The sequence below is a fragment of the Actinomadura sp. NPDC047616 genome (genome assembly GCF_040642915.1).
GTDB classification, from domain to species: domain Bacteria; phylum Actinomycetota; class Actinomycetes; order Streptosporangiales; family Streptosporangiaceae; genus Spirillospora; species Spirillospora miaoliensis.
Genome location: NZ_JBEYTB010000001.1, coordinates 1 through 56,111 on the forward strand (window position 1 = coordinate 1; position 56,111 = coordinate 56,111).

Consider the following 56,111-nt stretch of genomic DNA (forward strand, 5'->3'; position numbering starts at 1 on the left):
GCCCGCGAGGTCTACCGCACCCTGACCAGCACATCCACCACACCAGCCAACCAAAACGATCTTGCTCCTGCAGCTTGACATCTATAGGAGCATCCACGGCGTCTACGGGGGCTGCGTCCGTCCCGCCCCCTCCGACGGGACGGACGCCTCCCACCGGGCCATCGGCGCCCGCCCCGCCCCCTCTTCTGGGGCCGACGACGCCGATGGCGCCCGTGCGGTCACGGGACGGCGGCGGCCCTTCCGTCCGGTCGCCGCGGCCCCGGACCATCAACCCCCTAAGGCTTCGAGAAGGGCCCGCCCCTCGGCGTAGGGGGCGGGTAGGCGTTCGGCCCTGACCAGCTCGTCCCTGACCAGAACGCCGTCGCCGGGACGGCCGAGCCCGTACGCGTCGTTCTCACGGGCGCCTGCCGGGAACGAGCCGACGCAGGACGTCCCGGCGAGCAGGCCGCGCGGCGCGGCGGCGCGTCCCGTGCCGACCAGCGTCAACGTCTTCCCGCCATTGAAGACGGTGCGCAGGTCGCTCGCCACCACCGCGGGCCTGGCGCCGCCAGGGCGGCGGGCCGTCCGCACGCGACGGCCATGCCGCGAGCCCGCCAGCGCTGCCGCAGCGCCGCCTGATCAGCGCGGTCGCCGCGAATCCGCCCGCCAGGTTCGTCATGCCGCCTCCGCTCGCCGCACAGCGTCGCCCGCCCGGAGGGCCGGTCACCGGCGGGGGCGGCCCGCCGGCGCGTCCTCACCACCGGAGACGGCGAAACGGTTGGGTCATGACGCGGTTTGCGGAATCATCTTGCGCGACTTTACGTGTCTGTGGAGTCACGATAAGTGTTCGGTGAACCGGCGCGGCCCGGCAAGGGACCGCCTCGATCGGCCCGGGAGGTTTTCGTGAGCGACGCCGCGTCGCCGGACCCCAGCGCGACGGAGGCGAGCGACGCGGCCCTGATGTCACGCATCCACGCCGGTGACATGTCGGCCTACGCGGAGCTGTACGAACGGCACCTGGCCGCCGCCCGGACCCTGGCCCGGCATCTGATCGGCGCCGACGCCGCCGAGGACGTCGTGCAGGACGCCTTCGCCAAGGTCCTGGACATGCTGCGCCGTGGCGGCGGCCCCCGCTCGGGGTTCCGCCCGTACCTGCTCACGGCGGTCCGCCGCACCGTCTACGACCGGTACCGGGGCGAGCGGCGGCTGCAGTCCACCGACCAGATCGAGATGTACGACCCGGGCGTCCCGTTCGTCGACCCGGCGCTGGAGGGGCTGGAGCGCTCGATGATCGTGCGGGCGTTCCGGTCGCTGCCCGAGCGCTGGCAGACGGTGCTGTGGCACACCGAGATCGAGGGCGCCAGACCGGCCGAGGTGGCGCCGCTGCTCGGCCTCACCCCCAACGGCGTGGCGGCGCTGGCGTACCGCGCGCGCGAAGGGCTGCGCCAGGCGTACCTGCAGATGCACCTGCCCACCACGGACCCCGCCACGGCCCCGCTGGACGAGGAGTGCCGCGCGACGCTGGACAAAATGGGCTCGTACGTGCGCGGCGGCCTGTCCAGGCGCGAGTCGCGTCCCGTCGGACGTCACCTGGACGACTGCGAACGCTGCAAGGCGATCTACGCGGAGCTGGCCGTCATCAACTCCGCACTGCGCGACGTCATCGGCCCGCTGTTCCTGGGCGCGGCGACCACCGCGTACGTCGGCGCCGCCAAGGGCGGGTCGGGGTTCGGCGGCGTTCTCGGCCGGTGGCGGCGGATGCCGAAGCGGCGGCAGGCGCTCGGCGCCGGGGCGGCGGCGGCCCTGGCGGCGCTGGTCGGGCTCGCGTTGGTGCTGATGTCGGGAAGCGAGCCGATCCAGCCGGTGCCCCGGCCGCCCGTCCACTCTCCTTCTCCCGCACCGCCCCAATCGGCACCGGACCCGAAACCGCCCGCCGCCCAACCGCCGCCCGCCGTCACCCCGCCGGTGCCCCGCGACACGCCGTCGTCACGCTCCCCCGCCCCCGGAGCCGCCCCCGACCCCGGAGCGGAACCCGGAGCCGACCCCGTGCCCACGCCGTCGCCCTCGGCGAATCCCCCGGCCGTGCAGCCTCCGGCACGGTTGACGGTGCGCATCGAGGCGCTCGGCGCCCTGGTGCGAGACCAGCCGGGCATCGTGGCGATATCGGTCGGCAACGACGGCGCCGGCCTCAGCGGAGACCTGGTCGCCGACGTCGCCCTGCCGCCCGGCGTGACGTACGCGGGCGGCCCGACCGGACGTGACGCGGCGCTGTTCACGGAGCGGCACGCGCCCGGTGACGGCTGGCACTGCCGCCCGAGGGCGGGCCGGGTGCGCTGCACCCGCGCGCCGCTGCCTCCGGGCGCCGTCACGTCCGCGTACCTGCACGTCGACGTCGACGCTGCGGCGCCCTACGACACGCCGCCTGCGGCCACGGTGACCTCGGACGGCGACGGCGCCGCCGAGGCCCGCGCCCCGCACGGCGTCATGCGCGACGGCCTGCCCGCCCGTTTCGCCGCCGACGGCAACCTGCGCGTCGTCCACGCGGGCAACGCGCTGCTCACCTGCGAGCATTCTCGTCCCGGCTGCCGCCGCGCGGCGCGCCGCGAGGGCGGGCGGCGCGACAACGACCGGTGGCGGATGCGGCGCCTCGACCGGGACGGTTCGAACGCGACGAGGACGTCGAGCGCGGCCCGGGTGCGGCTGCCCAGGCGACCGGAAGTGCTGTGGGCCGGGCTGTACTGGTCGGCCACGACGCGCGCCGCCGGGCCCGTCACCCTCCGGCTGCGGCCGCCGGGCGGGTCGTACCGTTCGATCCGCGCCGCCGAGGTGAGCCGCGGACGGCTGCCGAGCGGCCCGGTCTACCAGGCGTTCGCCGACGTCACCTCGCTCGTGCGGCAGTACGGCGGCGGCGTGTGGTGGGGCGCCGACCCGCCGCTGCGCACGGGCGTGGCGCGGTACGCGGGGTGGGCGCTGGTGGTGGTCGCGGCGTCCCCGGAGGCGCCGCACCAGCAGGCCATGGTGCTCGACACGCTGGGGGCGAGGCGGGCGCCGACGCTCGGCCCGGGCCTGCGGCGGCGGCTCGACGCGCCGGTGGGCGGGCTGTTCACCGGCGCACGGCCCGGCCGTGTCGGCGCGGTGACCTGGGAGGGCGACGCGGATCTGCCCGGCGACCGGCTGCTGCTGGACGGACGTCCGCTCGTGCCCGCGTCGGGCGACCGCGATCCCCGTAATGTCCTGGACGGCTCCGCCGACGGCGCGATCGGCCCGGGGCTGTCCTTCGGGATAGATGTCGATGTCTTCCCGGCGTTTCTCCGTCGCGCCGGGACAGTGGCCTTCACCACCGGGCGGGACGCCTGCCTGCCGGGGGTCCTCACCGTCGCCGGGCCCTTCCCCGGTTAACTTCTGGTTTCCGACACCCCACGACTGAACCGCGAAGCCGATTCTTCCCGTAAAGATCATGCGGATGCATTATGGACAGACCGGAACGGCTGGTAGCGTCCCGCGCTGACAGTCCGCGAAAGCCGGGTGGGGTGGTCGACCGCCGGATTCGCCGCCTCGCGGGCTCGCGCCCGACCACCTGTCATGAAAGAGTGGCGAATCGCCGTATCGGCTTACGTGGCCAGCGGCCTTCACTACGCTATAGACGCCGGGTCAATTCCGTCGGCTCACGTCCGGGCGAGCAGGAAGGGCGGGCCACCCGAGATGGTCACCCCGAAGAACCTGACCGTGCAGTGGGTCCCCGGAGAGGTCCCGAGTTGAGGAAAGGCGGTGCCGCATGGATCGCTGCGCGCTGTTCGTGGACGCCGGCTATCTGCTGGCGGACGGCGCCATGGCGGTGCACGGCACCCGCCATCGGGAAACCGTTTCCTGGGACTTCGGCGGCCTGCTGCAGCTGCTGGGCGGCCTCGCCCGCGAACGCACCGGCCTGCCGCTGCTGCGCTGCTACTGGTACGAGGCGACGGTCGAGGGCCGCCGCTCCCCCGAGCACGAGGCGCTGGCCGACCTGCCCGGGCTCAAGCTGCGCCTGGGCCGCATCCGCCCCGGCCGCCGCGAGGGCGTCGACACCGAGATCCACCGCGACCTGATGACGCTGGCGCGCAACGGCGCGCTGGCCGACGCGGTGATCGTCAGCGGTGACGAGGACCTCGCCCAGGTCGTCGCGGACGCCCAGGACCTCGGCGTCCGGGTGACCGTGGTGCACGTGGCGGTCGACGGCAACTGGACCATCTCGCGGGTGCTGCGCCAGGAGTGCGACGACCTCATCGAGCTGGCCGCCGGGCAGTTGCGCCCGTACGTCAACCTGCTGGCGGGCGTGGAGTCGGCCACGGGCTCGTCCGGCCTGCCCGCCGGGCCGCTGTCCAACGGGCACGGCGGCGGATCGGGCGCGGGCGGCGCGCTCGGCCCGCTGCAGAGCGTCTCGCCCGGCGGCCCGCCGCCCTCCACGCCGCTCACCGGGCCGCCGCAGCTGACCGGCTCGTCGTCGGGGCCGTCGTCGTCCGGCATGGGCGCGGGTCCCGGCACCGGATCGGGGTCGTCGGGCGGTTACGGTCTCGGCGCGCCCTCCGGAATGGGCTCGTCCGGGGTGGGCTCGTCGGGGGTGGGCTCGTCGTCCCCCATCGGCTCGTCCTCCGGCATCGGGTCGGCCTCCGGCCTCGGCACGGGCGGCGGCACGACGTCCGGCCTGGGGTCGGGCATCGGATCGGGGATCGGCGCCGCCAAGCCCGGGTCCTCCGACACCGGCTCGGGCCCGCCGGCGCTCGGCCCGGGGACGGGCATCGGTTCCGGCTCGGGGCTCGGCTCCGCTTCCGGGCTCGACTCCTCCTCCGGGATCGGCTCGACGTCCGGCATCGGTTCCACGTCCGGGATGGGATCGGGCATGGGCTCGGGGATCGGGTCGTCCTCCGGCATCGGCTCGGGCTCCGGCCTGGGCTCGTCCGGGACGTCCGGCCTGGGCTCGGGTTCCGACCTCGGCACGGGGACGGGCGGCTACACCCCCGGGTCCCTCCCGGGCACGCCGCCGCCGTCGTCCACCACCGGGCCCCTGCAACCGGCGCCGGCCACACCCGCCCCGACCGCGCAGACCACCGCCCCGCAGAGCACCACCGGCCCGCAGTACGTCCCGTCGCCCTCGTCCGGGCAGACGCCCGTGCCGGGCCAGCCGGTCGGCCCGTACACCGGTCCGCAGCAGATCGCGCCGGTGCCCGTCCAGCAGAACACGCCCACCCTGGCCGACGCGGTGAAGGCGGCGCACCAGGAGGGGCAGGACTTCGGCGAGTCGGTCGCCCGCGACGCGCCCGCGCTGTGGCTGGAGGCGGTGCTGGCCCGCAAGCCGCGCATGCCCTCCGACCTGGAGGCGCGCCTGCTGCAGGGCTCCTCGCTTCCGATCGACTTCCTGCTGCACGACGAGGTGCGGCACGCGCTGCGCCGCGGCTTCTGGGACGCCCTCGAACGCTCCCGCCGCTGAACCGCCGGCGCGGCGGCCCGGCCGGCCACCCGGCACAGCGGACCGGTCCGCCGGTAAGGCAAGATCAGCGAGATTCTTCGCTGAACATGTAGGTAATTCACGATCATCCTCGATTCACCCGCTTCGTTCGCCGAGTGACGGGTAGCGTTGAAGCGTGACCCATGTGACGGAAGACGATCTCGACGACCTGGAGTTCGACACCCTGCGCACGGGCGACCACATCAGCGCGGCGCGGCGGCTCGGCGAGCTCGCCGAGTCGGTGTCCGGCGGGGTGTCACGCGCCAAAGTGCTGCTGCGCGCGGGGGAGCAGTGGCAGCACGCGGGCCGTCACGACAAGGCGGCCGAGTCCTACCGCATGGCCATCGAGGACGGCGGCGACACCTACGGCGACCCGCGCGCCTACCTGGCCGACGCGCTGTTCGAGCTCGGCCGCGCCGACGAGGCCCGCAAGCTGGTCGAGGAGATCCGCGCCGACGACCCGCGCGACCCGGAGGTCTACCGCGCGGTCGCGGAGGTGCTGTACGCCCAGGGCGACGCGGCGGGGGCGCACGAGTGGGCCACCACGGGCGCCGACGTGGTGCTCGCGCTGCGCGACCGGGCGGTCGGCACCGGCATGGGCGCGGGATCCGACGCGGCGACCGCGGGCAGGGCCGTCACCACCGGCGAGAAGCCCGACCGGCCCGACGAGCCCGGCCCCGAGGACGTGGCCATCGCCGAGGACAGCCTGGAGGCCCTGCTGCGGCTGCGCTACCGCGCCCGCGTCGACCTCGGCCGCGCCGAGGACGACTACGACGCCCTCCTGGACGACCTGCTGAAGAACAACTGAGCGCTCACAACGCGGCGATCAGCTCGCTCAGGGCCTGCGCGACGCCGGCCGGCGGCGCCTGCTCCCGGACGGTCCAGCCGCGCAGCCGCGCCTCGCGCATCGCCCGGTCGTGCTCGCCGCGCGCCGACCGGGTGCGCAGGTAGCCGCACGGCGCCTCCGGCCAGTCGGGCGGCATCGGCACGCCGTGGTCGTGCGTGAGGGGACGCGGCAGTTCGGCGTCGACGAAGACGTACCCGCCGACCTTGCGGTGCGCGGCCCGCTGCGCCAGCGCGACGCCCGGCAGCAGCGGCCCCGCCGCGCCGTGCCCGGCCAGCACCAGCGGCGCGGCCGGCGCCGTCGCGGCGATGATGAGCGACGCCCGCGCCACGTACCGCGTGCCGTCCTCGCCCTGGACGTTGGGGGTGACCACGTCCAGCCCGTACGAGCGCAGCACCTCGGGCAGGTCGCCCCACATGCCGGCGGTGGCGTGCGGGGTGTGCAGCAGCACGAGGGTCCCGGGCGTCATCGCTCCACCTCCCACGGCCCCGTGGCGGGTTGCCGCCACGCTACACGGGACGGCGCGGTCATGAGGGCATGGAACGGCACCAATAGGGTTGGGGGATGTGAGCGATCGTGATGACCTGCTGAAAGAGATCAAGGACCGGGCCGTCGTGCACGGCGACTTCGTGCTGTCGTCCGGGCGGCGCGCGTCCTGGTACGTGGATCTGCGCCGGATCACCCTGTCCGGCCGGGTGGCGCCGCTGGTCGGCCGCGTCATGCTGGACGTGACCGCCGACCTGGACTACGACGCCGTCGGCGGGCTCACGCTCGGCGCCGACCCGGTGGCCACGGCCATGCTGCACGCCGCCGCGGCCCGCGGCCGGGAGCTGGACGCGTTCGTCGTCCGCAAGGAGGGCAAGGCGCACGGCCTGCAGCGCCGCATCGAGGGCCCGGACGTGGCGGGCCGCCGCGTGCTGGCCGTGGAGGACACCTCCACCACCGGCAACTCGGTGCTGACGGCCGTGCGGGCGCTGCGGGAGGCGGGCGCGGAGGTCGTCGCCGTGGCCACGATCGTCGAGCGCGGCGCCGCCGAGAGCATCGCGGCCGAGGGCCTGGAGTACCGCCATCCGTTCGTCCTGGACGATCTGGGCGTCTCCTGAGGGCGGGCCCACGCGTGCGCGACGGACGGTGCCCGGGCACGCCGGGCACCGTCCGCGACGCTGCTCAACCTCCCGAGGGTCACCCCCTGGACGGCACGAACCAGTTCTTGCGCTCGCCGGCCGTCGCGCGGGGCTGCTCGCGGCCGTAGATGAGCACCTCGACGGCACCGCCGTCCGCCGCGACCACCTGGAGGGGGGCCTTGTCGTACTGGCGTTCCTCGCCGGTGTTGAGCACGCCCTGCTGCAGCACCTCGCCGGTCTCCGGCACGGTCACGACCACCTTGGTGGGCGCTCCGATCACCCGGATGACCAGGGGGGTGGAGGCGGCGCTCCGCGACCTGGAGCTGCGCGTGGGGGCGGGGTCCGCGGAGCCGGGCGGGCCGGCGGTGCCGGCCGTGGCGGCTGTCTCCGGGGGGCCGCCCTCGCTGTCGGAGCTCAGCGCGTTCACCAGCGCGACCCCGCCGACGACGAGAAGCGCTAATGCCAGCATCACGGCCACGGCCGCGATCAGTATGCGCGCAAGACCCCGAGGGTCCGACCGATGACGTCCCACATGGGGAGGTTAGCGATAAGTGTCACTGCTGAGCGACGGACGTGACTCTTCAGAGCCATTCTTATTCGCTCCGTGGCGCTGGCCCTTCCTTACCTCCAGGACGATCGGGATGACCGACAGCACCAGGATCACCGCCACGCCCGGCAGGATGTAGCGCTCGATGTCCGGGACGCTGGTGCCGAGGAAGTGGCCCGCCAGGAACATGGCGTCGGCCCACACCACGGCGCCCAGGGCGTTCCAGACCAGGAACCGGCGGGGCGGCATGCCCAGCATCCCGGCCAGCGGGTTGAGGAAGGTCCGCACGATGGGGATGAACCGGGCCAGCACCACCGCGCGCGCCGGGCCGAACCGGTTGAAGTAGTACTCGGCCTTCTCCACCCACTCCCGGCGGAACAGCCTGGAGTCGGGGCGGTCGAACAGCCGCCGGCCGTACCGGGCGCCGAGCCAGTGCCCGAGCTGGGCACCGACGATCGCGGCGATCGGCCCGCCGACCAGCAGCCAGGGCAGCGACAGCGGCTGGAACTTCTGGCCGTTGACCTCGGTGACCGCGGTGAGGATCCCCGCCGTGAACAGCAGCGAGTCGCCCGGCAGGAGGCAGCCGACCAGCAGCCCGGTCTCGGCGAAGATGATGGCGAGCACGCCGATCGTCGCGAAGGTGCCGAACAGCTGCAGCCACGCCGTGGGATGCAGCCATTCGGTGATGTTCGAGGAGATGAGCGCCAGATCCACGAACCGAGACTACCGGCCGGCGCGTCGGCCCACCGTAAACAGTCCTCGTCCGTTCGCCCCGCCGACACCGTTGTTCTCCCAGATCACGGGCATACCCCCCGGCACGGGGGCGGTGGCGCCCGGTGACATTCCGTAGGTGCCACGACTGGCCTGACCGGGAAAATTCGAGATACTGACTGCTGTGGCGCCCGTCGGTCCGCGGACCGGGCGGAGACTCGGCCCGGTGGCCGACGCGTCACGCCCGGCCTTTCCGTTGTAGGGGCCAAGCCTGCGACGCGGTCCACACGGCCGGATGCCCGGCGGCACCATCGCGTAAGAAAGGACGCTCACCATGCCCATCGCGACCCCAGAGGTCTACGCGGAGATGCTCGACCGTGCCAAGCAGGACGGTTTCGCCTACCCCGCGATCAACGTGACCTCCAGCCAGACGCTGAACGCGGCGCTGCGCGGCTTCGCCGAGGCGGAGAGCGACGGGATCATCCAGGTGTCGACGGGCGGCGCCGAGTACCTGTCGGGCGCCACCGTCAAGGACATGGTCGTCGGCGCCTCCGCCCTGGCCGAGTACGCCCGGGTGGTCGCCGACAAGTACCCCGTCAACATCGCGCTGCACACCGACCACTGCCCCAAGGAGAAGCTGGACGGCTTCATGCGTCCGCTGGTCAAGATCTCCCAGGAGCGGGTGGCGCGCGGCCAGGAGCCGCTGTTCCAGTCGCACATGTGGGACGGGTCGGCCGTCCCGCTGGACGAGAACCTGGCCATCGCCGCCGAGCTGGTGGAGGAGTGCGCCAAGGCCCGCGTGATCATGGAGATGGAGATCGGCGTCGTCGGCGGTGAGGAGGACGGCATCGTCGGCGAGATGAACGAGAAGCTCTACACCACGCCCGAGGACGCCCTGGCGACCGCCGAGGCCGTCGGGCTGGGCGAGAAGGGCCGCTACATCCTGGCCGCCACGTTCGGCAACGTGCACGGCGTCTACAAGCCCGGACACGTCAAGCTGCGTCCGGAGGTGCTCAAGGAGATCCAGGACGCGGTCGGCGCCAAGTACGGCAAGGAGCGGCCGTTCGATCTGGTGTTCCACGGCGGCTCCGGGTCCAGCCTGGAGGAGATCCGGCAGGCGGTGTCGTACGGCGTCGTCAAGATGAACATCGACACCGACACCCAGTACGCCTTCACCCGTCCGATCGCCGCGCACATGTTCACCAACTACGACGGCGTCCTGAAGGTGGACGGCGAGGTCGGCAACAAGAAGAAGTACGACCCGCGGTCCTACGGCAAGGCCGCCGAGGAGAACATGGCCAAGCGGGTGGTCGAGGCCTGCGAGCACCTGCTGTCGGCCGGCAAGAAGATCAAGTAGGTCTCCTTCGGACCCCCGGGCGGCGCCACGCCGTCCGGGGGTTCGTTGCGTCACGCAACGCCTTACCCTGAGAACGTGCTGCCCCGCACCTACGACTCGCAGAACTGCTCGGTGGCCCGCGCCCTGGAGGTGGTGGGCGACCGCTGGACGCTACTGATCATCCGCAGCGCCTTCGAGGGCGTGCGCCGCTTCGACGACTTCCAGGACGATCTCGGCATCGCCCGCAACGTCCTCACCGACCGCCTCACCCGGCTGTGCGACGAGGGCCTGCTGCGCCGCGTCCGCTACCAGGAGCGTCCCGACCGCTTCGAGTACCGCCTCACCCGCAAGGGCGTCGAACTGTGGCCCGCGGTGATGACCCTGCTCCTGTGGGGCGACCGCCACTACGCCCCAGACGGCCCGCCCGTGATCATCGGCCACCGCGGCTGCGACGGCAGGCTGACCGCCCGCCTCACCTGCGACGCCTGCGGCGCCTCCCTCGGCCCCAGGGACGTCGAGGCCCGCCCCGGCCCCGGCGCCTGACCTCTTCGCCAGTTGCGTGAAGCAACCCTGTCGCGGTCCAATAAGTTGCATGACACAACTCGCTTTGGCCAGTCCCAGCTTCGCCGGCCTGGCCAGCGTGGACGACGTGCGCATCCGCCCGTACGGCGCCCACGACGAGCAACGCCTCCTGCGCATGTCCCAGCGGCTCTCCCGCCGCAGCCTCTACCACCGCTTCTTCGCCGGCACCCCGCACCTGCCCGACAACTACGTCCGCTCCCTGCGCACCCTGGACCACTGGGACCGCGAGGCGATCGTCGCCGTCCTGGACGGCGAACTGATCGGCACCGCCGAATACGTCCGCGACGCCGCCCGCCCCTGCGAGGCCGATCTGGCCGTCCTGGTGGCCGACTCCTGGCAGCGCCACGGCCTGGCCCGCATCCTGGTCGCCTGCCTCGGCGACCTGGCCCTGCGCCGCCGGATCACGGCCTTCCGCGCCGACCTGCTGCTGGAGAACCGCGAGGCCCTGGCCGCCCTGAGGACCATGTGGCCCACGGCCCGCCCCACCTGGGACGGGACCTCGGCCCGCTTCCACCTTCCCCTGACGCCTTCCTGACGCCCCTCCAAGCGAGGGCGGGCCGCAGCGCGTCACACCGCGATGTGGTCGGCGGTGGCCTGGGCCCACCTGCGGTAGCCCGCGGCCGAGGGGTGGAAGCGGTCGCGGGCGAAGAAGTCCGGCCCCACGGGCACGATGCCGGCCGAGTTGATCCAGGTGGTCCGTGGTCGCCCGGCGCAGATTCGCCGGGAGACCGCGTCGAGTGCGTCCGCGCGCTGGGCGAGGTAGCGGCCCAGCGCGGCCGGGAGCGAGGAGAACGCTTCGAACGGCGGGATTCCGGCCACCGCGACGTGCGCGGCACGATCGTGGAGACCGCTGACGATGGCGGCGAGGTCCTCACCCCATGCCGCGGGGGCGCGCCGGGTGAGCACGTCGTTGACGCCGGCCAGGAGCACGGCGGCGTCCAGGTCCTCGGGGAGCCGGGGCAGGAGCCCGTGGCGGATGACGTGGGCGGTGGCGGAGTTGCGCCCGACCGCCGCCCAGGTGACGGGCCGGTGGGCGCGTGCGGCCAGTTCGCGTGCCAGGGCGGCCGCGAATCCCTCGTCGTGGGTGCCGACCCCGCAGCCGGCCGCGGTCGACTCGCCCAGGACGGCGATCCGCAGCGGCGGGCCGGACCCGTCGCCGACGCTTCCCTCGGCCGGGCCGGACGCTTCGGGGAGCCGTTCGGTCCGGGATCGGACCCATATCCCCTGCGCGGCGATGACGGGAAGTAGGAGCGGGTTCATGAACTCGTCCTTTCGGGACGCAGGGACGCCACGGCCGCCCGGCTCCCACCGGTCAGGTCCGCGCCTATCGCCTGGAGAAGCACCACCAGCGCGCCGCTGGCCGCGAACCGTGCCATGTCGTCAGGCGTGGCCTGGGTGAGCCGCTCGGTCTCCTGGAGGACTCCCGAGATGACGGAGCGGCAGCGGGCCGCCACCTCCTCGTCCCGGCGCGCGGCGGCACACGCCTGCAACCAGAAACCGCTGACGACCCCGTCGGCGACCAGTTCCCGGAAGCCCGCGCCCATCGCCTCCAGCGGATCGTCCGGGCACGTCTCCGCGGCCCGGCGGAACACCTCGCGCACCCGGTCCTCGAACTCGTCCAGGCACGCCAGGAAGAACGACCGCTTGTTCCCGAACAGCCGGAACATGTAGGGCTGCGACACCCCGATCTCGTCCGCGACCTGCTGGATCGCCGCCATCGTCAGGCCGTGGTCGGCGAACACCCACATTCCCGCCGCGACCGCCTGCCCACGCCGCTGCGCGGCGGTGCTCCGCTTGGCGCCCATGGCTCGAATTTACCTTAGTAACCAGTTACTACCAAATGTTCGCGGCCATGAGGAATCGGGCTGATGCCGGTCCCTGCCCGCTGTGGCGCACGTCACCGGGCCGCGCCTGTCACAAGGATCGGGGTCACCGGTGTCTGGTGTCCGACAGCCGACAAACGGAAGAACGGAAAAAGTCATGAGCAAGGTCTGGTTCGTCACCGGTTCGTCGCGCGGTCTGGGCCGCTGTTTCGTCGAGGCCGCTCTTTCTCGCGGCGACCGGGTGGCCGCGACCGCACCGAGCACCGGAAGCCTTGACGAGCTGGTCGCCGCCTATGGCGACGCGGTACTCCCGCTCGAACTTGACGTGACCGACAAGGCCGCCGTCTTCGACAGCGTGCGGCGGGCCAAGGAGCATTTCGGCCGTCTCGACGTCATCGTCAACAACGCCGGCTACGCCCAGATCGGCGCGATCGAGGAGCAGACCGAGCGGGAACTGCGCGACCAGTTCGAGACCAACGTGTTCGACCCGCCCCTGCGGGTGCTCTTCGGCCAGGGCTTCTACGAGAGGCTCCAGCAGGTCTACGCCGACCGGCTCAAGACCTGGGCCGACGGACAGGACCTCTCGATCGAGGCGCACGGCGAACTCGCCCCACGTTGACAGGTCGCGACGCAGACCCCTCGGCGCGCGACCGTCCGGGCGCGCCGCGGGGTGGGCATCGAGGGGCACTACTTCGACGGCTGAACCCGCCGGGGCGGCCCCTGGGCCGCCCCGAGCCCCCCGGCCGACCGAGTTGATATGGACGAGCTGGTGGGACTTACGATGAGCCGCATGACCCAGAACCTGCTCGGCGGACCGCCCCCCACCCATCTTCCGGACAACGCTGATGCCCGCGAGGCACTGGAGAGCGGCGTCGACCCGTTCGAGGTCGCCGCCCGTCATCCGGACTACCCCGCCGTGTGGGCCGAGCTCGCCGACCGGGCCTTCGCGCGGGGCGGCGTCATCGACTCCTACGCGTTCGCGCGCACCGGCTACCACCGCGGTCTCGACCAGCTGCGCCGGGCGGGCTGGAAGGGCCACGGGCCCATCCCGTGGGAGCACGAGGCCAACCGCGGGTTCCTGCGGGCCCTGCACGCCCTCGGCCGGGCCGCCGCGGCCATCGGCGAGGACGACGAGGCCGAGCGGTGCCGGACCTTCCTGCGCGACAGCAGCGAGGCGGCCGCCAAGGCGCTGACCTCCTGACCTCACCCGTCACGGGCGCCGCAACCGGTATGTATGGCCCCTCCGGGCCGTGAGGTGCGTTTTCCTCTGTCTCCGGTGGCGGGTACGATGCGATCGCAAGAGGCCCCTTCGCGCTTGCGACCAGGGGCCTTCGTCGTGGGAAGGAAAGATCGGCATGCCGGCCATCGTTCTTGTCGGAGCCCAGTGGGGAGACGAGGGCAAGGGCAAGGCCACCGACCTGCTCGGCGGGGACGTCGACTACGTCGTCCGCTACCAGGGTGGCAACAACGCCGGACACACCGTGGTCATCGGCGACGAGAGCTACGCGCTGCACCTGCTGCCGTCGGGGGTGCTGTCCCCGGACGTGGTCCCGGTGATCGGCAACGGGGTGGTGATCGATCCGGCCGTGCTGCTGTCGGAGATCGACGGCCTGAAGGAGCGCGGCGTCTCCTGCGAGCGGCTGCTCATCTCCGCCAACGCGCACCTGATCATGCCCCACCACCGGGCGCTGGACAAGGTGACCGAGCGGTATCTGGGCAAGGCCCGCATCGGCACGACCGGTCGCGGCATCGGCCCGGCGTACGCCGACAAGATCAACCGCATGGGCATCCGGGTGCAGGACCTGTTCGACCCCAACATCCTCACCCAGAAGCTCGACCTGGCGCTGCGCGAGAAGAACCAGGTCCTCACCAAGGTCTACAACCGGCGCCGCATCGACACCGGCCCCATCGTGCAGGAGTACGTCGAGTACGGCGAGCGGATCCGCCCGTACGTCACCGACACCACGCTGGTGCTCAACAAGGCGCTGGACGAGGGCAAGGTCGTGCTGCTGGAGGGCGCCCAGGGCACGCTGCTGGACATCGACCACGGCACTTACCCGTTCGTGACGTCGTCGTCTCCCACGGCGGGCGGCGCGTGCGCCGGGTCCGGACTCGGCCCCACGAAGATCACCAAGGTGATCGGCATCCTCAAGGCGTACACGACGCGGGTCGGCTCGGGGCCGTTCCCCACCGAGCTGCTGGACGAGCAGGGCGAGTACCTGCGCAAGACCGGCGGCGAGTACGGGGTGACCACCGGCCGCGACCGCCGCTGCGGCTGGTTCGACGCGGTGATCGCCCGTTACGCCACCCGCGTCAACGGCATCACCGACTACTTCCTGACCAAGCTGGACGTGCTGTCGGGCCTCGACCGGGTGCCGGTGTGCGTGGCGTACGACATCGACGGCGTCCGGCACGACGAGATGCCGCCGTCGCAGACCGAGTTCCACCACGCCAAGCCGATCCTGGAGTACCTGGACGGCTGGCAGGAGGACATCAGCGGCGCCAAGACGTTCGCCGACCTGCCCGACAACGCCCAGGCGTACGTGCGGGCCATCGAGGAGATGGCGGGCGCGCAGATCTCCGCGATCGGCGTGGGCCCGGGCCGCGAGCAGACGCTGTCGCTGCGTCCGCTGGTCTGAGCGCGGCGCCCGCGCGGGCAACGTCGTCTGAACACCGTCTTACATGCGGTTTCATGTTTTCTCACCGGTCGGCCACCATGCGTTAGTGACAAGGCTGTAGCGTTCCACGCGTGATTTTCACCGGGGGAGCCGTCGAGCTCCACGGCCATCGGGGAGCACGGGGACTTCGACCGGAGAACACTCTGGCGGGCTTCGCGCACGCGCTGGAACTCGGCGTCGACGCGATCGAGCTCGACGTCGGCATCACCGCCGACGGCGTGGTGGTGCTGAACCACGACCAGGTGCTGTCCCCCGTGACGCTGGCGGACACCGCGCCCGCGCGTCCCGGCGACCCGCTGTTCCCCTACGTGGGCAGGGCCATCCGCGATCTGACGCTGGAGCAGGTCAAGACGCTGGAGGCCGGCGTGCGCCGCCCGCGCGGCGACGACGACCCGTTCGTGCTGACGCAGCTTCCGGTGCCGGGCACCTCACTGCCGACGCTGGCCGAGGCCTGCGCGCTGCTGAGCGGCGCGTACGACGTCGTTCTCGCCGTCGAGCTGAAGACGGACCCGAGCTGGCCGGACGCCGACGTGGAGCGCTTCACGGCCGCCGTGGCGGAGGTCCTGGAGGAGTTCGGGCTGACGGGCCGCAGCCGGCTGCTGGCGTTCGACTGGCGGGTGCTGACGGCCGCGCAGCGCCACGCCCCCGCCGCCGGGCGGGTCGCGCTGGTGGAGCGGCGCACGCTCGTCCCCGACTCCCCGTGGCTGGCGGGGATGGCGCCCGACGACCCCGCCGGCAGCGCCATGAAGATCGGTGCGACGGCGCTGTCACCCGAGCACCACCTGACCACGCCCGTGCTGGTGGACGAGGCGCAGACGCTGGCGCTTCCGGTGGTGGTGTGGACGGTGAACGAGCCGGAGGAGATGTCGCGGTTCATCGGTTACGGCGTGGACGCGATCGTCACCGACTACCCCGACAGGCTGCGCACCGTCCTCGCCGAGCACCGCCTGCCGCTGCCCAGGCCGATGGCCGCGCCGATCCCGCAGTGAGCCCCCCGCCGAGCGAGCGAGCGCGTACACGCGCCGCCGCCCCCGCGAGGCTTACTGCGGGAACGGCCGGTCACAACCAGCCGTTGCGGCGGAAGCCCCGGTACAGCGACACACAGGTCACCGCGATGATCCCCAGGATCATCGGGTAGCCGTACTTCCACTTCAGCTCGGGCATGAACTCGAAGTTCATGCCGTAGATCCCGGCGATCGCGGTGGGCACCATGAACAGCGCGCCCCACGCGGAGATGCGGCGCATGTCCTGGTTGTCGCCGACCGTCACCTGCGTCATGTGCGCCTGCAGGATCGGGTTGAGCAGTTCGTCGTAGGACTCGACCTGCTCGCGCACGCGGGTCAGGTGGTCCTCGACGTCGCGCAGGTACTCCTTGATCTCGGCGGGCACGAAGCGGCGGCCCGACAGGTTGCGCAGCGGCCCGGCCAGCGGCCCGACGGCCCGCTTGAGCTGGATGACCTCGCGCTTGAGCCGGTAGATGCGGCGCGACTCGTCGGTGCGGTCGGGGGAGAACACCGCCTCCTCGACCTCGTCGATGTCCTCCTGGACGGCGTCGGCGACGGACACATACCCGTCGACGACGCTGTCGGCGATGGCGTGCACGACGGCGGCCGGGCCGAGGGCCAGGCGCTCGGGGTTCTTCTCCAGGCGGCGCCGCACCGGGCCCAGCTCGCCGTGGGCGCCGTGCCGCACCGTGACCACGAAGTCGGCGCCGCAGAAGATCATGATCTCGCCGGTCTCGACGACCTCGGCGCCGCCGGGCTCGCGCCGCACGTACCCGACGGTCTTCATCACCAGGAAGTGGACGTCGTCGTAGCGCTCCAGCTTGGGCCGCTGGTGGGCGTGGATGGCGTCCTCGACGGCGAGGGGGTGCAGGCCGAACACGTCGGCCAGGTCGGTCAGCTCGGCGGCGGACGGCTCGTGCAGCCCGACCCACACGAAGCCGGCGCTGTCGCCGTCGGCGGTCAGGCGGCCGTCGCGGATGAGGCGGACGGCGTCGGCGGCGGTGTCGGTGGACACCCGGTTGCCGTCGATGTACGCGGCCCAGTCGATCACCGCCGTGTCGCGGAGCGGGCCGCCGTTGGAGGAGCCGGACGCGTGCGGTCGTCCCCGCGTCCGGAAAAGCGACATCGTCGCGCGACCAGGGCGGACCCTTGTCATGGCCATGAGGTTGCTCCTAACCCGCCGGCCACACGCGCGCAGCGCGCGCTCACCCGTGCGTCAGCGGGAGGAGCGCGCGAAGCCGGAGGCCGGGCGCCTGGAAGAGGCGGTCGGACGAACAGTCGGCATCGGACTGTGAGGGAGTTCCGGCGTACTGCAAGGATCGCCAGGGCTCATCACGACCACCTCCCTTCGCTCACGGCCGTCAGATCACAGCCTCGGCAGCCTACCAGTCGACATATAAGACGATGCGGGCGACGGCACGGTTGACGCCGCACGACGTGTTCGTGGTCACTCGACCGGGGGGACGCGCGGGGCTCCGGGCCATGGCGTGCTACGCCGTCCGGACGCCCGCATCATTATCGCAACGTTCGCGCCCCCATGCGTATGCCCTGCACAAGGCCAGCCGTTGAACAGCTCCTGACAGCTCCCAACCGGTCCTTAACTCGTCTCAACGCGCCTTAACCGGCATTGACCCGCAGTCGCCACCGGGCGGACGGCTAAGCTCGCGTGACGTGCGAGTACTCCTCCTTGGATCCGGCGGCCGTGAGCACGCGCTCGCCCGCGCCCTCAGCCTTGACCCCGCCGTCACCGCCCTGCACTGCGCGCCGGGCAACCCCGGCACCGCCGCGCTCGGCGACAACCACGCGCTGAACGTCACCGACCCCACCGCCGTCGTCGAGCTGGCCCGGCGGCTGCGGACGGAGCTGGTGGTGGTCGGCCCCGAGGCCCCCCTGATCGCCGGGGTGGGCGACGCGCTGCGCGAGGCGGGCATCCCCTGCTTCGGCCCGGACCGCGCGGCCGCCCGCATCGAGGGGTCCAAGGCGTTCGCCAAGGAGGTCATGGCCGCCGCGGGCGTGCCGACCGCCGCGTCGCACGTCTGCGAGTCGGCGCACCAGGCCGAGTCGGCGCTCGACGCGTTCGGCCCGCCGTACGTGGTGAAGGACGACGGGCTGGCCGCCGGGAAGGGCGTGGTCGTCACCGAGGACCGCGACGAGGCGCTGCGGCACGCCGCCGCGTGCGGGCGGGTCGTCATCGAGGAGTACCTCGACGGCCCGGAGGTGTCGCTGTTCGCGCTGAGTGACGGCCAGCACGCCGTGCCGCTGCTGCCCGCGCAGGACTTCAAGCGCGCCTACGACGGCGGCGAGGGCCCCAACACCGGCGGCATGGGCGCGTACACGCCGCTGCCCTGGGCGCCCGCCGGGCTGGTGGACGAGGTGATGGAGACGGTGGTGCTCCCCACCGTGACCGAGCTGCGCCGCCGTGAGACGCCGTACGTCGGGGTGCTGTACGCGGGGCTGGCGCTGACGTCCAAGGGCGTGCGGGTCGTGGAGTTCAACGCCCGTTTCGGCGACCCGGAGACGCAGGTCGTGCTGGACCGCCTGGCCACTCCCCTGGGCGGGCTGCTGCAGGCGTGCGCGATCGGCGGGCTCGCCCCGTCCACGCGCCTGGAGTGGCGTCCGGGCGCGGCCGTGACGGTCGTGCTGGCGGCCGAGAACTACCCGGCCTCCCCGGCGAAGGGCGACGTGATCACGGGGCTGGAGGAGGCCGCTCAGGTGCCGGACGCCTACGTCCTGCACGCCGGCACGGCCGTCGGCCCCGAAGGCGGGCTGGTGTCGGCGGGCGGCCGGGTGCTGAACGTCGTCGGCACCGGCGCGGACCTGACGCAGGCGCGCGACCGCGCGTACGAGGCGCTCGGCCGGATCGGCCTGCGCGGCTCCCACCACCGCACCGACATCGCCCGGCAGGCCGCCGCCCAGTCCGCCTGACCGGCGCCTGAGCGGCGCGCGCCGCCGCGCCGCCCGCGCGACCGGCGCGAATGCGCCTGACCGGCCCCGCGCAGCCCGTCCCCCAGGGCCCGGGCACCTCGCGCGACCTGCGAGAATCGGGGGCGTGATCGAACGGTACACCCTTCCGGAGATGGGGCGCGTCTGGAGCGACGCGCACAAGTACGAGCTGTGGTGCAAGGTCGAGACCCTGGTGGTCGAGGCGCACGCCGCGGCGGGCACGATCCCGGCGGAGGTGGTCGAGCCGGTGCGCAACGCGCCGCCGCCCACCCCGGAGGCGGTGCACGAGATCGAGGCGGTCACCCAGCACGACGTGATCGCGTTCCTGTCGGCGTGGGCGGACAACACCGAGCCCCGTGAGGCGGCCCGGTACGTCCACTTCGGCATGACGTCCTCGGACCTGCTGGACACCGCGCTGGCCCTGCAGCTGGTGGAGGCCACCGACATCCTGCTGGCCAAGGCGGACGCGCTGGTCGCCACGCTGCGCGACCACGCCCTGGCGCACCGCGCCACGCTGCGCGTGGGCCGCACGCACGGCATCCACGCCGAGCCTGACGTGTGGGGGCACCGGGTCGCCGACTTCGCGTTCGGCATGGCGCGCTCCCGCGACCGGCTGCGCCGCGCCCGCGAGGCCGTCGGCGTGATGGCGATCTCCGGCGCGGTCGGCACCTACTCCAACATCGACCCGGCGATCGAGCGGCAGGTCGCCGACCGGCTCGGGCTGCGCCCCGCCGACGTGTCCACGCAGGTGGTGCTGCGCGACGGCATCGCCGAGTGGACGTCCGCGCTGGCGATCATGGCGACGGTGTGCGAGGCGATCGCGCTGGAGGTGCGGCACGGGCAGCGCACCGAGGTGCGCGAGCTGTGGGAGCCGTTCGGCAAGGGCCAGAAGGGCTCCTCGGCCATGCCGCACAAGAAGAACCCGATCATCTCCGAGCGGCTGGCGGGGCTGGCGCGGATCGTCCGGGCGCAGATCGTCCCGGTCCTGGAGGGCGTCCCGCTGTGGCACGAGCGCGACATCTCGCACTCCTCCACCGAGCGGATCGCGCTGCCGGACGCGTCCACCGCGCTGGACTACATGCTGCACCTGACCAACCGGCTGATGTCCGGCCTGGTGGTGGACGTCGACCGGATGAAGGCCAACCTGGAGTCGACCGGCGGGCTGATCTACACCTCCACGGTGCTGCTGGAGCTGGTGGAGATGGGCATGTCGCGCGACGACGAGGCGTACCCGCTGGTCCAGAAGGCCGCCATGGAGACCTGGCAGACGGGCGTGCCGTTCCGCGAGACGCTGCGCAAGCACGCCGCCTCCTGGAACGAGGGGGCGGGGCTGGCCCTGGACGAGGCGCGGCTGGACGAGGTGTGCCGCCCCGAACGGTTCGTGGAGCGCCTCGGTCCCGTCTTCGACCGCCTGGCGGCCCTCACCTGACCCGCACCGCGCGCACCGCGCACCGCCCCGGGCGCGCGCAGCATCCCTAGGAGTCGCCGTGACGGTATCCGCGAGGGGGGACGACCTCCCCCGTGGAGTGCTCACCGAGCTGAACGTGTACCCGTTCAAGAGCGGCCGTGGCACGTCCCTGCGCACCGCCGAGCTGACGCCCACGGGGCTGACGCACGACCGGGAGTTCATGCTCGTCACCCCTGAGGGGCGTTTCCTGTCGCAGCGGGACTTCACCCGGATGGCCCTGCTGCGGCCGTCGTTCGACGGGGTGGTCCTGACCGTGGAGGTCGCCGACCCGGCGGCCGGGGTCACGCCGCTGGTGCACAAGGCCGTGGCCGACGGGCCGGTGCGCGAGGTGTTCGTGCACCGGTCCGCCTGCGAGGGGATCGACCAGGGCGACGAGGCGGCCGCCTGGTTCTCGGCGCTGCTGGGCGCCGACTGCCGCCTGGTGCGCTTCACCGGCCACCGGCCGACCTCGCGGGCCGGCGGCCGGGTCGCGTTCGCCGACGGCTACCCGCTGCTGGTGATCTCCGCCGAGTCGCTGGCGGACCTGAACGCGCGGCTGGCCGAGCCGCTGCCGATGAACCGGTTCCGGCCCAACCTGGTGATCGAGGGGCTGGGCGCGTTCGGTGAGGACGCGGCGCGGCTGCTGCGGGTGGGGCCCACGGTGATCGAGCTGGTCAAGGCGTGCGCCCGCTGCGTGATCACCACGACCGACCAGGACACCGGCGAACGCGGACGCGAGCCGCTGCGCACCCTCGCCGCGTACCGGACCATCGGTCGCGGCATCCGCTTCGGCCAGAACGCCGTCCCGCGAACCCTGGGCACCCTGACGGTCGGCGACCCGGTGGAGGTCCTGGAGGCACGGTAGCGCTGCTCGGTGACGTCGGGGGTCAGCCGACGACCCGGCCGGTCGCCTCGCCCGACCGCGCGTCGCGGATGACCGACCGCTCGATGTCGATCACCAGGCCGGGCAGGGACGGCACCGTCCGGCGGCCCGCCTCGGGGGGCAGGGCGGCGGTCAGGTCGTCCAGCACGGACTCCAGCGCCGACTCGGGGACGGTGACCGCCAGCGCCTCGTCGTCGATCTCCACGGCGGAGTAGGCGTCGCCGGGCCGGAACCAGATCCGCGCGTCGTTCCCGTGGACGATCAGGTCGCGGCCGAACGGCAGGCGGCGGCGCAGCGCCTCGGCGATGGACGGGGCGGGCAGCGCGCCCAGGCGGATCGTGACCGTGTCCGCCTCGCGGCTCCAGCTCACGACGTCCACGAACACCGAGCCCTGGCTCGACCCGTCGCGCGCGGCGCCCTGCCGCACGGTCTCGGCCACGGCCGGAGCCGTCATCAGCGAGGCCCGGTCGAGATCGGTGACGAACAGCGGCATGTGCGGGTTCAGCGTTTCCAGCAGCGATTCGGTGTTCCAGCCCCGGGCCGCCTCGTACTCGTCGTACGCGAGCCCGACCACCTGCAGGAATTCCATGCGGCCGTGCGGTGTGGAGATCGCCCCGAGTTCCGGGTCCTGGACGAACGCGGCGGCGCGGATCGCGGTGTCGTCGCGGTCGGTGGCGATCGGGCCGTTGAGGTCGATGTGGTGGCCGGCCTCGAACCAGTTGCCCGATTCGAAGACGTACCGGCCGAGGTTCTGCAGGAAGTTGGCCGGCCAGACCGGCGGCTCGGCGTCGGCGGGCTCGGCGGGATCGCGCACCAGCCGGAAGGTGAACTCGAAGCCCCAGCCCGATTCGTCGGGATTGCTGGAGTGCTTGTCGTACAGCTCGGTCATCCCGTAGGAAACGTAATGCCAGTGCGGGACCGGGTCCTCGCGCCGGTAGACGCTGATGCCGTCGAGCGGGTCGGGCCCGCCCAACGCCCACTTGATGATCGTTCCCCAGTGGTACGGCTCGGCATCGCCGTAGATTCGGGCGAGTGCACCGTCGATCGCGTCCCAGCCGGGGGATGTTTCAGCCATAGACCGTCACCTTAGTCCGACATGGGGGACACGTTACGGCGAAACGGGAGACCCTGAGGACACTCGATCCGAACCCTGGGGGGCCGACGTGCGATCTAACGATGTGACCGGCGGAACGAGGTCCCCGGTCCGGACGTCTCATCGGCGTCACGGTGGTTTACTTGGGCGCGCCGACGCACAGGGACACCGTCCGGCGCCTTCGGCACATGACCCCCGTTTCCTCGTCGGACGGGCGGGCAGGCCAGTCACACAGGCCTCAGGACACACCGTTTTCGCAGCTAAAGGAGTCAATCGGGATGACCATGGGCCACGAGGTCCGCTACCGCGTCAGCGGCGGGCGGCGACTGCACGGCACCGTCTTCATCCAGGGCGCCAAGAACGCCGTCCTGCCGATGATCGGCGCCTCGCTGATGGCCGCCACGGGCCGCACGGTCCTGCGCAACGTCCCGATCATCGAGGACGTGCGGCGCGCCGTCGAGCTGGCCCGGGCCGTGGGCGCCAAGGCCGAACTGCACGAGGCCGAGCGCACCCTGGTGATCGACGCGTCCCGGTTGGACAGCCCGGTCCTGCCAGCCGACATCGCCTCCCGTTTCCGTGGTTCCTTCCTGTTCGTCCCCGCGCTGCTGCACCGGCTCGGCGAGGCCGTGATCGAGGGCGTGGGCGGCTGCAATCTGGGCAGCCGCAACCTGGACTTCCACTACAACGGTTTCAAGCGGCTCGGCGCCACCGTCACCGAGCAGATGGACGGCAACGGCAACGGGATCATCCACATCAAGGCCGGCGACATGCGCGGCGGCACGCTGTACTGCGACACCCCGTCGCACACCGGCACCGAGAACCTGATCATGGCCGCCGCGCTGGCCCGGGGCACCACGCTGATCAAGAACGCGGCGCTGGAGCCGGAGGTGCTCGACCACATCGCGCTGCTGCAGGCCATGGGCGCCCGCATCAGCGGCGGCGGCACCGGCTTCATCACCGTGGAGGGCGTGGACGGGCTGACCGCCGTCGAGCACACCGTCATGCCCGACCGCATCGACGCGGGCGTGTTCGTCATGGCCGCCGCGATCACCGGCGGCGACCTGAACCTGGTGGGCGCCTCGCTGGAGCACCTGGGCGTGGCCGCCGACAAGCTGGAGCAGATGGGCGTGGAGTTCCACCAGCAGGGCGCGGTGCTGCAGGTGCGCCGCGAGCGCCCGCTGCGGCCCATCAACGTCATCACCGACGAGTACCCCGGCTTCGCCACCGACCTGCAATCGCCGATCATGGCGGTGTCCTGCCTGGCCGACGGCCCGTCCTACATCTACGAGCGGATCTTCGACGGCCGCTTCAAGCTGGCCGACGAGCTGCGCAAGATGGGCGCCGACATCGAGGTCAACGGCAACCGCGCCAAGGTCAACGGCCCGCGTCCGCTGCGCGGCGCCGAGGTGCAGGCGCACGACCTGCGCTGCGGCAGCGCCCTGGTGCTGGCCGGGCTGGCCGCCGAGGGCGAGACCACCATCACCTCGGCCTACTACCTCGACCGCGGCCACGCCCACACCGCCGAGCGCCTGTCCCAGCTCGGCGCCGAGATCACCCGCGAGACCGCCTGACCCGGCCCCGGTCCCGCCGACCGCCCGCCCGCCACCGCGCGGCGCGGGCGGTTTGCCTTTTCACCCGGTTTCCCCCCTGTCGTCGGCCTTCTCCGGGCGCTCCGGAGTGGCGTGCGTTGTCAAGATCGCTTGTAACGTCGGCCGGTCTGAGCGACGTCCTTACTGATACGCGGCAACACAGTCACGACCGTAACAAATTCACCGCCATAGCCCCCACCACGGCCGCGTTCACGCACGGTAAGGGCGGCGGTACGCAGAAGGAGAGCGTCAGCGGATCGTCGGCCGGACCGCCCCGGGACGGCTGACCAGCGGGCGAAGGGGCGCCACCGGACCCGGGAACGGCGCCTTCCGGGCGTCCAAACTGACGTTTCGCTTGATTTTTGGCGATGGCCACCACGGAATGGGCGAATTTCGGGCCACAGGTAAACCAAACGTACGCTACGGGGGTCTTCTCAATGCACATCAGCGCAACAGCGGTGCTGTTGCGGCGTTTTCGGGTCTTGCCTTTCATCTTCGGACGACCGAAGATGCAGGATCAAGACTGACCGAATGGTGACAAATTACTGACTGAGGGGTCGCGTAGGTTACTTTTTCGCCGCACTCTTGATTCGATTTCGCGTCTGGGCGTCACACAACGTCGCCCTGACCCGATCTGCCCACTGAGGAACGAATCGCACGGGAACTGCGGTGCTGGGTCAGAAGGCAGGGGCGACAAGCCATGAGTCAACCGTTGGGCGGAGCGTGCGTGAACGCAGGGCCGGGGCCGGGGCCCCGCCGAGGGGCCGAGCGGGCAACGGGCGGTCGCCGATGACCGCCGCACGGTCGGGATCGGTGACACCGGAGCTCACGATCGGCGTCGTGGGCCCGCATGACCTGGTGGAGCGGGTCATGCTGATGGGACACGGGCCGACGCCGGTGCCGAGCCGGCTGGTGGCCGCGGCGTACCGGGACGAGCAGGAGGCGGCCGACAAGGTCGTCCGGCTCGGCTCGGGCGTGGACGTGTGCCTGTTCGCCAGCCCGGTGCCGTACGACTTCGCCCGCAAGGCCGGGGTATTGACCATGCCGGCGACCTTCGTCCCGCTGAACGGCGCGGCCCTGCAGGGCGCGCTGCTGCGGGCGTCGCTGGACGAACGGTACGACCCCGCCCGGGTCAGCATCGACGTGCTGGGCCGGGCCGAGGTCGAGGAGGCGTACTCAGAGATCAACCTGGCCACCGACCAGGTGCACCTGCGCGAGGAGGCGGCCGGGCCCGGAACGCTGGCCGCCTTCCACGAGCGGCTGTGGCGGCGCGGCGCGACCACGGTGGCGATGACGTGCGTGCACGCCACCGCCGAACGGATGGAGATGGCCGGGGTGCCGACCATCCGGGTGCGTCCGACCGGCGCCGCGATCCGCAGCGCGCTGCAGACGGCGGCGCTGCTCGGCGCGCACCACCGGCTGGAGGAGTCGCAGCTGGTGGTCGTCCTGGTGGACGTGCCGACGCTGCGCGAGACGCCGCGCCGGGTCACCCCCCGCTACTGGCGGGACGAGCTGAAGCTGGCCCTGCACCGGGTGCTGCTGCAGGAGGCGCACCGCATGAACGCCTCGGTGTGGCCGCTGGACGACCACAGCTACCTGGTCATCGCCACACGCGGGTCGGTCACCGCCGGCACCGAGGGGTTCCGCACCCCGCCGTTCGTCGAGCGGGTACGCGAGGAGCTCGGGCTGGCCGTCGAGGTCGGCATCGGCATGGGCCGCACCGCGCACGAGGCCGAGTCGCACGCGCGGGCCGCGCTGGCCCGGTCGCAGAGCTCGCAGCGCACGCAGGGGTTCGCGCTCGACCGGGACGGCCGCGCGCTGGTCCCCGCGCCGCGCACGCCCCCGCGCACCCAGCCGCAGGCCAAGCCCAAGGGGCTGGAGATCCTGGCGCGGCTGGCCGACAAGCTCGGCGACCAGGACCAGCCGCTGATCGTGGACGCGGAGAACGCCGGCAAGATGCTCGGCGTCACGCCGCGCACCGCCCGGCGGCTGCTGCGCACGCTGGTCGAGGAGGGCCTGGCCTGGCCGCTGCCGCCCAACCGCACGCCGCAGCCCGGCCGCCCGCGCCAGCTCTACCGGCTGATCGTCGAGAAGCTGGGCCCCAAGGCCGGCGCCTGACCCCCGTCAGCCGTCAGGCGCGGTGCGGGAAGGCGGCGGCGACGGCCAGGAAGGCGTCGTTCTCCTCCGGAGTCCCGATCGACACCCGGGCGCCCTCGCCCGCGAACGGCCGCACGCTGACGCCCTGGGCGTCGCAGGCCGCGGAGAACTCCATGGTGCGCTCGCCGAGCCGCAGCCACACGAAGTTGGCCTCCGTGGGCGGCACCGTCCAGCCGTCGGCCAGCAGCGTTTCGCGGACCCGGTCGCGCTCCTTGACGGTCTCGTCGACGCGTGCCAGCAGCTCGTCGGTGGCGGCCAGCGACGCCACGGCGGCGGCCTGCGCGACGCTGCTGACGCAGAACGGCAGGTAGGTCTTGCGGATCGCCTCGGCCACCGCCGGGTGCGCCACCAGGTAGCCGACGCGCAGCCCGGCCAGCCCGTACGCCTTGGAGAAGGTGCGCAGGACGGCCACGTTGGGGCGGTCGCCGTACAGGGTCAGCCCGTCGGGCACGTCCGCGTCGCGGATGTACTCGCGGTACGCCTCGTCCAGCACCACCAGGCAGTCGGCGGGCACCCGGTCGAGGAACGCCTCCAGCTCGGCGCGCCGCACCGCGGTGCCGGTGGGGTTGTTGGGGTTGCAGACGAACACCAGGCGGGTCCGCTCGGTGATCGCGTCGGCCATCGCGGCCAGGTCGTGCGTCTCGTCGCGCAGCGGGACCTGGACGGACGTGGCGCCCGACAGCGACACCAGCAGCGGGTAGGCCTCGAACGAGCGCCAGGCGTACACCACCTCGGCGCCCGGCTCCCCGACCGCCTCCAGCAGCATCTGGGTGACCCCGACCGAGCCGCAGCCCACCGCGATGTGGTCCGCGGGCACGCCCTGGCGGGCGCTGATCGCCTCGGTCAGCTCGGCGCAGGCGTTGTCGGGGTAGCGGTTGACGCGCCCGGCGGCCCGGCCGATCGCCTCCACCACCGACGGCAGCGGGCCGAGCGGAGACTCGTTGGACGACAGCTTGAACGACCGGCCGTCCGGCGACACGACCATCTTGCCGGGCTTGTAGGCCACGAACCGGTCGAGGACCGAGCGGAAGCGCGGTGTGGTTGCCTCGGACACCGTTGTCCTCCAGAGCGACGGGGTGGTGGGGTCCAGGGAACGAACCGGCCACCCGAGCGAAACAGACCTAGGAAAGACCTATGAACCGGACGCCTGACGCAGCATCCAGCAAATAGTAACGATCCGGACGAACTCCCAGTCGCGGGTCCCGTTCGGGCGCCAGCCGCGCCGGAACACCTCCTCGGTGAAGTCGTGCAGGTAGGCCAGCAGCGCCTCGGTCTGCGACCGTCCGGGCACCAGTCGCATCTCGCGGATCTCGGCGGCGTGCTGGTCGACGGCCGCGACCAGCGCGGGCGAGCAGGCCATCTCCGCCACGCCGGCCTCGCCGATGTCGCGGACCAGCAGGCCCAGCTCCTCCGACAGATCATCCATGGCGACAAGCTAGCAACGCCCGCCACCTGCCGCGACGTCACCCCCGAAACCCGTCCCAACAACCTCGCCGCACGTCGCGCCCGGTCAGTTGATGATCACGCGCTGCGCTCTCCGCCCGCGCGTTCGCAGCGGGTCGGTGACCCTGCGCAACGCCCCGCCGGGCGGGTCAGGTGTGGGTGAGGGGCTGGGGGGTGGCGGTCCGGTCCGGGCGGGGACGGAGCATGGGCGGGCGGAGCTGTTCGGCGTCGCCCCGGCGGTAGAGCTGGGCGGGGCGGCCGCCGTCGCGCGTGGTGGTGCGGCCGGTGGGGATCAGGAAGCGGTCGGCCCCGGTGACCTTGCGGTGGAAGTTGCGCGGGTCGAGCGGGCAGCCCCAGACGATCTCGTACACCCGGCGCAGCTCGGCCACGGTGAACTCGGGCGGGCAGAACGCGGCGGCCAGCGAGGTGTACTCCAGCTTGGCGCGGGCCCGCTCGACGCCGTCGCACAGGATGCGGCGGTGGTCGAAGGCGGCCCGGTCGCGGTTGATCAGGTCGTCCACCGGCGTCCACAGCACCTGGGCGCGGCTGGAGGCGGGCAGGTCGGGCGCCAGGCCCAGGTAGGCGACGCTGACCACGCGCTGGCGCGGGTCGCGGTCGGGGTAGCCGTAGGTGGCCAGCTGCTCCAGGTGGATGCGCACGTCGGCCAGCCCGGCGCGTTCGGCCATCAGCCGCGCCGCGGCCACCGGCAGGTCCTCGTCGAGCTGGATGAACCCGCCGGGCAGCGACCAGCAGCCGTTGTAGGGGTCGCGGTCGCGCCGCCACATCAGCGCGCACAGCCGATGGCCCCGCACGGTGAGCACGACGAGGTCGACGGTGACGGCGAGGCGGGGCACGGTCATGTCACGAACGTTACCGGCTGCCGGTACGCGGTGACCGGTGCTCGTGCGGCCCGTCCGGCCGAAAGCCCGCCCGCGAGGCGACCGCTACTCGCGGGCGCCGCACGGACGGGCCGGAAGGTGTGGTGTCAGTCGTCCTGCGTGGCGTTGGTGACCGCCGGGACGTGACCGTTGGGGGTGGGCGCGGTGTTCATCCCGGCCAGCATCTGGCGGGCCAGGCCCAGCCCGGTGCCGCCGAGGGTGAGGGCCTTGGCCAGCATGTCCTCCATGCCGTCGGCGCCGTTCAGCACCACCATGTTGTCGACGTTGCCGAACACCTTGGCGCCGGCCTCGACGATCTGCGGCCAGTTCTCGGCGAGCTGCTGGGCGATGACGGCCTCCTGGTTCTCGGCCAGCGCCGCGGCCCGCGCCTTGATCGCCTCGGCCTCGGCCAGACCCTTCTGCCGGGTCGCCTCGGCCTGCGCCTCACCCAGGATGCGGGTGGCCTCGGCCTCCCGCTGCGCCTTGAGCTGGATCTCCTTGGCCTGCGCCTCGGCGCGGCGGATGCGCTCCTCGCGCTCGGCCTCGGCCAGCTTGACCCGCTCGTAGGCGCGGGCGTCGGCGGGCTTGCGGATCTCGCTCTCCAGCCGCTTCTCGGTGCGCTCGGCCTCCAGCTCGGCGTTGCGGGTCTCCTTGAGGATGACCTCCTGCCGGGCCTGCTGCTCGGCCTGCCGCACCTGGCCCTCGTACTCGGCCTTCTTGATCTCGGTGTCCCGGATCACCGCGGCCTTCTGCCGCTCGGCCTCCTGCTCGCGCTCGGTGGCCTCCTGGTCGCGCTCGGCCTCGGCGATGCGGGCGGCCGACGACACCCGGGCCGCGTGCGGACGGCCGAGGTTCATGATGTAGCCGGTCTCGTCGTCGATCTCCTGGATCTGCAGGGAGTCGACGACCAGGCCGAGCTTGCTCATCTCGTCGGCGGCCGAGCTGCGCGTCTCGCTGGTCAGCCGCTCCCGGTTGAGGATCAGGTCCTCGACGGTCAGGCCGCCGATGATCGACCGCAGGTGGCCGGTGAACAGCTCGTGGATGGCGCCGTCCATGGAGCCCTGCTGCTCCAGGAAGCGGCGGGCGGCGTTGGCGATGGACACGAAGTCGTCGCCCACCTTGTAGATCACGACGCCGAGCACCCGGACCGGGATGCCCTGCTGGGTGACGCAGTTGACCTCCAGGTTGGCGGCCCGGCTGTCCAGCCGCAGGCGCCGCGCCACCTGGAACCCGGGCAGCACCGCGGTGCCCTTGCCCGTCACGATCTTGAAGCCCAGGCTGTCCACGCCGTCGATCGGCTTGGACCGCGCGCCCAGCCCCGAGATGATCAGCGCCTCGTTGGGTTCGGCGACCCGCCAGACCATCTTGAACAAGATGATCAGCACGATCAGCGCGACGACCACCGCGATGGGTATTGCTATGGACATGCGGCCTCCTACCGGTCCCGGGCCCCCCGATGCCACTCGACTCGCCCAATAGACGCGGTACAGCCCGAAACGGTTCTGTCGTTTGAACGAAAAGGCCGTGACCGGCCATGCCAAGGCCGCGAACCGCGGGCCGGCGGGAGGATCAGGCCAGGGCTGGGGCGACGTAGACGGTGCGGGGCGGATGGTACTCGACGACGACCACGATGCTCCCCACCGGGATCTCCTCGCGCGGGTCGACCGGATGGGCGTAGAAGGCCTCGACCCCGCCGCGTACGGGGATCATCACCTCGCCGACCAGACCGGGGCCGATCCTGCCGGTGACCCGGCCCTCCTTGCCGATCAAGGGCTCCCCCCGCTGTTTCCCGTGCTCCGGAGGCGGCGCGCCCGGACGGCGTCGTGCCCGGCCGTCCCGGCCCGTGCCACCGCGCGCCCGCGCGATGTGTAGGGGAACGGTATCCGCTCCAACCACCCCATCGCGACCATGCCCCGCGTTCCGTGCGCGCCGCGCGCCCGGATTCCGCGCGCCCCGGCGGGTGGAGGGGGTCAGGGGAGGATGCGGCGGGCCTGGTCGTAGGCCGCGCGGGCGAGCTGCTCGGCCTCGGCGCGGGTGGCGTTCGGCCCGTACAGGCTGATCGTGGCCAGGAAGCGGCGGCCGCGCAGCACCACGTACCAGGTCTTGGTGTGCGAGCCGCCGCTGGTCGTCGTCACGCCCACGGTGCGCGAACCGCCGCCGAGGGTGCCGGGCGGGGCCTCGAACACGCGGTGCTCGGACCACTGCGAGCCCACGCGGGTGCGGAACGTCAGGCAGCCCGCCGGCACGCGCGCCTTGACCTGCTGCTCGGCCGCGTCGGTGGTCATCGCCATCAGCGTCTCGGTGGCCGTCTGGCCGTTGCCTCGGGCGAACGTGACGATCGCGGTGGGCGTGCCGCGGTCGACGCCCGCGGCCGGGCGGCCCGCCGCCTTGGCGCAGCGCGGCTTGTCGAGGGTGACCTGGTCCTGGAGCTGGTCGAAGTTCTGGATGGCCTTGAGCGAGCCGTACTCGCCGGAGTCGGGCTCGCCCGCCCGCTCGTAGCCGGACACGTCCGGCAGCAGGGCCTGTTCGAGCTGGTCGGAGGTGTAGCCGGTGCCGACGGGCGCGGCCCGGTCGGTCGTCCTGAGGGGCTCGGCGTCCCCGTCGTCACCCGCGCAGGACGCCAGCGTCACCGACAGCGCCGTCGCCGTGAGCACCGCCAGCGGAAGGAGCCTGTGCGCCATGGGGCGACCCTATGGGGCACTCGGGGCAAGTCACCCGGGACGACACGCCGTCTGCCCCATCCCGAGCCGGGCGGGCGCGGCCGGGGGGCTCAGGCCTTGTCGGCGCGCTCGTTGTAGACGCCGGTGTACTCCTGCCCGGACAGCTTCTGGATCGTCGCGACGATCTCGTCGGTGATGACGCGCCGCGCCCGGGCGGGCGGCAGGTCGCGGTACTGGGAGAAGTCCATGGGCTGGCCGATGCGCACGGTCGGGCGGGGCCCGAAGACGCGTGGCATGGACGCGCCGAGCGGCTGGATCTTCTCGGTGCCGGTCACGCCGACCGGCAGCACGCGGGCGCCGGAGGCCAGCACCAGCCAGCCGACCCCGGTGCGCCCCCGGTACAGCCGTCCGTCGGGGGACCGGGTGCCCTCGGGGTAGATCGCGAACGCGCCGCTGTTCTCCAGCACCTCCAGGCCCTGCTCCAGCGCGCCCATCGCGGCCCGCTGCGCGCCGCGCTGGACCGGGATGTGCCCGAGCGTGGTGAGGAACCAGCGGACGAACCGCCCCTTGACGCCGCCGCCCACGAAGTAGTCGGCCTTGGCGATGTAGGTGACCGGCCGGGGGATCGCCAGGGGGATGATGAAGCTGTCGATGAACGACAGGTGGTTGCTGGCCACGATCAGCGGACCGTAGTGCGGGACGTTCTCGAGCCCCTCGACCCGCGGCCGGAATAGCAGGCGAAGGATCGGAGCGACCACGCGCGACATGAAAGTGTAGAACACCCAGCCTCCCCAATTCGGCACCGCTACTGTAACCCGCTGGCCGAACCGGACCCCGCTTAGGGACCGCCGTTTCCACCCCGGCCTACCGCCAGGAATGGCCCCATCGCAGGTCAAGGCCACTGATCGGTGATATATCCCACCATATCGCGCGGAGCGACGGAAGTCTTTGATATAGGGGACGATCCCCGGCGGCATCGCATTTCTTACCACGGGGTAGGTTCCCAATGAGTAGCTTTCCGGGGACACCGTGTATCACCGGCGGTCCCCCGGGGCCCGCGGCGCGGCCGGCGGGGATCGGGTCCCCCGCCGGGGGCATCCGGGTCCTCCGAGCGCTTGGATTGGGGCCCCGGTTGCGCGATGCTGAGGATCGACGGGCAGGGGACGGGACCTCTTCCGGGCAGTGAACGAGAGGTTGCCCATGGACTTCGACGTGCACCTGATGCACCACGACCGCTGCACCCTGGTGCGGGTGCAGGGAGAGATCGACGTGGTCTCCCGGCCGCGCTTCGAGCATGCCATGTTCGAGGTCATCGACACGGGCAGCCCCATGATCGTCGACATGCGGCAGGTCACCTTCTGCGACTCCACCGGCCTCAACGCGATCGTGGCGGCCAACCGCCGGGCCGCCGAGCGCGGCGTGCCGATCGCGCTGGTCGCGCTGCCGCCCCGGGTCCGGCGCGTGTTCCGGATCACCGGCGTCGACAAGTTCGTCCCGACCTATGAGACGCTGCGGGAGGCGATCGGCGCCCTGCCGTCCACCGCCACCTCCTGAGGGGAGCCGGCCCGCGCCCGCGCGCGGGTCAGGAGCAGCCCTCGAACTGGGGGACGCTGGTGGTGAGCTTCAGGCCCGACCCGCCGAACCACTTGGTGAGCAGGCGGGCGGCGGTGCCGTCCTGGTACATGCGGGTGATGGCGCGGTTGAGGGCCTCGCACCCGGCCAGGTCGCCCTTGTGCAGGCCGACGCCGTACTTCTCGTCCGTGAACGGGGCGTTGATGATCCTGCCGCTGCGGCCGGCGGCGAACCCGGCCAGGATCAGGTCGTCGGTGGACACGGCGTCGACCCGGGACGCGTCCAGCAGGTCCATGCACTGGCTGTAGGTGTCGACGCGGACCAGGTCGGCGTCGATCTTGCGTTCCTCGGTGACGCGCCGCCAGGAGTTGGAGCCGGTCACCTGGCACAGCCGCTTGCCCTTCAGGTCGCGCACGCCGCGGATGGTGGTGTCGTCGGCGCGCACCAGGGTGTCCTGGTGCGGCACGTAGTACGGCCCGGCGAAGGTGACCTGGGTCTTGCGCGGGGCGGTGATGGAGTACGTGGCGACGATCATGTCGACGGCGCCGTCCCGCAGCGCCTGCTCGCGGACCGAGGACGGCGTGGTGCGGAAGCGGATCCGCTCCGGCGGCACGCCGAGCCGTCCGGCCAGGTAGGTGGCCACGTCCACGTCGAAGCCCTCGTAGCGGCCGTCGGGGCGGCGCAGCCCCAGGTGCGGCTGGTCGGCCTTGACGCCGATGGTCAGCGAGTGCGCGCCCACGATGGTGTCGGCGTCGGGCTCCAGCGCGCACCCCGCCGGGGCGGCGACGGCGACGGCCGCGGTGGCCAGGGCGATCCCCTTGTGCGGGAGGCGCCGGTTGTGCATGACTCAACCCTCCGGTCAGCCGGTCTCAGCGGAACTCGGCCAGGCGGGGACGGACACCGGCCAGGATCAGCCCGGCGACGAGGAGCGCGGCCACGGGCGGCAGCACGTCCCAGCCGCCCAGCCCGTCGTCGCCCGCCCGCACGGCCCGGTCGAACTCGTCGCGGTGCGCCTGGATCAGCAGGGTGAGCTGCTGGTCGTAGGTGTCGAACGCGGTGATCGCCCCGGACTGGCGGCCCATGCGCAGCTGGATCGCGCCCCGCCGGTCCCCCGCGGCGGCCAGCTCGCGCATGCGGCGGTCGTTGTCCATGACCCGCTGGTACGCCTGGACGGTCAGCCGCAGCCGGCTCTCCTCGAACTCGGCGAGGTTCTTGCCCTTCTCCTCGCCGAACAGGCCCAGCACCTCCACGGGCGGGCCGCTGGGATCGCGTTCGTAGCTGCGGACGGCGCCGGGCAGCAGGTCGTAGTACGTCTCCAGGTTGAGCGGGCGCTCCCCGGGGTCGACGTACAGCACCGACAGGGCCTTGTCGAGGAAGGTCTGCTCGTAGGTGTCGGCGCGGCCGGGGTCGAGCAGATAGCGGCTCTCGTCGGCGAACGCGCTGTGGCTGATCGCGCGGGCGCGGTTGAGCGCGAGGATGGAGTCGAAGCCCTCCTCCTTGGCCCGTTTCAGGTGCCCGGCCTGCGCGGACAGCATGGCCATGCCCAGGGCCACCACCGCGAGCGTGAGCACGGTCGCCAGCGCCAGCGCCGGGTTGACCAGCCGCCGGAACCGGCCGGCGAGGTAGATCTGCGCGGCGATCAGCAGCGCCAGCGCGAGCGCCCCGGCCAGGCCGACCCGCACCCGTCCGTCCAGCACGGCGTCCCGGTCGGTCTCGTAGGACTGCCGGACGGTGGCGCCGCTGTCGAGCGTGAGGTTGTACGCCCGGGGCAGCAGCTCCATCTTCATCAGGTCGGTGGCGCGCCGGTAGGTGTCGACGACGTTCTGCGGCAGCTCCCCGGCCGGGTGGGCGGACTGCCGGTCCAGCAGCATGGCCTCGCCGACGAGCCGTTCGTAGCGGCCGAGGCCGTCCAGGACCTCGCGGACGGTCCGGCGGCGCGCCTCGTCGCGTCCGGCGATCTGCGCGGCCTGCACGGCGGCCTGGTCGGCCTCGGCGCGGCGCTGCTCGTAGCGGCGCAGCGACTCGGCGCGGCCGATGCCGAGGTCGTGCTCGCGCCCGATCAGCAGGATGTCGGCGACCTGGGCGTCCATGTCGCTGAGCGCGAAGTACAGCGTGCCGGTCGCCATGACCTGCGGCCCGGCGTCGTGCCCGATGGTCTGCACGCCGTCGCGCGCGTTGCCGACCGCGGCCATCGTCACGGCCAGCAGCAGGACGACGGCCAGCAGCGACGCGGCCGTGTAGACGCGGATCTGGCCGGGGATCGTCCGCACGCTGGCCACCCTGAACCGTCGCGGGCGCCTGGCGGCGGCCTTCGCCGGCGGGGCGGGACCGCCGCCGGCGGGGGTGGCGACGGCCGGGGGGCTGCTCGTTGGCGTCGTCATGAGGGGCCTTCCCCGTGCGGGTGCAGGGTGATGGTCGTCCACGCGCCGAGGCGGATGCGGGCGGGCATGGCTCAGCCCTGCGTCCCGTCCGGCTCGGGTCTGGGGGCCGGGCCTGTCCGCACGGTGCGGACCGACCGCGTGTCCAGGGACAGTTCGTCGGCCTTGGAGACGTCCTTCTTCAGCCGGACGGTGCCGGTGGCGGGGTCGAGGACGTCCACCACCCGGTCCAGCAGCCCGGCGATCTGCTCGTTGCCGACCTTCTGGGCGAGGACGACGGCGCGGCCGAGCCGGGCCGTGGCGGTGTCCTCGTCGCCCTTGCGGCGGGCCTCCAGGCCCTCCTGGATCGCCTCGGCGAGCTCCTGTTGCCCGGTGTGGTGCGCCACCCGGGCGTTGATGCGGGTCGACTTGGCCTCGTCGTCGGTCCATTCGGCCAGGACGTTGCCCATGGCCAGCTCCCGCGCGGGCGCGTCCGGCGCGGCCCCTGGGACGACGAGCTTGACCCAGGCGGCGCGCATCTGCCGTCCGACGTCGCCGGGCGGCACCTCCACGCACAGGTGGTACTCGCGTTCCTCCCGGCCCCACGCGCCGAGCGGGTAGTCGCCGGTCTGCGTCCCGGACTCCACGCGCTTGCCGGTGAGGTCCTGCACGGTGGGCACCATCTGCTTGACGAACCGCAGCTTGGCGTGCCGCGGCGTCCACACCCGCAGCGCCACGTCGGCGACCTGCTTGCCCATGGCGGACTCGGTCATCTCGCGGAAGTGGTGCTCCAGGTCGTCGGGGTCGGGCACGTCCAGGAAGCTTCCGAGCAGCGCCGAGGTGATCTTGCGGAGCTCGGCGGGGTCCCAGTCGGTGCCGACGCCGCGCGCGTCGCACACGAACACGCCCGCGCACTGCGTCAGCGCCTCGTCGAGCTGCTCGTCGGTCTCGTGCTGGTTCTTGCCGTCGGTGAGCAGGATCGCGTGCCGGACGGCGCCGGGATGGTCGGCGAACAGCCGTCCGGCCATGGACAGCCAGGAGCCGATGGCGGTGCCCCCGGCGGCGTCCAGCCGGCCGACCGCGGCCAGCGCCCGTTCGCGCGTCACGGCCGACATGCGCACCAGCCGGTCCCCGCGCGGGAAGATCATGCGCGGCCCGTTGGCGCCCGCGATCACGGCGAAGTGCACGTCGTCGCGCATGACGTTGATGGCGGCGCGGGCGGCGCGTTTGGCGGCGGCCATCTTGCCGGAGTACGACATCGACCCCGAGGTGTCGATGATGATGATCTCCGCGGAGCCGGCCGCCGGCGCGGCGCTCCCGGCGGCCAGCGCCCCGGTCACCCCGGTCGCCCCGACGGTCACGATGGCGTGCATCTCCCGGCCGCCCGCGGGCAGGTAGGGGTTCTGGTCGACTCTGATCGTGAACTCGGGAAGGTCGCTCATGACTGCTCCCTGGTCGGTGCGGTCGGGGTGGGAGGCGCGGCGGACGCGGCGGACGGGAACGGGACGACGGCCACGGTGACGTTGTCGTGGCCTCCGGCGTCCAGGGCGGCGCGCACCAGGAGCCGGGCGGCGCCGAGGGGATCGCCGGACGCGTCGGGTCCGTCCGCCAGCGCGGCGGCGAGGTCGCCGGGCTCGGGCAGGTGGTTCCACAGGCCGTCGCTGCACAGCAGCAGCACGCCGGGACCGCCCGGCCGGAAGGCGGCGTCGTGCGGGTCGGGGGACGCGGTCGCGCCGAGCCAGCCGGTCAGCTGGTGCGCGCGGGGGTCGGCGTGGGCGGCGGCCTTGCTCATCGCGTTGCGCGACACCATGTGCGCCGCCCACGAGTCGTCCGTGGTCAACAGCGCGGAGGGACGCGACCCACCGGACGGCCCGGCCAGCCAGTAGGCGCGGCTGTCGCCGACCCAGCCGACCGTGATCTCCTCGGGGGTGACGACGGCCGACACGTAGGTGCAGGCGGGCGAGTCGTCGGGCCTTCCGCCGCCCGCCTCGCCGAGCCGCGCGACGGCCCTGCCCGACGCGGCGATCGCGGTCCGGGTGGCGGTGACGGGCGCCACCCCGGCCGACAGGGCGCGGGCGAGCACGGCCACGCCCGTCTCCGCGGCCAGGCGGGCGGCCTCCTCCGACCCCGGGACGGACGCGACGCCGTCGCACACCACCGCGCACACCGCCTCCGGCAGCGAGATCATCGCCAGGGCGTCCTCGTTGCGGGCGCGCCGCAGGCCCCGGTCGCTGATCCCGGCGGCCTGCGCGGGCGCCGGACGGCCTTCCGGATGGCAGGCGGCGGCCAGCTCGATCTCGACGTGCTCGCGGCCGCTGGGCTGGCGCAGCCCGCACTCCTCGCAGAAGCCGTCCTCGCTGATCGCGGTCGCCCCGCAGTCCCCGCAGGACGGCCCCTCGGGGGTGCGGCGGGCCCGGCGGGCGACCGACACCGACGGCTCGTCCGGCCGCACCTGCACCGGGTAGCGCGCCTGCGGCACCGCGACCGCCGGGGCCTGGGAGGCGGCGGCGTAGGCGGGGCTCGGCGCGCCGCACGCCTCGCAGAAGCGGTCGTCCTCGGCGAGGGGCTCGCCGCACCGGGCGCAGGCCGTCACGTCGCCCGCCCCGCTGCCCGCCTGCCCGTCCGCGTACGTCGTCACAGCGGCATCACAGCAGGGTCATCGGGCGGACGGCGTTGGCCCTCCGGACCAGCGCGTGCCGGTCCTCGGCGCCGTCGGCCAGCTTGGCCAGCGTGCGGTAGGTCTCCTCCAGCCTGCGGCGCAGCCGGGACTCCACCAGCGGGGTGCCGAGCACCTCGGCGGTCGCGCCGTTCGGGGCGGAGCCGTTCTGGGCAGGGGCGGTACGGAGCCAGGTCAGCGCGGCCTCCAGCACCTCGGCGGCGAACCGGGCGTGCCGTTCGGTGTCCAGCCGCAGGGCCTGCAGGCGCCGCGCCGCCCCGGTCAGGACGTCGGCGGTCAGCTCCTCGACGCGCCGTCCCCGCACCGCGGTCGCCACGGCCGCGAGCTGCGCGGCCAGGTAGTGGCTGGACACGGGGGGCACCGAGTCCAGGACGCGTTCGGCGCCCGCCCGGTCGCCGGTGGCCAGCCGCACGCGTGCCAGGCCGAACGCGGCGCTCACGTACGTCGGGTCGGTGCGCCAGACCGTCTCGTAGAAGCGGGCGGCGGGCTCCCAGCGGCCGTCGCACTCCTCGCAGAACGCCAGCGCCAGCTTGGGCGCGGTCTCGCCGGGCATCAGGTCGTACAGCTCGTCGAAGATCCGGCGGGCCTGCGCCCACTGCCCGCCCGCCAGCGCGAGCGTCCCCCGGTACCAGTCGACGCGCCAGTCGTCGGGGTGCCGGTCGGCGACACGGCCGAGCAGGCCGGACGCGTCCGCCAGATGGCCCCGTTCGATCCGCACCCGGGCCAGCGCCAGGTCGATCTCCAGCGAGGGCAGCGGCGAGGCGGCCAGCGCGGCGGCGAGGGAGTCCGGGTCGCGGGAGGTGAGCCCGGCCAGGAACGCCGACGCCGGATCGTTGTCGGCCACCTGCGGCACCGGCAGCGCGGCGACGGCCTCGGCGGGGTCGAGCGGGGCCAGCACGCCCGGCCCGCCCGCGATCGCCTGCACCGTGGTGCCCGCCACGCCGCCGTTGCGGACGGCCGGGCCGTTGCGGACGGCGGCGCCTGCGTTGCGGACGGCGGTGCCGATGTCGGCGATCTCCGTTCCGGCGGCGTCCCGCTCCGGCCCGAACAGCGTGGACAGGGCCGGGCGCGGCCTGCCGTCCTCGGCGGCCAGCACCTCGCGCAGCACCCCGGTGAGCTGCTCGGCCATCTCGGCGGCGCTCTGGAAGCGGGCCGCCGGGTCCGGGTGGGTGGCGCGGCGCAGCAGCCGGTAGTACGACTCCTCCCGCCGCAGCAGCGGCACCTCGTCGCGGGGCGGCAGGCTGCGCAGGTGCCGCCGGGTGTAGCCGCGGAACGGGAAGCTCAGCACCGCCAGCGCCCGGCCCACGGTGTACAGGTCGGAGGTGACCGACGGGCCCCGGTCGGAGATCTCGGGGGCCTGGTAGCCGGGCGTGCCGAAGATCGGGCTGTCGACGTCGAAGGCCCGCCGCACTCCGCCCAGGTCGATCAGCTTGAGCTGCTCCTCCGACTGGATGGCGTTGTCGGGCTTGAAGTCGCAGTACAGCAGGCCCACGCCGTGCAGGTAGCCCAGCGCGCGCAGCACCTCCAATCCGTAGGCGAGGACCTGCGGCAGCGGCAGCGCCGCCTCCTCGCCGTCCTGCGTGCGGCGCTGCAGCAGGATGTCCTTGAGGGACTGGCCGCCGACGTACTCCATGACGATGTAGCCGGAGTCCCCGTGCCGGACGAAATTGTAGATCTTGACGATGTTGGGGTGTTCCACCTCGGCCAGGAAGGCGCGTTCGGCGGCGGCCGCGGCCAGCGAGTCGGCGTCGCCGGTGTCCAGCAGGCCCTTGAGCACCACCCAGCGTCCGTTGACGTTGTGGTCGCGGGCCAGGTAGATCCAGCCGAGCCCGCCGTGCGCCAGGCAGCCGAGCACCTCGTACTGCCCGCCGACCAGGTCGCCGGGCTTGAGCTTGGGCGTGAACGAGAACGGGTGCCCGCACTTGCGGCAGAAGCCCTCGGTGCGGCCGGGACGACCGTCGCGGCTGCGGCCGACGGGCTCGTCGCAGCGGCTGCAGAACCGGCGCTTCTCCGGCACCTCCGGCCGCTCCATGATCGCCGAGGCGGGGTCGCGGTAGGGGACGGGCGGCACGTTCACCAGTCCCTCGCCCAGCGTGCCGCGCCGCGCGGAGCCGCCCGTGGCGCCGGACGACTGCGACCCCCGCCACAACGTCCGTCCCCCGCTGGACGGCCCGGACCCCTGCGAGCCCGCGCCGGACGGCTGCGTCCCGGCCTGCGGCGTGGACGGCCCCGGCGTCTGGGAGTTCGCCCGCGCCCCGGCCGTCCCACCGCTCCCGGCGCTCCCGGGCGACGGCGCGGCTCCCGCCGACCCCGCGCTCGACCCGCCCGAGCCGCTGCCGGCCGTCGGGGTCGTGACGGGCGGGGCGGCGAGCGGCCCCGAGGCCGGGGACCCGGCCGAGGGGGCCGGCCCCGAGGTCGGCCCGGTGGTCGGCCCGGTGGCCGGTGGGACCGTGCCTCCGGCAGGCGGGGCCATGCCGCATTCGTCGCAGAAACCGTCCTCACCGACGGTGCCCGAGCAGTCGGGCTGGGTGCACCGTGTCATCGCCCCGCCCCCGCCTCGCTCTCCCACACTTTGATCGCACGCTGATAATCCGCCACCGCCACCGTCGCCCGTCGCAGGTCGCACGGGGCTGACCACAAAAGGTCACGGGCCCTTTTGTACAGGGTCGTGAGCCCGTCGTCCTCGGCCAGGCCCAGCCGCGCGGCCTTGGCCCGGTACGCCTCCAGGCGACCGCGCAGCTCGCCGCGCCGGTCCAGCAGGCCCGTGCTGAGCCGCTGCTCGTCGCGGGCCTGCTCCAGGGCCAGGCGGGCCGCCGCGTCCAGCTCCGTGACCCGGCCGACCAGCTCGGTCCAGCGGCCCGCGCGGCGCAGCCCGTCCAGCGTCGCCACCTGCTCGCGCAGCGCCGCCGCGCGCGACGGGCCCGGCTCGGGCGGCACCGGAGCGGCGATCTTCTCCAGCGCCTCGTCCCTGGCGCGGGCCGCGAGCAGCTCGGCCTCCGCCACGCCGTCGACGGACGCGCGCAGGTCGGAGACGCGCCGCTCGTAGTCCTCCTTGAGCCGCACCGCCTCGCCCAGCGACTCGCGCAGCGCGTCCAGCGCGGCGCGCAGCCGGTCGAGCCGGGAGGTGTCGGCCCGCCCGTCCCGCACCAGCGACAGCGGGTCGGTGCGGGCGAGCTGGCCGAACGCCGTCAGCTCGCGCCCCAGCCGGTCGACCTCGGGACGCCGCGCGCCGTCCAGCGCCTGCGCCAGCCGGGCGGCCTCCCGCCAGTCGCTCTCCACCTCGTCCAGCGGGACCAGCAGCGCCGTCCACGCGGCGTCCGCCGCGGCGACCACCTCGACCACCCGGTCGAACGTCTCCGACATCAGGGCGACGGCCTCGCCGAGCGTCAGCCGCCGCCGGTCCGGGCCGAGCAGGGTGCGCCGCTCCAGCGGGATCTCGCTCTCGGGCGCCTCCACCGACGGGCCCGCCAGCAGCTCGCTCAGCTCCGCCAGCGTCGCCGGGTCGGGACGGCTGCGGCGGGCCCGCAGCCGCTCGGCCGCCTCCACCACCTGCTGGCAGGCGTCGAACAGCAGCCACAGCCGTTCGATGCGGCGCTGCGCCTCGTCCCAGCGCCGCCAGGTCTCCCCCGTCAGGACGGCGCCCTTGAGCAGCCGGAACCCCTGGTGCGCCTCCACTTCCAGCAGCGAGTCGGCGATCCGCTCGTGCTCCTCGCGCAACGTCCGCAGGGCATGGTCGACGCCCTCACGGCTCATGGGCGCGGCCGCCCCAGCCCCGCTCTCGTTCACGTCCGCTCCGCGCTCGATCCGGCCCGGCCCCCGCTGGATTCGCTGCCCCGCCCCGTCCCCCCGCTGGGCGGCCCGGGAGCAAAAGACCACCCTCAGCGTCAAGAATCCGGCAGGTGCTTACCAATCAGTGTGATCGGTGACACTTTCGGGCACAAGCGGTGGTCATCACACGACCTCCCTTCTTGTTTTCGGGAACGACCTGGTGTGAGCTTGCGTTTGCGTACATGAGGCAGTCCAGAGAGGAGTTGAGCGTCCGCAGTGTCGGACCCCAGTCATAGACCCGGTGCCCCGCGGTGAGCGCGGTGCTGGGTGTGCTGGCCGTGGTGCTGCTCACCGCGGCCACCGGGTATTTCGTCGCTCAGGAGTTCGCCTACGTCGCCGCCGACCGGTCGCGGCTGAGCCAGGCCGCCGAACGCGGCGACAAGGCCGCCGCGCGGGCCCTGAAGGTCCTCGGCCGCCTGTCGTTCATGCTGTCGGGCGCGCAGCTCGGCATCACCATGACCACGCTGGTGGTCGGCTTCATCGCCAAACCCGCCCTGGCCGAGCTGATCGAGCCGCTGCTTCCGCTGGTGGGCGTGCCCACCGGGGCGGCCGGCGCGATCGCCCTGGCGACCGGCTTCGTCCTGGCCACCCTCATCCAGATGCTGCTGGGTGAGCTGTTCCCCAAGAACCTCGCGCTGGCCCGCGCCGAGTCGCTGGCCCGCGCCCTGGCCTCCTCCACGCTGGTCTACCTGACGGTGTTCGGCCCGCTGATCCGGCTGTTCGACAAGTCGGCCGAACGGCTGCTGCGGGCGGTCGGCGTCGAGCCGGTGCAGGAGCTGCACGGCGGCGCCACCCTGGAGGAGCTCGGCGACATCATCGGCCGCTCGCACAGCGCCGGGCACCTGCCCGCCGACCTGTCCGGGCTGCTGGAACGCGCCGTGACCTTCGGCGAGCACACCGCCGACGAGGTGATGGTGCCGCGCACCCGCGTCCGCGCGCTGTCCGGCGACGCCCCCGTCGCCGACCTGGTCGAGCTGATCCGCCGCACCGGCCACACCGCCTACCCCGTGTACGACGGGGAGGTCGACGACGTGATCGGCGTGGCGGGCGTGCGGGAGGTCGCCGACGACGGCCTCGACCCGGCCACCCCGGTCCGCGAGATCGCCCGGCCCGCCCTGCTGATCCCCGGCAGCCAGCCGCTGTACGGGGTGATCGAGCGGATGCGCGAGACCGGCGAGGAGTTCGCCTGCGTCGTCGACGAGTACGGCGGCCTGGCCGGCATCCTCACCTTCGAGGACGTGGCCGAGGAGCTGGTCGGCGAGATCACCGACGAGACCGACGTGCGCGAGAGCGCCCCCGCCGCCGCCCCCGACGGGTCGTGGCTGGTGGACGCGGCCAAGCGCATCGACGAGATCGTCCGCCTGACCGGGCTGGCCCTGCCCGAGGACGAGGTGTACGACACCCTCGGCGGGCTGGTCATGGCGCGGCTGCGCCGCCTGCCCTCGCCCGGCGACCGGGTCACCGTCGACCTCGACCCGGCCGGCCGCGTCGAGATCGAGGTGGTCACCGTGGCCCGGCGCGTGGCCCGCCACGTGCGGCTGCGCGTCCTCGCCCCCGACCTGGCGGCGGTGGAGTCCTGATGGACCCGATGACCACCCTGCTGATCACCGTCCTGCTCCTGCTCGGCAACGGCTTCTTCGTCGCCGCCGAGTTCGCGCTGGTCGCCGCCAACCGCGGCCAGCTCGAACGCGCCGCCGCGCGCGGCAGCCGCCCGGCGGCCGCCGCCGTGGCCGGGTCGCGGGAGCTGTCGCTGATGCTGGCGGGCGCCCAGTTCGGCATCACCATGTGCTCGCTGGGCCTGGCGATCGTCACCGAGCCGGCGTTCGAGCACCTGCTGGAGCCGCCGCTGCACGCGCTGGGCGTCCCCGACGCCGGTTCCAAGGCGATCGCGTTCGCCACCGCCCTGGCCGTCGTGACGTTCCTGCACATGGTCATCGGGGAGATGGCGCCCAAGTCCTGGGCGATCGCGCACCCCGAGCGCTCGGCCGTAATCCTGGCGCTGCCGTTCCGCGCGTTCGCCAAGATCTCCCGGCCGATCCTGTCGCTGCTGAACGAGACGACCAACGCGCTGCTGCGCCTGGTGCGCATCCCGCCGCGCGACGAGCTGGAGGAGCACACCGACCCGCAGTCCCTCAGCCACCTGGTCGGCGAGTCCCGCCGCCTGGGCCTGATCGGACGGCACGACCACGAGCTGCTGCGCCGGGCCATCTCGGCGCGGGAGGTCACCGTCGACCACCTGGTGGTCCCGGCCACCTCGGTCACGACGATCGCCGCCGACGCCACCGCGGCCGACGTCCGCCGCGTCGCGACCGCCAGCGGCCACAGCCGCCTGCTGGTCCGCGCCGGCGACGGCACCGTGGCCGGCATCGTCCACGTCCGCGCCGCCGTGACCAACCCCGACGGCACCCGCACCGCCGCCGACCTGGCCCACCCGGCCCCGGCGCTGGTGGCGGGCACCACCGTCCTGGACGCGGTCACCCGGATGCGCCGGGCCCGCGCCCAGCTGGCCGTGGTCAACTCCCCCGGCGGCGACTACATGGGCATCGTCACCCTGGACGACCTGCTGGCCGAACTCCTGGCCGCCAACCCGCACTGACCCGCACGAGGAGTCCCGCCCGCGCCCCGCAGCGCGGGCGGGACTCCGGTCTTTGGACCCCGGATCTTCTCGATCGCTTGCGGCGGCACCGGACCGATGATTAAGTTGCGATCACGGTGACGTAACGCACCGGCACGGGTTCGCGCTCCGCGGGCTCCGATGCCCGGTGTCCACCGGCCACGACCTGGCATGCATTCGACTGCGTTTCCTCGCAGCGTCGTCCGACTTCGCCCTGTCCGCGTCTCGCGGGCTACCTCGGCGGTCTCTCGGCACCGGACGCGTCCCCTGGACGGTTCCGGCCCGGTCGGTGACCGCCCTGGCGCGCTCGGACGGGATTCCTCCCGCTCCGCGTCGAATGAGGTCGTATGCGTGCCGGTCGTCCCCGCCATGCCCGAACCCGTCCCAAGCACTCATTCCGCCTGCCCCGCTTCCTGAGAGGCGGGCGCGGGCTGCTCGCCGCCGTCCTGTCCTGCGTCCTGCCGACGGCCACGGCCATCGCCGTCCTCTACGTCCGGACGCCGCTGCCGACCGAACCGCAGGCCGGCGCGGCCGACGAGGGTTCGACCGTCTACTACGGCGACGGCCGGACCCCGATGTTCCGCCTCGGCGCCAACCGCGAGGTCGTCCGGCACCACCAGATCCCCGACCATCTGCGCTGGGCGGTGCTCGCCGCCGAGGACCGCGGCTTCTACACAGGCCACGGCGTCTCCCCCAAGGCCATGCTGCGCGCCCTGATGAACAACGCCTCGGGCGGCGACATGCAGGGCGCCTCCACGATCACCCAGCAGCTCGCCCGCAACTACTACAAGGGGCTGAGCCGGGACCGCACGCTCGGACGCAAGGTCAAGGAGCTGGTCGTCGCGGTCAAGATGAACCGCGACCGTCCCAAGGACGAGATCCTCGACCTGTATCTCAACACCGTCTACTTCGGCCGCCAGACCTCCGGCGTGCAGGCCGCCGCCCGCGCGTTCTTCGACAAGGACGTCTGGCAGCTGACGGTCGCCGAGAGCGCGCTGCTGGCCGCCATGATCCAGCGGCCGGAGTACTTCCGGACGCAGGGCGACGACGCGCCCGCCCGCGCGCTGCGGGCCCGCTGGAAGTACGTGGTCGACGGCATGGTGGCGATGGGCCGCCTGGAACGCGCGGCGGCGGACCGCCTGCGTTTCCCCCGCACCCGCCGCGAATGGCAGGGCGTCAACCTGACCGGCCAGGACCTGCTGGTCCGGCAGCGGGTGCTCGACGAGCTGGAGACGCTCGGCATCCCGGCCCAGTCCGTCGTCAACGGCCGTCTGAAGATCTACACCGGCCTGGACAGGCGCTGGATGGCGTACGCCGAGCAGGCGATGCGCCGGGCACGCGAGCCGGAGTGGCCGCAGCGGGTGCGCGGCGGCCTCATCGCGGTGGACCCGGCGGACGGCACCGTGCGGGCGCTCTACGGCGGCGACCCGGAACGCACCCAGCACGACAGCCTGTTCACGCCGGTGGCGCAGGCGGCGTCGGGGTTCAAGCCGTACGTGCTGGCCGCGGCGCTGCGGCGCGGGTACAGCGTCCGCTCGGTGGTCAACGGCGACGCCCCGCAGAAGTTCGCCCCCGACGGCAGCCTCACCCCGCTGAGCGCCCCCGGCTACCTGGTGGACAACGACGAGAAGATCGGCTCCGTCGGACGTGTCGATCTGGCCACCGCCACCGCCCTGTCGGTCAACACCGGTTACGTGAAGCTGGCCTTCGAAGCAGGGCTGTCGAACGTGGTCGACACCGCTGTCGATCTCGGTTTCCCCGCCGAGGCGCTGAAACCGTTCCGCGGCCAGGCGGGCATCGCCCTGGGCATCGCGGACATCTCGGCGGCCCACCAGGCGGCCGGGTACGCGGCGTTCGCCAACGGCGGCACGCCCGTCACCCCGCACCTCATCACGAAGATCGTCGACGCGCGCGGCCGGACCGTCCCCCTGCCCTGGACCCGGCCACGCCGCCGCGTCCTCACCACCGAGCAGGCCGCGCAGGTGACGTACGCGCTGCGCAGGACGGTCACCACGGGCACCGGACGCGACGCGGCCCTGCCCGACCGGGAGGCGGCGGGCAAGACCGGTTCCACCGACCGCCACCGCGCCGCCTGGTTCGTCGGCTACGTCCCGCAACTGTCCACGGCGGTGGTGATGGCCGACACCCAGGGCCGCACGCTCAGGAACCTGCCCGGCCACCCCGGTGAGGTGAGCGGCGAGACCGGCCCCACCCGCATCTGGCGTTCCTTCATGGAGAAGGCGACCCGCGACCTGCCCGTGGAGCCCTTCCCGACCCCGGCGTTCACCGGCGAAGCCCACAACTGGGACACCGACCCACAACACGCACCCCCACCGGCCACCAGGTCCTCCCCCAGTGCGTCATCACGGGCCGCGTCGTCACGGGCCACGAAGCCCGTCACCCCACGCCCCGAATCGACCGCACGCGGCCTGGGCAGGACGCCGCCCAAGCCCTCGGTACCGCGCAGGTGAGCGCCCGGCGGCCACACTGATCATGTTCGAGTAGGGTCGGAGTTATGCGTTGACCCCTGCCCGGCAGCCGGGCACCACCATCACCTCCTTCGTGTCAGCCATCGGAATCCCGAACCCACGAAGGAGAACCCGCACATGCACATCGACGTGCCGGACGCACTGGTCGCGTCCTACGCCGAGCACAGCGACGCGTCCGTACGCGCCTGGATCCCCGCGCTGCCGGGGCTGGTCACCGACTTCCTGGACCGCTGGTCGCTGCGGCCGGACGGACCTCCGGCGCACGGCATGGCGTCGCTCGTCCTGCCGGTGACCCGCGCGGACGGCGTACCGGCCGTGCTCAAGCTCCAGCCGGTCACCGAGGACAACGCCGGAGCGCCGATCGGGCTGCGCGCCTGGAACGGCGACGGCGTGGTGCTCCTGCTCGACCACGACCCGGCCACCGGCACCATGCTGCTGGAACGGCTGGACGCGACCAGGCCGCTGTCCTCGGTGGCCGGGGACGACGCCGACCAGATCCTGGCCGAGCTGCTGGCCCGCCTGGTCGCCGTGCCCGCCCCGGACGGTCTGCGACACCTGGCCGACGTCGCCGCCGCCATGCTCGACCAGGTGCCGCACGCCGTGCCGGCGCTGCGCGACCCGGCCGAGCGGGAACTGGTGCGGACCTGCGCCTCGGCCGTGGCCGAGCTGGTCGGCGAGCCCGGCGACCGTCTGCTGCACTGGGATCTGCACTATGACAACGTCCTGGCCGGGCAGCGCGAGCCGTGGCTGGCGATCGACCCCGAACCGCTCGCCGGCGACCCCGGGTTCGACCTGCTGCCGGCCCTGGACAACCGCTGGGACGAGGTGGTCGCCTCGGGCGACGTCCCCCGCGCGGTGCTCCGCCGCTTCGACCTGCTGACCGAGGTGCTCGACCTGGACCGGCGACGCGCGACCGGCTGGACGCTCGGCCGCGTCCTGCAGAACGCGCTGTGGGACGTCGAGGACGGCAAGACCGCGCTCGACCCGGTCCAGATCGCCATAGCCACGACCCTGCTGGACCGCGACCGCCGTCGTGCTCATGGGTGAGGAGTGCCGTCTAGGTTTCGGTCCGCTCCTCCAGCCGGCTGCCGCGCGGCAGGGTGACGGCCATGATGGTGCTGGGCGTGTCCAGCTCGATCCGGTGCCATCGCCCGCGCGGGACGATGGCGACGGTTCCGGCCATCAGGCTGATCTCTTCCTCCTCCTGTCCCGGCCGCTCCGGACGGAGGTAGAGGCGGATCTTCCCGATGAGGCAGGACACGACCTCCTCGGCCTCGGGGTGGACCTCCCAGTGGCCGGCGTGGACGTCGGCGTCGGTCTTCGCGTGGAAGGCCCGCAGCCGCCAGCCGTCCTGGTCGACGTCGGCTGTTCTTCTGTCGGCGCGGATCCTGCCGCCTTGCTGAAGACGGATGGACGACGCGAAGAGATCGATCGGGATGACGGCCAGGCCGGGACGCCCTTCCTGCGGTGATCTTCCATCGGCTGGGCGGGGGCGGCCGAGCCGGTCGGCCACCCCGCCTCACCGAGCCAGGCCACGGCGCAGCGCGTCGCCGAGTGCGGCGATCTGCCGCTGCGACACCTCGGCGGACAGGATCGCCTGCGATCCGTGGAACGTGCCGGGCCACTGGTGCAGCTCGACGGACACGCCGGCCTGCAGCAGGCGCAGCGCGTAATCGATGCCTTCGTCGCGGACGGGGTCGAACTCCGCGGTGGCGATGTAGGCCGGCGGCAGGCCGGACAGGTCGGCGGCCCGCGCCGGGGCGGCGTACGGCGTGGCGGGCACGGACCCCAATCGGCGGCCTGGCGTCCCACTGCCACCACACCCAGCCGTCCCGCCGCAACGGCGCCAAACGCAGCGGCGGCAACGGCACCCGCAACCTCTGACCGTCCGCAGGGACGATCTCGAACGTCCCGTTACCACGGTCGTACAACCGCCACCCGCGACGCCCCAGGTAGTAGCGCAGAAGAACGCCCCCCACCGCCGTCATGGCCTCCCCTCCTGGGAACGGCACACGCAGTCGTACAGGAAGTGGCACCGGTGGGACGCCTCCGGCGGCCTCGGGTCGGCACCGTGAACGTTCGCACGCTGGCGGGCACGGAAGATCTGCTCACCGATGTGCGCGGGCGTCCGCCCCTCGACAAGGCGCCCCGCATACAACGCCCACCAGCGCCGCGTGTAGCAGCCGAACCACACCTGCACCCCGGGAAAGTTGCGCTCCAGCACCGCGATCTCCCTCTCCCACGCGCCAGCGTCCTGCTGATAGGCGTCAGACACGGTGTCCTCCGTTTGTGTCGGGGAAGGGCCGCACGGCCCGGCGGCGAACCCCGGCATGGCCGGGCCGTGCGGCGGCGGGCGGCATCTCCCCACATGACCGCCCGCTGAGGGCCGCGCGCATATGGGGGGCGAGTGCGCGCGGCAAGTCCCTGCTGTCTGTGGGGTGTGACGTTCGTGGCTTCATAAATCGCGCCAGATGAACTCGGCCCACATGGTTTGGCCGTCGTCGTCTACGACGTGGCCGAAATTGTCGGCGTATGCCTCGACGATGAGCAGGCCGCGACCGTACTCAGCGATCTCGTCCGGCATGCCGAGCCTCTGCCAGCCGCCGGTCCCTGGGTCGGATACGGCAACGCGCGTGTACCCGGCGCGGACGGTGACGGCGACGGTGATTTTGCCGCCATCACCACCACTGGGTGTATGGCGCAGGGAATTGGTAGCGAGTTCGCAAACGACAAGTTCGGCGTCGTCGGTGCGGGGGGTATCACCGAGCAGTCCTCGCACGAACGCTCTGATCGCCGGCACCATGGACGGCAGCCCCGGATAGGTATGGGTCCATTCCATGGCGCGACACCTCTCAGCGTGATCGATTGTTGACTCTCAGCAACCTGAGTACTCAGCTTGACAACCTGAGTACTCAGGTTGTCAAGCTGTCCTGAGCAACCGCTCGCGACCGTCAACTCGGAGTTCCTATGCAGCCCGCCTACCTGCGGATCGCCGATGATCTGCGGCGCCAGATCGTCGACGGAAGGCTGGCGCCGGGTGACAGGGTTCCCAGTCGGCACCAGCTCGCACGGCAGTACGACGTCTCCGACCGTGTCGCCGTGGAGGCCGTGCGCCTGCTGATCTCCGAGGGTCACGTCGAATCACGGTCGGGGTCGGGCACCTACGTGCGCCGACGTCCCGCCGTGCGTCGGCTGACGCGCTCCTGGTATCGCGAGGCCCGCGGCCGGGCCGGGAGTCCGTTCCGTGCCGACATGGAGGCGCAGGGGCGCGCCGGGACGTGGCGATCGAGTTCGCAGAGCGACACGGCCCCGCCCGCGGTCGCGGAGCGACTGAACATCGCCGAGGGCGATCCGGTGATGCGCACCCGATACGTGTTCCTCGCCGACGAGGAGCCCGTCATGCTCTCCACGAGCTGGGAGCCACTGGAGCTGACCCGCGGCACTTCCGTCATGCTCCCCGAAGAAGGCCCGCATGCGGGCGCCGGTGTGGTGGCGCGGATGCGCGCCATCGGCCACGAGATCGGCATGGCGAACGAGGTCATCACGGCACGCTCGATCACTGCGGCCGAGGCCGAGGAGCTGGACGAGCCGGTCGGCTCCATCGTGATGGTGATCCACCGGACGTACGCGACCGCCGAGCGGCCTGTGGAGACGGCCGACATCATCGTCCCGGTCGACCGCTACGAGCTGTCCTACGTCATTCCTGTCGAGTGACGCGCTCGTCTGCTGCAGGGCGGTGGATTTTCAGAGTGGTTCAGGCCAGGGCCTCGGCGATCGCCGTGCGGTCCTGGTACTCGCGCCAACGCACGATGCGTCCGTCCCGAGCCTGCAGGACCACCACAAACCCGGCCTGTGCTCGTGTGCCACCGCCCGGCATGGTGGCCATCATCTGGTATTCGGCGATGATCACCTCGGGGTCGGTGGTCTCGTGGATCACCACGTCCCGGAATTCCTCGAACACGAGGGGGAGAGCCTCGCGGCCCGCCCGGGTCATGGCCATGACCTTGTCCCGGCCCTCGATCCTGCGGTGCCCGGCGGGGGCGAACGGCTGTTCCACGACGACGTTCTCGGCCAGCATCTCCTCGTCCAAACCGGCCGCACCGGCGAGGGCGTTGTGCTGGAAGCGGGCGAACAGGTCCCGTGGGGTCGGCGTGGACATGGGGCGATCCCTTCGGAAGCACCTAACATGAGTGGCGACTCATGAAAAGTATGAGTCTCGACTCATCTTGTCAACGAGTGGACGAATGACACCGAGCAAGCCCATGCGCGCCGACGCCCGACGCAACCGCGCCCGCATCCTCGCCGCCGCCGAAGAGGCGTTCGCCGAACGCGGCACCTCCGCCTCGACCGAGGAGGTCGCCGACCGCGCCGGCGTCGCCATCGGGACCGTCTTCCGCCACTTCCCCACCAAGCGCGACCTCCTCGCCGCGATCATGAAGGAAGTGCGGGGGAGTCTCATCGACAGGGCGGAGGCCCTCATCGCCGACGGCGATCCCGGCACCGCGTTCTTCGACTACTTCACCTTCCTCGTCGAACGCTCGACCAAGGTCGGCACCGTCGTGAGCCTCCTCGCCGAGGAGGGCACCCCCATCGAGCCGGGTGAGCAGATCAGGGCGCTCACCCACACCTTCGGCTCACTGCTGGACGCCGCCCGAGACGCCGGCACCGTCCGCCCGGAGGTCCGCCTCGATGAGGTCATGGCCCTTCTCACCGGCACCGTCCACGGCGCCCTGGCCGCCGGTTGGTCCGACGACCTCCGCCACCGGACGGTGACCCTGATCCTGGACGCGCTCCGCGCCCACTGAAGCCTCCGTCTCCGGCTCTGCGAGGTTCGTCCGGACGGGACAACTGCACCGGCTGCCCGCGGCAGCGTCAGCGTGGGACGAATCCCTGGCAGAGGAAGTTGGACGGGCCGTTCTCGTTTGGGCAGTCGCCAGGGCGGAATGCGCGGACGCCCTTCTTCGGGGCCTTGACGAGAGAAGTACCGCAGCACCAGCACGGCCCGTTTGCGCGCGAGCAGCGCCAGCAGGGCCCGTTCCAGCGCCAGCCGCAGGTCCACCTCGTCGCTGCGGTCGGCGGCGACACGTTCCGGGGGCGCGGCCACCGCCGACTCCCTGCGGCGCCGCCGCCAGCGGTTGATCTGCTCGTGGTACATGGCGCGACGCACGTGGGCCTCGGGGTTGTCGTCGACGTGCCGCCACCGTGCCGCGGTCTTGGTCAGCACCGACTGCAGCAGATCCTCGGCGGCGTGCTGGTCGCCGGTGAGCACGTAGGCCAGGCGCATGAGGCTGCCCGACCGTGCCGCGACGAACCGGGTGAAGCTCTCCCGGGACTCTGGGTTCACCGGGCCTCCCTCCTGTCTCCCTCACAGACACAGGAGGCCCGCGCCACTATGTCACTACCGCGAAATTCGTCAGACGAGTGTCGGGGCGCCGAGGCCGCGAGGAGTCCCGGTGAGGTCGGCCGTGTGAGTGTCGCCGCGGCGTTCATGACGCGGCCGTGCGGCTTTGGAGGCGGTGCCGAGTATGCGCCGCGCAATGGGGAATTCAGCCATTACATGAGGTGAGGGGCAGGATTCACTCCGCGTCGTGGACGAGGGGCCGCAGGGGGGCGCGGCGCCCGCAGTGATTCCTCGGGCACGCCGGAACCTGGCCCGCTGGATGTGCGGCGGCGCCGTCACGTCGCGCGCCGGACACGACGACAGGACAACGATCATGGATTATCCGTTGCTCAACGCGTTCCTGACGATGCTGTGGCTGTTCCTGCTGGCGCTGTGGTTCCTGCTGCTGTTCCGGGTCATCACCGACGTGTTCCGCGACGACTCGCTGAACGGCTGGGCGAAGGCCGGCTGGACGATCTTCGTCATCGTCCTGCCGGTCGTCGGTGTCCTGACGTACCTGATCGTCCGGGGCAGGGGAATGGGCGATCGCGAGATCGCTTCAATGCGTGCGCGCGAGGCCCAGTACCAGGCGGCCATGGGAGGTCGCGCCGCGAGTCAGGCGGAGGAACTCGGCCGGCTCGCCGCGCTCAAGGATCACGGCGATCTCACTGCGGAGGAGTACCAGCGCGCCAAGACCAAGGTTCTGGCCGGGTGAACCGCGCGGCCGCCGGCACCGGCGGCTTCGCCCTCGGACGCCCGGTCGAGCCGCTCGACCGGGGCGGATGCCCAAGCGGCGGACGGCCTGACCGGCCGCGGTGCGCGATCCGGGGCCGGGCGACGGAGGGCGCGCGGTCGTGAAGCGACGTCCATGACGGGCCCCGGGACGCCGACCGGCCCACGCGGTGAGCGAGGACGCAGGCGCGTGGGATGGGCGGTCTCGGCCGTGAAGGTCCGGGTGGCCGCCGAGCGTCTGCGGGCGAGCGAGGCGGGACGGCTGTGGGGACGGCTGACGGCGGTCGACTTCTTCGCCGGCTCGTTCCAGCTGGCCGCGCTGGCGATCTTGTGCTTCTTTCCGTTCCTCATCGTCGTGACCGGCGCGGCCGGGCGTGACGTCGCGGCGGTGGTCGCCGGCTGGCTGGGGTTGGACCAGCCGGCCGCGCAGGCCGTGGCGGCCCTGTTCAGGCCAGGTCACCGGTCGGGCACCTTCACGGTGCCGAGCGCGTTCCTGCTGGTCCTGGGCGCCGTGGCCGTCGCCGGGACCCTGCAGAGCTGGTACGAGAGGGTGTTCGACGTCCCGCACCAGGGGTGGCGCAGTGTCGCCGCCCAGGTGTGCTGGCTGACGGCGCTGCTCGCCTACTGCGCCGTCCAGGCGACGGCCGGCCGGATCATCGGCCCGGTCGGCGGGACGGTGGCGCAGGCTCTGCTCGGCCTTGTGCTGGCGACGCTCTTCTGGTGGGGCAGCATGAAGGTGTTGCTCCTGGGCGCGATGCGATGGCGCGCCCTGTTCCCGTCCGCCCTGGCCACCGGGGTGTGCTGGGTGGGACTGGGGGTGTTCTCCGCCCGTTACTTCTCTGCGCAGATCGTGGCCAACCAGCAGATCTACGGCTCTATCGGCGTCGTTATGGTCATCCTGTCCTGGCTGGTGGCGGTGGGGGTGGTCATCCACCTCGGGGCGCTCGTCGGCCGCCTCTACGCCGAGCGTCGTTCCCGGCCTTCCTGACCGGGAACGACGCTGTGCCGCCGTCAGGGGCGGAGGGCCAGGCGGAAGGCGAAGCCTATGAAGGCGGTTCCGGCCACGCGGTCCAGGGCGCGGCGGAAGGTGGGGCGGCGGAGCCAGTGGCCGAGGCGGTCGGCCAGGACGGCGATCGTCGCGCACCACAGGATGCCCTCGGCCACGTGGACGCCGGTCAGCAGGAGGCTCCACGCGGCCACGGGGGCGTCCTGCGGGACGAACTGCGGCAGCAGCGAGAGGTAGAAGACGCCCACCTTCGGGTTGAGGGCGTTGGTCAGCAGGCCGCGTACGAAGAAGCGGCGGCTGGGCGGCTCGACGGCGTCGTCGGCGTCGGCGCGTTGGAGCAGGAGGCGGGCGCCCAGGTAGAGCAGGTAGCAGGCGCCGGCCCAGCGCACCGCCGTGTAGAGGGTTTCGGACGTGGCGAGGACGGCGGACAGGCCCAGGCCGGCCGCGACGCCCCACCACAGGCAGCCGGCCTGGATGCCGAGGGCGGCGGTGAGGGCGGCGCGGCGGCCGTGGGCCACGGCGGTGCGCAGGACGAGCAGGGAGTCGGGGCCCGGCATGAGCGTCAGCAGGGCCGCGACTCCGGCGAAGGTCAGGAGGGTCATTCGACTGTGACGCTCTTGGCCAGGTTGCGGGGCTTGTCGACGTCGTGGCCCAGCGCGACGGCCGCGTGGTAGGCCAGCAGCTGCAACGGGATCGTCAGGAGGATCGGGTCGAGTTCGGGTTCGTTCTTGGGCACGACCAGGGAGTCGTCGCCCAGGTCCCGGTGGCCGATCGTGACGACGCGGCCCTGCCGGGCGCGGATCTCGCCGAGGGTGGAGAGGTTCTTGTCGCGCAGCTCGTCGTCCGGGACGATCGCGACGGTCGGCAGCTCGGGGCTGACCAGCGCCAGCGGCCCGTGCTTGAGCTCGCTGGCCGGGTACGCCTCGGCGTGGACGTAGGAGACCTCCTTGAGCTTCTGCGCGCCCTCGCGGGCGATCGGCCAGCCGCGGACGCGTCCGATGAACAGCATGCTGCGGTAGGTCGCCAGGTCGGCGGCGAGCGCGGCGATCCGGTCCTCCTGGGCGAGGATCTCGGTGATCTGGCCGGGCAGCGCGCGCAGCCCGGCGGCGATGCGGCGGCCGTCGGCGGGCGACAGGTCGCGGATGCGTCCCAGGTGCAGGGCGAGCAGGGCGAACACCACGGCGGTGGAGGTGTACGCCTTGGTGGACGCGACCGCGATCTCCGGTCCGGCGTGCAGGTAGACGCCGCCGTCGCACTCGCGGGCGATGGCGCTGCCGACCGCGTTGACCACGCCGAGCACCCGTCCGCCCTTGCGCCGCAGTTCCTGGACGGCGACGAGCGTGTCGTAGGTCTCGCCGGACTGGCTGACGGCGACGTACAGCGTGTCCGGCTCGACGACCGGGTTGCGGTAGCGGAACTCCGAGGCCGGTTCGGCGTCGGCCGGGATGCGGGCCAGCTCCTCGATGAGCTGGGCGCCCACCTGCCCGGCGTAGTACGCCGAGCCGCAGCCGAGGATCTTGACGCGGCGCACGCCGCGCGCCTCGCGCGGGTCGAGGTTGAGGCCGCCGAGGTGCGCGGTGTGGAAGCGGTCGTCGAGCCGTCCGCCGAGCGCCCGTTCGACGGCGGCGGGCTGCTCGTGGATCTCCTTGCGCATGAAGTGGGTGTAGCCCTCGGCGTCGTAGGCCGCCTCGTCGGTCTCGATGACGGACGGCTTCTTGCTGGTCGCGCGGGCGTCGAGGGTGGAGGTGCGGAACCCGTCGGCGCGGACGGTGGCCAGCTCGCCGTCGTCCAGGTGGACGACCTGGCGGGTGTAGCGGACCAGCGCCGCCACGTCGGAGGCGGCGAACATCTCCTTCTCGCCGATGCCGAGCACGACCGGGCTGCCGTTGCGGGCGACGACGAGCACGTCCGGGTGGCGGGTGTCCATGACCGCGATCCCGTAGGTGCCCACGACCTGCGACAACGCCTCGCGCACGGCGTCCTCCGGCTCGTCCGCGCCGGACCGGGCGATCAGGTGCGCCAGCACCTCGCTGTCGGTCTGCGAGGTCAGGACGACCCCGTCGGCCTCCAGCTTGGCGCGCAGCTCGTCGGCGTTCTCGATGATCCCGTTGTGCACGACCGCGATCGGCCCGGACACGTGCGGGTGCGCGTTGACGTCGCTGGGCTCGCCGTGGGTGGCCCAGCGGGTGTGGCCGATGCCCGTGCGTCCCTTGAAGCGGGCGGGCAGGCCGGCGGCCAGTTCGGCGACCCGTA

General features: G+C 72.7%; 54 protein-coding genes and 1 pseudogene (1 of these 55 running past the window's edge). 26 read left to right on the plus strand and 29 right to left on the minus strand.

All coding sequences use genetic code 11. From position 1 onward, the window contains the following. Window positions 1-267 precede the first annotated feature (267 nt). Window positions 268-528 carry a hypothetical protein gene (locus ABZ801_RS00005; RefSeq protein ID WP_360690490.1) on the minus strand — a complete coding sequence of 87 codons (261 nt, stop codon included), beginning with the start codon at window positions 526-528 and terminating at the stop codon, window positions 268-270. Window positions 529-882: 354 nt separating this feature from the next. Between ABZ801_RS00005 and ABZ801_RS00010 the strand changes: the two genes are divergently transcribed. The 3 genes from ABZ801_RS00010 to ABZ801_RS00020 all read left to right on the plus strand — a co-directional run bounded on the left by ABZ801_RS00010 (window position 883) and on the right by ABZ801_RS00020 (window position 6,269). Then, on the plus strand, window positions 883-3,378 hold the full coding sequence (locus ABZ801_RS00010) for a sigma-70 family RNA polymerase sigma factor (protein ID WP_360690493.1): 2,496 nt from the start codon (window positions 883-885) through the stop codon (window positions 3,376-3,378). A gap of 376 nt (window positions 3,379-3,754) precedes the next feature. Beyond that, window positions 3,755-5,443, plus strand: a complete 1,689-nt coding sequence (locus ABZ801_RS00015; RefSeq protein ID WP_360690496.1) for an NYN domain-containing protein — start codon at window positions 3,755-3,757, stop codon at window positions 5,441-5,443. Window positions 5,444-5,597: 154 nt separating this feature from the next. After that, on the plus strand, window positions 5,598-6,269 hold the full coding sequence (locus tag ABZ801_RS00020) for a tetratricopeptide repeat protein (protein ID WP_360690499.1): 672 nt from the start codon (window positions 5,598-5,600) through the stop codon (window positions 6,267-6,269). Window positions 6,270-6,273: 4 nt separating this feature from the next. Here ABZ801_RS00020 and ABZ801_RS00025 read toward each other — a convergent pair whose 3' ends face one another. Further along, window positions 6,274-6,774, minus strand: a complete 501-nt coding sequence (locus tag ABZ801_RS00025) for a hypothetical protein (RefSeq protein ID WP_360690502.1) — start codon at window positions 6,772-6,774, stop codon at window positions 6,274-6,276. A 97-nt stretch (window positions 6,775-6,871) separates the two neighbouring features. Between ABZ801_RS00025 and pyrE the strand changes: the two genes are divergently transcribed. Next, window positions 6,872-7,408 carry an orotate phosphoribosyltransferase gene (gene pyrE / locus ABZ801_RS00030; RefSeq protein ID WP_344958813.1) on the plus strand — a complete coding sequence of 179 codons (537 nt, stop codon included), beginning with the start codon at window positions 6,872-6,874 and terminating at the stop codon, window positions 7,406-7,408. 79 nt (window positions 7,409-7,487) lie between these two features. Here the strand turns inward: pyrE and ABZ801_RS00035 are convergent, their stop codons facing one another. Continuing rightward, window positions 7,488-7,898, minus strand: a complete 411-nt coding sequence (locus ABZ801_RS00035) for a hypothetical protein (protein ID WP_360690506.1) — start codon at window positions 7,896-7,898, stop codon at window positions 7,488-7,490. Between the two features lie 72 nt (window positions 7,899-7,970). Continuing rightward, window positions 7,971-8,690 carry a DedA family protein gene (locus tag ABZ801_RS00040; RefSeq protein ID WP_360690509.1) on the minus strand — a complete coding sequence of 240 codons (720 nt, stop codon included), beginning with the start codon at window positions 8,688-8,690 and terminating at the stop codon, window positions 7,971-7,973. A gap of 331 nt (window positions 8,691-9,021) precedes the next feature. Here ABZ801_RS00040 and fbaA point away from each other — a divergent pair, with 331 nt between their 5' ends. From fbaA to ABZ801_RS00055, 3 genes are all read left to right on the plus strand, one after another. Further along, entirely contained in the window at window positions 9,022-10,044 is a 1,023-nt protein-coding gene (gene fbaA, locus ABZ801_RS00045) for a class II fructose-bisphosphate aldolase (RefSeq protein ID WP_360690512.1), read from the plus strand. Between the two features lie 75 nt (window positions 10,045-10,119). Then, window positions 10,120-10,566 carry a helix-turn-helix domain-containing protein gene (locus ABZ801_RS00050; protein ID WP_344958805.1) on the plus strand — a complete coding sequence of 149 codons (447 nt, stop codon included), beginning with the start codon at window positions 10,120-10,122 and terminating at the stop codon, window positions 10,564-10,566. A gap of 49 nt (window positions 10,567-10,615) precedes the next feature. Then, a complete protein-coding gene (locus ABZ801_RS00055; RefSeq protein WP_360690516.1) occupies window positions 10,616-11,140 on the plus strand; it encodes a GNAT family N-acetyltransferase in 525 nt (174 codons plus the stop codon). Window positions 11,141-11,172: 32 nt separating this feature from the next. Here the strand turns inward: ABZ801_RS00055 and ABZ801_RS00060 are convergent, their stop codons facing one another. Next, window positions 11,173-11,865, minus strand: coding sequence for an SGNH/GDSL hydrolase family protein (locus ABZ801_RS00060; protein WP_360690519.1), 693 nt, complete (start codon window positions 11,863-11,865; stop codon window positions 11,173-11,175). Beyond that, complete coding sequence (locus tag ABZ801_RS00065) at window positions 11,862-12,410, minus strand: TetR/AcrR family transcriptional regulator (RefSeq protein WP_360690522.1); 549 nt, start codon at window positions 12,408-12,410, stop codon at window positions 11,862-11,864. The genes ABZ801_RS00060 and ABZ801_RS00065 overlap by 4 nt, the downstream gene beginning before the upstream one ends. 175 nt (window positions 12,411-12,585) lie before the next feature. On the opposite strand from ABZ801_RS00065, the gene ABZ801_RS00070 reads away from it, so the two are divergent. From ABZ801_RS00070 to ABZ801_RS00085, 4 genes are all read left to right on the plus strand, one after another. Continuing rightward, window positions 12,586-13,047 carry an SDR family NAD(P)-dependent oxidoreductase gene (locus ABZ801_RS00070; RefSeq protein ID WP_360690525.1) on the plus strand — a complete coding sequence of 154 codons (462 nt, stop codon included), beginning with the start codon at window positions 12,586-12,588 and terminating at the stop codon, window positions 13,045-13,047. A 162-nt stretch (window positions 13,048-13,209) separates the two neighbouring features. Continuing rightward, window positions 13,210-13,629 carry a DUF3151 domain-containing protein gene (locus ABZ801_RS00075; RefSeq protein WP_344958795.1) on the plus strand — a complete coding sequence of 140 codons (420 nt, stop codon included), beginning with the start codon at window positions 13,210-13,212 and terminating at the stop codon, window positions 13,627-13,629. 154 nt (window positions 13,630-13,783) lie between these two features. Beyond that, the gene (locus tag ABZ801_RS00080; protein WP_344958793.1) at window positions 13,784-15,067 is read left to right on the plus strand and encodes an adenylosuccinate synthase; all 1,284 of its coding nucleotides are present in this window, start codon (window positions 13,784-13,786) and stop codon (window positions 15,065-15,067) included. Between the two features lie 110 nt (window positions 15,068-15,177). Continuing rightward, window positions 15,178-16,095, plus strand: coding sequence for a glycerophosphodiester phosphodiesterase family protein (locus tag ABZ801_RS00085; RefSeq protein ID WP_360690530.1), 918 nt, complete (start codon window positions 15,178-15,180; stop codon window positions 16,093-16,095). 70 nt (window positions 16,096-16,165) lie between these two features. On the opposite strand, the gene corA is transcribed toward ABZ801_RS00085, so the two are convergent. Further along, complete coding sequence (corA, locus tag ABZ801_RS00090) at window positions 16,166-17,272, minus strand: magnesium/cobalt transporter CorA (RefSeq protein WP_360690533.1); 1,107 nt, start codon at window positions 17,270-17,272, stop codon at window positions 16,166-16,168. A gap of 509 nt (window positions 17,273-17,781) precedes the next feature. Between corA and purD the strand changes: the two genes are divergently transcribed. From purD to ABZ801_RS00105, 3 genes are all read left to right on the plus strand, one after another. Next, a complete protein-coding gene (purD, locus tag ABZ801_RS00095; RefSeq protein ID WP_360690536.1) occupies window positions 17,782-19,035 on the plus strand; it encodes a phosphoribosylamine--glycine ligase in 1,254 nt (417 codons plus the stop codon). 124 nt (window positions 19,036-19,159) lie between these two features. After that, window positions 19,160-20,482, plus strand: coding sequence for an adenylosuccinate lyase (purB, locus tag ABZ801_RS00100; RefSeq protein WP_344958783.1), 1,323 nt, complete (start codon window positions 19,160-19,162; stop codon window positions 20,480-20,482). Window positions 20,483-20,540: 58 nt separating this feature from the next. Beyond that, the gene (locus ABZ801_RS00105) at window positions 20,541-21,365 is read left to right on the plus strand and encodes an MOSC N-terminal beta barrel domain-containing protein (protein WP_360690539.1); all 825 of its coding nucleotides are present in this window, start codon (window positions 20,541-20,543) and stop codon (window positions 21,363-21,365) included. Window positions 21,366-21,387: 22 nt separating this feature from the next. Here ABZ801_RS00105 and ABZ801_RS00110 read toward each other — a convergent pair whose 3' ends face one another. Further along, the gene (locus ABZ801_RS00110; RefSeq protein WP_360690542.1) at window positions 21,388-22,458 is read right to left on the minus strand and encodes a suppressor of fused domain protein; all 1,071 of its coding nucleotides are present in this window, start codon (window positions 22,456-22,458) and stop codon (window positions 21,388-21,390) included. Window positions 22,459-22,760: 302 nt separating this feature from the next. On the opposite strand from ABZ801_RS00110, the gene murA reads away from it, so the two are divergent. Together murA and ABZ801_RS00120 are read left to right on the plus strand one after the other, a co-directional pair. After that, window positions 22,761-24,047, plus strand: coding sequence for a UDP-N-acetylglucosamine 1-carboxyvinyltransferase (gene murA / locus ABZ801_RS00115; protein WP_360692654.1), 1,287 nt, complete (start codon window positions 22,761-22,763; stop codon window positions 24,045-24,047). Window positions 24,048-24,854: 807 nt separating this feature from the next. Continuing rightward, on the plus strand, window positions 24,855-26,183 hold the full coding sequence (locus ABZ801_RS00120; protein WP_344958775.1) for a transcriptional regulator: 1,329 nt from the start codon (window positions 24,855-24,857) through the stop codon (window positions 26,181-26,183). 13 nt (window positions 26,184-26,196) lie between these two features. On the opposite strand, the gene hisC is transcribed toward ABZ801_RS00120, so the two are convergent. The 7 genes from hisC to ABZ801_RS00155 form a co-directional block, all read right to left on the minus strand. Beyond that, the gene (gene hisC, locus ABZ801_RS00125; protein ID WP_360690547.1) at window positions 26,197-27,276 is read right to left on the minus strand and encodes a histidinol-phosphate transaminase; all 1,080 of its coding nucleotides are present in this window, start codon (window positions 27,274-27,276) and stop codon (window positions 26,197-26,199) included. A gap of 78 nt (window positions 27,277-27,354) precedes the next feature. Beyond that, entirely contained in the window at window positions 27,355-27,648 is a 294-nt protein-coding gene (locus ABZ801_RS00130; protein ID WP_360690550.1) for a DUF6401 family natural product biosynthesis protein, read from the minus strand. Between the two features lie 166 nt (window positions 27,649-27,814). Beyond that, window positions 27,815-28,525, minus strand: a complete 711-nt coding sequence (locus ABZ801_RS00135; protein ID WP_344958769.1) for an NUDIX domain-containing protein — start codon at window positions 28,523-28,525, stop codon at window positions 27,815-27,817. Window positions 28,526-28,650: 125 nt separating this feature from the next. Beyond that, entirely contained in the window at window positions 28,651-29,970 is a 1,320-nt protein-coding gene (locus tag ABZ801_RS00140) for an SPFH domain-containing protein (RefSeq protein ID WP_360690554.1), read from the minus strand. Window positions 29,971-30,112: 142 nt separating this feature from the next. After that, window positions 30,113-30,313: a hypothetical protein gene (locus tag ABZ801_RS00145; protein WP_344958765.1), complete on the minus strand. Its 201-nt coding sequence runs from the start codon at window positions 30,311-30,313 to the stop codon at window positions 30,113-30,115. A gap of 200 nt (window positions 30,314-30,513) precedes the next feature. Further along, window positions 30,514-31,224: a hypothetical protein gene (locus tag ABZ801_RS00150; protein WP_360690558.1), complete on the minus strand. Its 711-nt coding sequence runs from the start codon at window positions 31,222-31,224 to the stop codon at window positions 30,514-30,516. A gap of 89 nt (window positions 31,225-31,313) precedes the next feature. Next, window positions 31,314-31,985, minus strand: a complete 672-nt coding sequence (locus ABZ801_RS00155; protein ID WP_360690561.1) for a lysophospholipid acyltransferase family protein — start codon at window positions 31,983-31,985, stop codon at window positions 31,314-31,316. Window positions 31,986-32,403: 418 nt separating this feature from the next. Here ABZ801_RS00155 and ABZ801_RS00160 point away from each other — a divergent pair, with 418 nt between their 5' ends. Continuing rightward, window positions 32,404-32,757: an STAS domain-containing protein gene (locus ABZ801_RS00160; protein WP_344958759.1), complete on the plus strand. Its 354-nt coding sequence runs from the start codon at window positions 32,404-32,406 to the stop codon at window positions 32,755-32,757. Between the two features lie 28 nt (window positions 32,758-32,785). Here the strand turns inward: ABZ801_RS00160 and ABZ801_RS00165 are convergent, their stop codons facing one another. The 5 genes from ABZ801_RS00165 to ABZ801_RS00185 all read right to left on the minus strand — a co-directional run bounded on the left by ABZ801_RS00165 (window position 32,786) and on the right by ABZ801_RS00185 (window position 39,958). Next, window positions 32,786-33,619: a glutamate ABC transporter substrate-binding protein gene (locus ABZ801_RS00165; protein ID WP_360690564.1), complete on the minus strand. Its 834-nt coding sequence runs from the start codon at window positions 33,617-33,619 to the stop codon at window positions 32,786-32,788. 25 nt (window positions 33,620-33,644) lie between these two features. Continuing rightward, window positions 33,645-35,045 (minus strand): hypothetical protein, encoded by a 1,401-nt coding sequence (locus ABZ801_RS00170; protein ID WP_344958755.1) that lies wholly within the window; start codon window positions 35,043-35,045, stop codon window positions 33,645-33,647. Between the two features lie 182 nt (window positions 35,046-35,227). Next, complete coding sequence (locus tag ABZ801_RS00175; protein WP_360690568.1) at window positions 35,228-36,574, minus strand: VWA domain-containing protein; 1,347 nt, start codon at window positions 36,572-36,574, stop codon at window positions 35,228-35,230. Beyond that, window positions 36,571-37,770 carry a protein phosphatase 2C domain-containing protein gene (locus ABZ801_RS00180; protein WP_360690571.1) on the minus strand — a complete coding sequence of 400 codons (1,200 nt, stop codon included), beginning with the start codon at window positions 37,768-37,770 and terminating at the stop codon, window positions 36,571-36,573. Before ABZ801_RS00180 ends, ABZ801_RS00175 begins: the two co-directional genes overlap by 4 nt. 7 nt (window positions 37,771-37,777) lie before the next feature. Continuing rightward, entirely contained in the window at window positions 37,778-39,958 is a 2,181-nt protein-coding gene (locus ABZ801_RS00185; RefSeq protein ID WP_360690574.1) for a tetratricopeptide repeat protein, read from the minus strand. Here ABZ801_RS00185 and ABZ801_RS00190 point away from each other — a divergent pair. Then, entirely contained in the window at window positions 39,927-40,385 is a 459-nt protein-coding gene (locus tag ABZ801_RS00190) for a hypothetical protein (protein WP_360690577.1), read from the plus strand. The two genes, ABZ801_RS00185 and ABZ801_RS00190, sit on opposite strands and share 32 nt — an antisense overlap. On the opposite strand, the gene ABZ801_RS00195 is transcribed toward ABZ801_RS00190, so the two are convergent. After that, on the minus strand, window positions 40,348-41,595 hold the full coding sequence (locus ABZ801_RS00195) for a hypothetical protein (RefSeq protein WP_360690580.1): 1,248 nt from the start codon (window positions 41,593-41,595) through the stop codon (window positions 40,348-40,350). The two genes, ABZ801_RS00190 and ABZ801_RS00195, sit on opposite strands and share 38 nt — an antisense overlap. A gap of 293 nt (window positions 41,596-41,888) precedes the next feature. Here ABZ801_RS00195 and ABZ801_RS00200 point away from each other — a divergent pair, with 293 nt between their 5' ends. The 4 genes from ABZ801_RS00200 to ABZ801_RS00215 all read left to right on the plus strand — a co-directional run bounded on the left by ABZ801_RS00200 (window position 41,889) and on the right by ABZ801_RS00215 (window position 47,787). Next, a complete protein-coding gene (locus ABZ801_RS00200) occupies window positions 41,889-43,217 on the plus strand; it encodes a hemolysin family protein (protein ID WP_344958745.1) in 1,329 nt (442 codons plus the stop codon). Then, window positions 43,217-44,233, plus strand: coding sequence for a hemolysin family protein (locus ABZ801_RS00205; protein WP_344958743.1), 1,017 nt, complete (start codon window positions 43,217-43,219; stop codon window positions 44,231-44,233). Before ABZ801_RS00200 ends, ABZ801_RS00205 begins: the two co-directional genes overlap by 1 nt. A gap of 365 nt (window positions 44,234-44,598) precedes the next feature. Continuing rightward, window positions 44,599-46,722 carry a transglycosylase domain-containing protein gene (locus ABZ801_RS00210; RefSeq protein ID WP_360690584.1) on the plus strand — a complete coding sequence of 708 codons (2,124 nt, stop codon included), beginning with the start codon at window positions 44,599-44,601 and terminating at the stop codon, window positions 46,720-46,722. A gap of 135 nt (window positions 46,723-46,857) precedes the next feature. Beyond that, window positions 46,858-47,787 (plus strand): aminoglycoside phosphotransferase family protein, encoded by a 930-nt coding sequence (locus ABZ801_RS00215; protein WP_360690587.1) that lies wholly within the window; start codon window positions 46,858-46,860, stop codon window positions 47,785-47,787. A 10-nt stretch (window positions 47,788-47,797) separates the two neighbouring features. Here ABZ801_RS00215 and ABZ801_RS00220 read toward each other — a convergent pair whose 3' ends face one another. The 4 genes from ABZ801_RS00220 to ABZ801_RS00235 all read right to left on the minus strand — a co-directional run bounded on the left by ABZ801_RS00220 (window position 47,798) and on the right by ABZ801_RS00235 (window position 49,579). After that, window positions 47,798-48,253, minus strand: coding sequence for a cupin (locus ABZ801_RS00220; RefSeq protein ID WP_360690591.1), 456 nt, complete (start codon window positions 48,251-48,253; stop codon window positions 47,798-47,800). Window positions 48,254-48,259: 6 nt separating this feature from the next. Next, complete coding sequence (locus ABZ801_RS00225) at window positions 48,260-48,523, minus strand: alpha/beta hydrolase fold domain-containing protein (protein WP_360690594.1); 264 nt, start codon at window positions 48,521-48,523, stop codon at window positions 48,260-48,262. Between the two features lie 201 nt (window positions 48,524-48,724). Continuing rightward, a complete protein-coding gene (locus ABZ801_RS00230) occupies window positions 48,725-49,015 on the minus strand; it encodes a hypothetical protein (protein ID WP_360690597.1) in 291 nt (96 codons plus the stop codon). Between the two features lie 180 nt (window positions 49,016-49,195). Continuing rightward, window positions 49,196-49,579 carry an ATP-binding protein gene (locus tag ABZ801_RS00235; protein ID WP_360690600.1) on the minus strand — a complete coding sequence of 128 codons (384 nt, stop codon included), beginning with the start codon at window positions 49,577-49,579 and terminating at the stop codon, window positions 49,196-49,198. Between the two features lie 128 nt (window positions 49,580-49,707). Between ABZ801_RS00235 and ABZ801_RS00240 the strand changes: the two genes are divergently transcribed. After that, complete coding sequence (locus tag ABZ801_RS00240; RefSeq protein ID WP_360690603.1) at window positions 49,708-50,454, plus strand: GntR family transcriptional regulator; 747 nt, start codon at window positions 49,708-49,710, stop codon at window positions 50,452-50,454. Window positions 50,455-50,494: 40 nt separating this feature from the next. Here ABZ801_RS00240 and ABZ801_RS00245 read toward each other — a convergent pair whose 3' ends face one another. Continuing rightward, window positions 50,495-50,899 (minus strand): nuclear transport factor 2 family protein, encoded by a 405-nt coding sequence (locus tag ABZ801_RS00245; protein ID WP_360690606.1) that lies wholly within the window; start codon window positions 50,897-50,899, stop codon window positions 50,495-50,497. Window positions 50,900-50,984: 85 nt separating this feature from the next. Between ABZ801_RS00245 and ABZ801_RS00250 the strand changes: the two genes are divergently transcribed. After that, a complete protein-coding gene (locus ABZ801_RS00250; protein ID WP_360690609.1) occupies window positions 50,985-51,545 on the plus strand; it encodes a TetR/AcrR family transcriptional regulator in 561 nt (186 codons plus the stop codon). Between the two features lie 320 nt (window positions 51,546-51,865). On the opposite strand, the pseudogene ABZ801_RS00255 reads toward ABZ801_RS00250, so the two are convergent. After that, window positions 51,866-52,024 (minus strand): annotated as a pseudogene (locus ABZ801_RS00255) (SigE family RNA polymerase sigma factor); the annotation flags it as partial. A 304-nt stretch (window positions 52,025-52,328) separates the two neighbouring features. On the opposite strand from ABZ801_RS00255, the gene ABZ801_RS00260 reads away from it, so the two are divergent. After that, window positions 52,329-52,835: a PLD nuclease N-terminal domain-containing protein gene (locus tag ABZ801_RS00260; RefSeq protein WP_360690612.1), complete on the plus strand. Its 507-nt coding sequence runs from the start codon at window positions 52,329-52,331 to the stop codon at window positions 52,833-52,835. Between the two features lie 207 nt (window positions 52,836-53,042). After that, on the plus strand, window positions 53,043-53,840 hold the full coding sequence (locus ABZ801_RS00265) for a YhjD/YihY/BrkB family envelope integrity protein (protein WP_360690616.1): 798 nt from the start codon (window positions 53,043-53,045) through the stop codon (window positions 53,838-53,840). 23 nt (window positions 53,841-53,863) lie between these two features. On the opposite strand, the gene ABZ801_RS00270 is transcribed toward ABZ801_RS00265, so the two are convergent. Then, entirely contained in the window at window positions 53,864-54,460 is a 597-nt protein-coding gene (locus ABZ801_RS00270) for a LysE family translocator (RefSeq protein WP_360690619.1), read from the minus strand. Further along, window positions 54,457-56,111 carry the 3' portion of a glutamine--fructose-6-phosphate transaminase (isomerizing) gene (gene glmS / locus ABZ801_RS00275; protein ID WP_360690622.1) on the minus strand. It continues 148 nt past the right edge of the window, so 1,655 of the gene's 1,803 nt are visible here — the last part of the coding sequence; its start codon lies off the right edge, out of view — the gene reads right to left on this strand; its stop codon occupies window positions 54,457-54,459. Before glmS ends, ABZ801_RS00270 begins: the two co-directional genes overlap by 4 nt.

What these genes read in the sequence shown, in the direction of transcription:
- ABZ801_RS00235 (WP_360690600.1), bottom strand. Translation starts at nt 49,579, where the DNA reads ATGGAATGGACCCATACCTATCCGGGGCTGCCGTCCATGGTGCCGGCG.
- ABZ801_RS00055 (WP_360690516.1), top strand. Translation starts at nt 10,616, where the DNA reads ATGACACAACTCGCTTTGGCCAGTCCCAGCTTCGCCGGCCTGGCCAGC.
- ABZ801_RS00250 (WP_360690609.1), top strand. Translation starts at nt 50,985, where the DNA reads ATGACACCGAGCAAGCCCATGCGCGCCGACGCCCGACGCAACCGCGCC.
- ABZ801_RS00015 (WP_360690496.1), top strand. Translation starts at nt 3,755, where the DNA reads ATGGATCGCTGCGCGCTGTTCGTGGACGCCGGCTATCTGCTGGCGGAC.
- ABZ801_RS00120 (WP_344958775.1), top strand. Translation starts at nt 24,855, where the DNA reads ATGACCGCCGCACGGTCGGGATCGGTGACACCGGAGCTCACGATCGGC.
- ABZ801_RS00205 (WP_344958743.1), top strand. Translation starts at nt 43,217, where the DNA reads ATGGACCCGATGACCACCCTGCTGATCACCGTCCTGCTCCTGCTCGGC.
- murA (WP_360692654.1), top strand. Translation starts at nt 22,761, where the DNA reads ATGGGCCACGAGGTCCGCTACCGCGTCAGCGGCGGGCGGCGACTGCAC.
- ABZ801_RS00035 (WP_360690506.1), bottom strand. Translation starts at nt 7,898, where the DNA reads ATGCTGGCATTAGCGCTTCTCGTCGTCGGCGGGGTCGCGCTGGTGAAC.
- ABZ801_RS00110 (WP_360690542.1), bottom strand. Translation starts at nt 22,458, where the DNA reads ATGGCTGAAACATCCCCCGGCTGGGACGCGATCGACGGTGCACTCGCC.
- ABZ801_RS00075 (WP_344958795.1), top strand. Translation starts at nt 13,210, where the DNA reads ATGAGCCGCATGACCCAGAACCTGCTCGGCGGACCGCCCCCCACCCAT.
- ABZ801_RS00070 (WP_360690525.1), top strand. Translation starts at nt 12,586, where the DNA reads ATGAGCAAGGTCTGGTTCGTCACCGGTTCGTCGCGCGGTCTGGGCCGC.
- fbaA (WP_360690512.1), top strand. Translation starts at nt 9,022, where the DNA reads ATGCCCATCGCGACCCCAGAGGTCTACGCGGAGATGCTCGACCGTGCC.
- corA (WP_360690533.1), bottom strand. Translation starts at nt 17,272, where the DNA reads ATGGCCATGACAAGGGTCCGCCCTGGTCGCGCGACGATGTCGCTTTTC.
- ABZ801_RS00080 (WP_344958793.1), top strand. Translation starts at nt 13,784, where the DNA reads ATGCCGGCCATCGTTCTTGTCGGAGCCCAGTGGGGAGACGAGGGCAAG.
- ABZ801_RS00160 (WP_344958759.1), top strand. Translation starts at nt 32,404, where the DNA reads ATGGACTTCGACGTGCACCTGATGCACCACGACCGCTGCACCCTGGTG.
- ABZ801_RS00060 (WP_360690519.1), bottom strand. Translation starts at nt 11,865, where the DNA reads ATGAACCCGCTCCTACTTCCCGTCATCGCCGCGCAGGGGATATGGGTC.
- ABZ801_RS00130 (WP_360690550.1), bottom strand. Translation starts at nt 27,648, where the DNA reads ATGGATGATCTGTCGGAGGAGCTGGGCCTGCTGGTCCGCGACATCGGC.
- ABZ801_RS00175 (WP_360690568.1), bottom strand. Translation starts at nt 36,574, where the DNA reads ATGAGCGACCTTCCCGAGTTCACGATCAGAGTCGACCAGAACCCCTAC.
- ABZ801_RS00240 (WP_360690603.1), top strand. Translation starts at nt 49,708, where the DNA reads ATGCAGCCCGCCTACCTGCGGATCGCCGATGATCTGCGGCGCCAGATC.
- ABZ801_RS00210 (WP_360690584.1), top strand. Translation starts at nt 44,599, where the DNA reads ATGCGTGCCGGTCGTCCCCGCCATGCCCGAACCCGTCCCAAGCACTCA.
- ABZ801_RS00065 (WP_360690522.1), bottom strand. Translation starts at nt 12,410, where the DNA reads ATGGGCGCCAAGCGGAGCACCGCCGCGCAGCGGCGTGGGCAGGCGGTC.
- ABZ801_RS00025 (WP_360690502.1), bottom strand. Translation starts at nt 6,774, where the DNA reads ATGACGCCCGGGACCCTCGTGCTGCTGCACACCCCGCACGCCACCGCC.
- ABZ801_RS00150 (WP_360690558.1), bottom strand. Translation starts at nt 31,224, where the DNA reads ATGGCGCACAGGCTCCTTCCGCTGGCGGTGCTCACGGCGACGGCGCTG.
- ABZ801_RS00140 (WP_360690554.1), bottom strand. Translation starts at nt 29,970, where the DNA reads ATGTCCATAGCAATACCCATCGCGGTGGTCGTCGCGCTGATCGTGCTG.
- ABZ801_RS00165 (WP_360690564.1), bottom strand. Translation starts at nt 33,619, where the DNA reads ATGCACAACCGGCGCCTCCCGCACAAGGGGATCGCCCTGGCCACCGCG.
- ABZ801_RS00245 (WP_360690606.1), bottom strand. Translation starts at nt 50,899, where the DNA reads ATGTCCACGCCGACCCCACGGGACCTGTTCGCCCGCTTCCAGCACAAC.
- ABZ801_RS00215 (WP_360690587.1), top strand. Translation starts at nt 46,858, where the DNA reads ATGCACATCGACGTGCCGGACGCACTGGTCGCGTCCTACGCCGAGCAC.
- ABZ801_RS00270 (WP_360690619.1), bottom strand. Translation starts at nt 54,460, where the DNA reads ATGACCCTCCTGACCTTCGCCGGAGTCGCGGCCCTGCTGACGCTCATG.
- ABZ801_RS00135 (WP_344958769.1), bottom strand. Translation starts at nt 28,525, where the DNA reads ATGACCGTGCCCCGCCTCGCCGTCACCGTCGACCTCGTCGTGCTCACC.